The 55,916-nt window shown below is 70.8% G+C and carries 57 protein-coding genes and 2 pseudogenes (2 of these 59 running past the window's edge); 32 read left to right on the forward strand and 27 right to left on the reverse strand.

Annotated features, from left to right (window positions below; all coding sequences use genetic code 11):
• Positions 1-580 carry the 3' portion of an ABC transporter permease gene (locus tag IE94_RS0100280; protein WP_030145284.1) on the forward strand. Its footprint begins 215 nt before the window's first position, so 580 of the gene's 795 nt are visible here — the last part of the coding sequence; its start codon lies off the left edge, out of view; it ends in the stop codon at positions 578-580.
• 157 nt (positions 581-737) lie between these two features.
• Here IE94_RS0100280 and IE94_RS41505 read toward each other — a convergent pair whose 3' ends face one another.
• Positions 738-962, reverse strand: a complete 225-nt coding sequence (locus IE94_RS41505) for an IS3 family transposase (protein WP_078606364.1) — start codon at positions 960-962, stop codon at positions 738-740.
• A gap of 171 nt (positions 963-1,133) precedes the next feature.
• Between IE94_RS41505 and IE94_RS0100290 the strand changes: the two genes are divergently transcribed.
• Together IE94_RS0100290 and IE94_RS0100295 are read left to right on the forward strand one after the other, a co-directional pair.
• Positions 1,134-1,523, forward strand: a complete 390-nt coding sequence (locus IE94_RS0100290; protein ID WP_030145285.1) for a hypothetical protein — start codon at positions 1,134-1,136, stop codon at positions 1,521-1,523.
• Positions 1,524-1,725: 202 nt separating this feature from the next.
• Positions 1,726-1,950, forward strand: coding sequence for a hypothetical protein (locus tag IE94_RS0100295; protein WP_030145286.1), 225 nt, complete (start codon positions 1,726-1,728; stop codon positions 1,948-1,950).
• Between the two features lie 448 nt (positions 1,951-2,398).
• Here the strand turns inward: IE94_RS0100295 and IE94_RS0100300 are convergent, their stop codons facing one another.
• Complete coding sequence (locus IE94_RS0100300; protein ID WP_209441015.1) at positions 2,399-3,025, reverse strand: hypothetical protein; 627 nt, start codon at positions 3,023-3,025, stop codon at positions 2,399-2,401.
• Positions 3,026-3,343: 318 nt separating this feature from the next.
• Here IE94_RS0100300 and hemL point away from each other — a divergent pair, with 318 nt between their 5' ends.
• From hemL to ccsB, 7 genes are all read left to right on the forward strand, one after another.
• A complete protein-coding gene (hemL, locus tag IE94_RS0100305; protein WP_030145287.1) occupies positions 3,344-4,660 on the forward strand; it encodes a glutamate-1-semialdehyde 2,1-aminomutase in 1,317 nt (438 codons plus the stop codon).
• Entirely contained in the window at positions 4,657-5,358 is a 702-nt protein-coding gene (locus IE94_RS0100310) for a histidine phosphatase family protein (protein ID WP_030145288.1), read from the forward strand. The genes hemL and IE94_RS0100310 overlap by 4 nt, the downstream gene beginning before the upstream one ends.
• A gap of 255 nt (positions 5,359-5,613) precedes the next feature.
• Positions 5,614-6,915: a polysaccharide deacetylase family protein gene (locus IE94_RS0100315; protein WP_030145289.1), complete on the forward strand. Its 1,302-nt coding sequence runs from the start codon at positions 5,614-5,616 to the stop codon at positions 6,913-6,915.
• 66 nt (positions 6,916-6,981) lie between these two features.
• On the forward strand, positions 6,982-7,716 hold the full coding sequence (locus tag IE94_RS0100320) for a TlpA family protein disulfide reductase (RefSeq protein WP_245235137.1): 735 nt from the start codon (positions 6,982-6,984) through the stop codon (positions 7,714-7,716).
• A 1-nt stretch (position 7,717) separates the two neighbouring features.
• Entirely contained in the window at positions 7,718-8,491 is a 774-nt protein-coding gene (locus IE94_RS0100325) for a cytochrome c biogenesis CcdA family protein (protein ID WP_030145291.1), read from the forward strand.
• A gap of 3 nt (positions 8,492-8,494) precedes the next feature.
• On the forward strand, positions 8,495-10,255 hold the full coding sequence (resB, locus tag IE94_RS0100330; RefSeq protein WP_030145292.1) for a cytochrome c biogenesis protein ResB: 1,761 nt from the start codon (positions 8,495-8,497) through the stop codon (positions 10,253-10,255).
• Entirely contained in the window at positions 10,252-11,379 is a 1,128-nt protein-coding gene (gene ccsB / locus IE94_RS0100335; protein WP_030145293.1) for a c-type cytochrome biogenesis protein CcsB, read from the forward strand. The genes resB and ccsB overlap by 4 nt, the downstream gene beginning before the upstream one ends.
• Before the next feature lie 97 nt (positions 11,380-11,476).
• On the opposite strand, the gene IE94_RS0100340 is transcribed toward ccsB, so the two are convergent.
• Both IE94_RS0100340 and IE94_RS0100345 read right to left on the reverse strand, forming a co-directional pair.
• Positions 11,477-12,898, reverse strand: a complete 1,422-nt coding sequence (locus tag IE94_RS0100340; protein WP_030145294.1) for a condensation domain-containing protein — start codon at positions 12,896-12,898, stop codon at positions 11,477-11,479.
• Between the two features lie 226 nt (positions 12,899-13,124).
• Positions 13,125-14,396, reverse strand: a complete 1,272-nt coding sequence (locus tag IE94_RS0100345) for a hypothetical protein (protein ID WP_209441016.1) — start codon at positions 14,394-14,396, stop codon at positions 13,125-13,127.
• Positions 14,397-15,006: 610 nt separating this feature from the next.
• On the opposite strand from IE94_RS0100345, the gene IE94_RS40790 reads away from it, so the two are divergent.
• Positions 15,007-15,165, forward strand: coding sequence for an RICIN domain-containing protein (locus IE94_RS40790; RefSeq protein WP_245235138.1), 159 nt, complete (start codon positions 15,007-15,009; stop codon positions 15,163-15,165).
• Here the strand turns inward: IE94_RS40790 and IE94_RS0100355 are convergent.
• Positions 15,162-16,025, reverse strand: coding sequence for a LysR family transcriptional regulator (locus IE94_RS0100355; protein WP_030145296.1), 864 nt, complete (start codon positions 16,023-16,025; stop codon positions 15,162-15,164). The two genes, IE94_RS40790 and IE94_RS0100355, sit on opposite strands and share 4 nt — an antisense overlap.
• A gap of 80 nt (positions 16,026-16,105) precedes the next feature.
• Between IE94_RS0100355 and IE94_RS0100360 the strand changes: the two genes are divergently transcribed.
• Together IE94_RS0100360 and IE94_RS0100365 are read left to right on the forward strand one after the other, a co-directional pair.
• On the forward strand, positions 16,106-16,615 hold the full coding sequence (locus IE94_RS0100360) for a cupin domain-containing protein (RefSeq protein WP_030145297.1): 510 nt from the start codon (positions 16,106-16,108) through the stop codon (positions 16,613-16,615).
• Positions 16,612-16,974, forward strand: coding sequence for a DoxX family protein (locus IE94_RS0100365; protein ID WP_030145298.1), 363 nt, complete (start codon positions 16,612-16,614; stop codon positions 16,972-16,974). The genes IE94_RS0100360 and IE94_RS0100365 overlap by 4 nt, the downstream gene beginning before the upstream one ends.
• A gap of 28 nt (positions 16,975-17,002) precedes the next feature.
• Here the strand turns inward: IE94_RS0100365 and IE94_RS41795 are convergent.
• Both IE94_RS41795 and IE94_RS41800 read right to left on the reverse strand, forming a co-directional pair.
• Positions 17,003-17,176: pseudogene (locus tag IE94_RS41795) on the reverse strand (WCX domain-containing protein); the annotation flags it as partial.
• Positions 17,177-17,620: 444 nt separating this feature from the next.
• A pseudogene (locus IE94_RS41800) lies at positions 17,621-18,448 on the reverse strand (helix-turn-helix transcriptional regulator); the annotation flags it as partial.
• A 93-nt stretch (positions 18,449-18,541) separates the two neighbouring features.
• On the opposite strand from IE94_RS41800, the gene IE94_RS0100375 reads away from it, so the two are divergent.
• On the forward strand, positions 18,542-18,949 hold the full coding sequence (locus IE94_RS0100375) for a VOC family protein (RefSeq protein ID WP_030145300.1): 408 nt from the start codon (positions 18,542-18,544) through the stop codon (positions 18,947-18,949).
• Between the two features lie 285 nt (positions 18,950-19,234).
• Here the strand turns inward: IE94_RS0100375 and IE94_RS0100380 are convergent, their stop codons facing one another.
• Positions 19,235-19,543 carry a PLD nuclease N-terminal domain-containing protein gene (locus IE94_RS0100380; protein WP_030145301.1) on the reverse strand — a complete coding sequence of 103 codons (309 nt, stop codon included), beginning with the start codon at positions 19,541-19,543 and terminating at the stop codon, positions 19,235-19,237.
• 87 nt (positions 19,544-19,630) lie between these two features.
• On the opposite strand from IE94_RS0100380, the gene IE94_RS0100385 reads away from it, so the two are divergent.
• The 11 genes from IE94_RS0100385 (at position 19,631) to IE94_RS0100430 (ending at position 28,681) form a co-directional block, all read left to right on the forward strand.
• Entirely contained in the window at positions 19,631-21,088 is a 1,458-nt protein-coding gene (locus IE94_RS0100385; protein WP_030145302.1) for a menaquinone biosynthesis decarboxylase, read from the forward strand.
• On the forward strand, positions 21,085-21,990 hold the full coding sequence (mqnP, locus tag IE94_RS0100390) for a menaquinone biosynthesis prenyltransferase MqnP (protein ID WP_030145303.1): 906 nt from the start codon (positions 21,085-21,087) through the stop codon (positions 21,988-21,990). Before IE94_RS0100385 ends, mqnP begins: the two co-directional genes overlap by 4 nt.
• Before the next feature lie 55 nt (positions 21,991-22,045).
• Positions 22,046-22,696 (forward strand): UbiX family flavin prenyltransferase, encoded by a 651-nt coding sequence (locus tag IE94_RS0100395; RefSeq protein WP_030145304.1) that lies wholly within the window; start codon positions 22,046-22,048, stop codon positions 22,694-22,696.
• Positions 22,697-22,761: 65 nt separating this feature from the next.
• Entirely contained in the window at positions 22,762-23,217 is a 456-nt protein-coding gene (locus IE94_RS0100400; protein ID WP_030145305.1) for an Lrp/AsnC family transcriptional regulator, read from the forward strand.
• Between the two features lie 78 nt (positions 23,218-23,295).
• Positions 23,296-24,459 carry an aminofutalosine synthase MqnE gene (mqnE, locus tag IE94_RS0100405; protein ID WP_030145306.1) on the forward strand — a complete coding sequence of 388 codons (1,164 nt, stop codon included), beginning with the start codon at positions 23,296-23,298 and terminating at the stop codon, positions 24,457-24,459.
• A gap of 216 nt (positions 24,460-24,675) precedes the next feature.
• Positions 24,676-25,314 (forward strand): UdgX family uracil-DNA binding protein, encoded by a 639-nt coding sequence (locus tag IE94_RS0100410; RefSeq protein WP_030145307.1) that lies wholly within the window; start codon positions 24,676-24,678, stop codon positions 25,312-25,314.
• Positions 25,315-25,330: 16 nt separating this feature from the next.
• Complete coding sequence (locus tag IE94_RS0100415) at positions 25,331-25,855, forward strand: GNAT family N-acetyltransferase (RefSeq protein WP_030145308.1); 525 nt, start codon at positions 25,331-25,333, stop codon at positions 25,853-25,855.
• 78 nt (positions 25,856-25,933) lie between these two features.
• Positions 25,934-26,233: a DUF4229 domain-containing protein gene (locus IE94_RS0100420; protein ID WP_030145309.1), complete on the forward strand. Its 300-nt coding sequence runs from the start codon at positions 25,934-25,936 to the stop codon at positions 26,231-26,233.
• A gap of 140 nt (positions 26,234-26,373) precedes the next feature.
• On the forward strand, positions 26,374-26,475 hold the full coding sequence (locus IE94_RS41665; protein ID WP_342450703.1) for a putative leader peptide: 102 nt from the start codon (positions 26,374-26,376) through the stop codon (positions 26,473-26,475).
• A 74-nt stretch (positions 26,476-26,549) separates the two neighbouring features.
• A complete protein-coding gene (locus IE94_RS0100425) occupies positions 26,550-27,872 on the forward strand; it encodes a dicarboxylate/amino acid:cation symporter (RefSeq protein ID WP_030145310.1) in 1,323 nt (440 codons plus the stop codon).
• A 71-nt stretch (positions 27,873-27,943) separates the two neighbouring features.
• A complete protein-coding gene (locus IE94_RS0100430; RefSeq protein ID WP_030145311.1) occupies positions 27,944-28,681 on the forward strand; it encodes a TetR/AcrR family transcriptional regulator in 738 nt (245 codons plus the stop codon).
• On the opposite strand, the gene IE94_RS0100435 is transcribed toward IE94_RS0100430, so the two are convergent.
• Both IE94_RS0100435 and IE94_RS0100440 read right to left on the reverse strand, forming a co-directional pair.
• Positions 28,666-29,541, reverse strand: a complete 876-nt coding sequence (locus IE94_RS0100435) for a MaoC/PaaZ C-terminal domain-containing protein (RefSeq protein WP_030145312.1) — start codon at positions 29,539-29,541, stop codon at positions 28,666-28,668. The two genes, IE94_RS0100430 and IE94_RS0100435, sit on opposite strands and share 16 nt — an antisense overlap.
• On the reverse strand, positions 29,541-30,833 hold the full coding sequence (locus IE94_RS0100440; protein ID WP_030145313.1) for a 3-oxoacyl-ACP reductase: 1,293 nt from the start codon (positions 30,831-30,833) through the stop codon (positions 29,541-29,543). The genes IE94_RS0100435 and IE94_RS0100440 overlap by 1 nt, the downstream gene beginning before the upstream one ends.
• A 125-nt stretch (positions 30,834-30,958) precedes the next feature.
• Between IE94_RS0100440 and IE94_RS0100445 the strand changes: the two genes are divergently transcribed.
• The gene (locus IE94_RS0100445; RefSeq protein ID WP_030145314.1) at positions 30,959-32,245 is read left to right on the forward strand and encodes an acetyl-CoA C-acetyltransferase; all 1,287 of its coding nucleotides are present in this window, start codon (positions 30,959-30,961) and stop codon (positions 32,243-32,245) included.
• A 225-nt stretch (positions 32,246-32,470) separates the two neighbouring features.
• Positions 32,471-34,399, forward strand: a complete 1,929-nt coding sequence (locus IE94_RS0100450) for an AMP-dependent synthetase/ligase (protein ID WP_030145315.1) — start codon at positions 32,471-32,473, stop codon at positions 34,397-34,399.
• Between the two features lie 18 nt (positions 34,400-34,417).
• On the opposite strand, the gene IE94_RS0100455 is transcribed toward IE94_RS0100450, so the two are convergent.
• Both IE94_RS0100455 and IE94_RS0100460 read right to left on the reverse strand, forming a co-directional pair.
• Complete coding sequence (locus IE94_RS0100455) at positions 34,418-35,062, reverse strand: class I SAM-dependent methyltransferase (protein WP_030145316.1); 645 nt, start codon at positions 35,060-35,062, stop codon at positions 34,418-34,420.
• Between the two features lie 96 nt (positions 35,063-35,158).
• A complete protein-coding gene (locus IE94_RS0100460) occupies positions 35,159-35,362 on the reverse strand; it encodes a cold-shock protein (RefSeq protein ID WP_030145317.1) in 204 nt (67 codons plus the stop codon).
• 293 nt (positions 35,363-35,655) lie between these two features.
• Between IE94_RS0100460 and IE94_RS0100465 the strand changes: the two genes are divergently transcribed.
• Together IE94_RS0100465 and IE94_RS0100470 are read left to right on the forward strand one after the other, a co-directional pair.
• Positions 35,656-36,504, forward strand: coding sequence for a menaquinone biosynthetic enzyme MqnA/MqnD family protein (locus IE94_RS0100465; protein WP_030145318.1), 849 nt, complete (start codon positions 35,656-35,658; stop codon positions 36,502-36,504).
• Between the two features lie 106 nt (positions 36,505-36,610).
• On the forward strand, positions 36,611-38,473 hold the full coding sequence (locus tag IE94_RS0100470) for a serine/threonine-protein kinase (RefSeq protein ID WP_030145319.1): 1,863 nt from the start codon (positions 36,611-36,613) through the stop codon (positions 38,471-38,473).
• 97 nt (positions 38,474-38,570) lie between these two features.
• Here IE94_RS0100470 and IE94_RS0100475 read toward each other — a convergent pair whose 3' ends face one another.
• Positions 38,571-43,142 (reverse strand): FtsK/SpoIIIE domain-containing protein, encoded by a 4,572-nt coding sequence (locus IE94_RS0100475; RefSeq protein WP_030145320.1) that lies wholly within the window; start codon positions 43,140-43,142, stop codon positions 38,571-38,573.
• A 287-nt stretch (positions 43,143-43,429) separates the two neighbouring features.
• On the opposite strand from IE94_RS0100475, the gene IE94_RS0100480 reads away from it, so the two are divergent.
• Positions 43,430-43,732, forward strand: a complete 303-nt coding sequence (locus tag IE94_RS0100480; RefSeq protein WP_030145321.1) for a WXG100 family type VII secretion target — start codon at positions 43,430-43,432, stop codon at positions 43,730-43,732.
• Positions 43,733-43,818: 86 nt separating this feature from the next.
• On the opposite strand, the gene IE94_RS0100485 is transcribed toward IE94_RS0100480, so the two are convergent.
• The 12 genes from IE94_RS0100485 to IE94_RS35095 all read right to left on the reverse strand — a co-directional run bounded on the left by IE94_RS0100485 (position 43,819) and on the right by IE94_RS35095 (position 53,230).
• The gene (locus IE94_RS0100485; RefSeq protein WP_063829696.1) at positions 43,819-44,535 is read right to left on the reverse strand and encodes a hypothetical protein; all 717 of its coding nucleotides are present in this window, start codon (positions 44,533-44,535) and stop codon (positions 43,819-43,821) included.
• A gap of 53 nt (positions 44,536-44,588) precedes the next feature.
• Positions 44,589-45,503, reverse strand: coding sequence for a hypothetical protein (locus IE94_RS37580; protein WP_078606365.1), 915 nt, complete (start codon positions 45,501-45,503; stop codon positions 44,589-44,591).
• Between the two features lie 52 nt (positions 45,504-45,555).
• A complete protein-coding gene (locus tag IE94_RS0100490) occupies positions 45,556-46,776 on the reverse strand; it encodes a membrane protein (RefSeq protein WP_030145323.1) in 1,221 nt (406 codons plus the stop codon).
• 2 nt (positions 46,777-46,778) lie between these two features.
• Entirely contained in the window at positions 46,779-47,084 is a 306-nt protein-coding gene (locus tag IE94_RS0100495; RefSeq protein ID WP_030145324.1) for a hypothetical protein, read from the reverse strand.
• A gap of 207 nt (positions 47,085-47,291) precedes the next feature.
• Positions 47,292-47,930 (reverse strand): hypothetical protein, encoded by a 639-nt coding sequence (locus IE94_RS0100500; protein ID WP_030145325.1) that lies wholly within the window; start codon positions 47,928-47,930, stop codon positions 47,292-47,294.
• Between the two features lie 45 nt (positions 47,931-47,975).
• On the reverse strand, positions 47,976-48,608 hold the full coding sequence (locus IE94_RS0100505) for a hypothetical protein (RefSeq protein ID WP_245235140.1): 633 nt from the start codon (positions 48,606-48,608) through the stop codon (positions 47,976-47,978).
• Entirely contained in the window at positions 48,595-49,008 is a 414-nt protein-coding gene (locus IE94_RS0100510) for a hypothetical protein (RefSeq protein WP_030145327.1), read from the reverse strand. Before IE94_RS0100510 ends, IE94_RS0100505 begins: the two co-directional genes overlap by 14 nt.
• Before the next feature lie 9 nt (positions 49,009-49,017).
• Positions 49,018-50,373, reverse strand: a complete 1,356-nt coding sequence (locus IE94_RS0100515) for a coiled-coil domain-containing protein (RefSeq protein ID WP_245235141.1) — start codon at positions 50,371-50,373, stop codon at positions 49,018-49,020.
• Between the two features lie 4 nt (positions 50,374-50,377).
• Positions 50,378-50,677, reverse strand: a complete 300-nt coding sequence (locus IE94_RS0100520) for a WXG100 family type VII secretion target (protein WP_030145329.1) — start codon at positions 50,675-50,677, stop codon at positions 50,378-50,380.
• A gap of 122 nt (positions 50,678-50,799) precedes the next feature.
• Positions 50,800-51,477 (reverse strand): hypothetical protein, encoded by a 678-nt coding sequence (locus IE94_RS35090; protein ID WP_030145330.1) that lies wholly within the window; start codon positions 51,475-51,477, stop codon positions 50,800-50,802.
• The gene (locus IE94_RS0100530; RefSeq protein WP_209441017.1) at positions 51,477-52,568 is read right to left on the reverse strand and encodes a hypothetical protein; all 1,092 of its coding nucleotides are present in this window, start codon (positions 52,566-52,568) and stop codon (positions 51,477-51,479) included. Before IE94_RS0100530 ends, IE94_RS35090 begins: the two co-directional genes overlap by 1 nt.
• Positions 52,559-53,230: a hypothetical protein gene (locus tag IE94_RS35095; protein WP_030145332.1), complete on the reverse strand. Its 672-nt coding sequence runs from the start codon at positions 53,228-53,230 to the stop codon at positions 52,559-52,561. Before IE94_RS35095 ends, IE94_RS0100530 begins: the two co-directional genes overlap by 10 nt.
• Positions 53,231-53,371: 141 nt before the next feature.
• Here IE94_RS35095 and IE94_RS0100540 point away from each other — a divergent pair, with 141 nt between their 5' ends.
• Both IE94_RS0100540 and IE94_RS0100545 read left to right on the forward strand, forming a co-directional pair.
• Entirely contained in the window at positions 53,372-54,007 is a 636-nt protein-coding gene (locus IE94_RS0100540; RefSeq protein ID WP_078606366.1) for a hypothetical protein, read from the forward strand.
• Positions 53,994-54,590 carry a hypothetical protein gene (locus tag IE94_RS0100545; RefSeq protein WP_030145334.1) on the forward strand — a complete coding sequence of 199 codons (597 nt, stop codon included), beginning with the start codon at positions 53,994-53,996 and terminating at the stop codon, positions 54,588-54,590. Before IE94_RS0100540 ends, IE94_RS0100545 begins: the two co-directional genes overlap by 14 nt.
• A gap of 352 nt (positions 54,591-54,942) precedes the next feature.
• Here IE94_RS0100545 and IE94_RS0100550 read toward each other — a convergent pair whose 3' ends face one another.
• The gene (locus IE94_RS0100550) at positions 54,943-55,707 is read right to left on the reverse strand and encodes a hypothetical protein (protein ID WP_030145335.1); all 765 of its coding nucleotides are present in this window, start codon (positions 55,705-55,707) and stop codon (positions 54,943-54,945) included.
• A 37-nt stretch (positions 55,708-55,744) separates the two neighbouring features.
• A protein-coding gene (locus IE94_RS41510; RefSeq protein WP_280922656.1) for a hypothetical protein crosses the window boundary here: on the reverse strand, positions 55,745-55,916 show its final stretch. Its footprint extends 731 nt past the window's final position; only the last 172 of its 903 coding nucleotides appear in the window; its start codon lies beyond the right edge, outside the window; the stop codon is at positions 55,745-55,747.

A 55,916-nucleotide genomic window follows, 5' to 3' on the forward strand; every position in this document is an offset into this window, starting at 1 on the left:
GGGCATCCTGCTGATGACCGTCGGAAGCACCACGATCGGCGCCGCGGTGCACATGGCCATGGACATGAGCGAGGGCATCGTCGCCCGCTTCCGCACGATGTCGATCCACCGCGGCTCGGTGCTCATCGGGCACGTCGTCGGCAGCGTGCTCCAGTCGGTCATGAGCGTGGTGCTCGTCGGCGCCGTCGGCGTGGCCATCGGCTTCCGCTCCGTCGACGCGGGTGTCCTGGAGTGGCTGGCGGCACTCGGTCTGGTCGCGCTGTTCTCCCTGGCGCTGACCTGGATCGCGGTCGGCATGGGCCTGTCCAGCCCGAACGCCGAGGCGGCCGGCAACAGCGCCATGCCGCTGATCCTCCTGCCGCTGATCTCCACCGCGTTCATCCCCGCCGAGACGATGCCGGGCTGGATCCAGCCGATCGCCGAGTACCAGCCCTTCACCCCCGCCATCGAGACCCTGCGCGGCCTGCTCCTCGGCAGCGAGATCGGCCACAACGGCTGGCTGGCCGTCACCTGGTGCGCGGCCCTCACGGTCCTCGGTTACCTCTGGTCCAGGTCCCTGTTCGACCGCGACCCGAGGTGAACGGGTGCCCCCATGGCCGGCCATCGAGCGGCCGGCGACCTCGCGGGTGGCCAGGTCCAGCCGGCAAGCAGGGTGGCGCCGGCCCTCGGCGGCCGGCAGCGCGGTGATGTCGCCGACCAGCTTCGTGCCGGGCATCTCGGCCCGGAGTCGCGGCCGGTCAGGTCCGGGGCCGGCATGGCCTTCCTGTCCGGCCGGGCAGCGAACGGTGCCTGCGGCGGGTCACACCCTGGATGCCGTGCTCGCGCATGAGGCGGGCGACCCGTTTGCGGTGCACCCGCCGTTCCAGACGCCGCAGTCCAGCATGGACGCGCGGGACGCCGTAGGTCTGGCGCGAGCCGACGGGGATCACAGTGACCTCGTGCACCGGAGCCTGGTCGGCCACCTGGCGGGCCGAGCGGGTCCGCTACGCGGTCGACCTGGTGCAGACGCACTGAAGGAAGGTGCCGGAGAGTCCGTGGGGTTGAACCTCCCGTGTTGGTATTCCGTTCCCTGAGTGACATGCCTCATACGGCATGGCGACTACCAGCAAGTAGCCAAGGAACGGACCATTTTCATGCGGAAGAGATTCAAGCCGGGACGACGTACGACCGGCGTGCTGGGTGCCCTTCTCGCGGCCTCCGCGGCCGTCGTCGCGATCGGCTCCCCCGCCTCCGCGGCGATCAGCAACCACCGCGTACAGCTGTGCGCCCAGGGCAACTACACCGCCGACATCACCTGGTCGACCGGCTCCCACTCCTACGTGGTAAACCCCGGCCAGTGCCAGACCTTCGACATCGTGGGCACCGGGCCGTACACCATCGGCGGCTTCTACAACGTCAGCCACGCACACTTCAACATCACCACGGTTCTGCCCCTTCCCGGTGGCTTCACTATGGACACTCCCGGCAGCAAGTGGGGCGCGATGGGTACCACCACCGCTCCCTACACCGAGCGCTGGCAGTAGGCATGCGTCGGGCGTCGAGGTGGTGGCCGTGCCGTCTCCTCGGCGCCCCGTTGGTCAACAGGTCGGCTGGGAGGGGCCGATGACCGGTGCGGCCGTCGAGGTGTCCGTTGTCCCTCCGCCCTTGCGCCGGTGGCCTTCGCCGACTGGTACCCGCGAGACAAGCGCCTCGGCCTCTCGCCCGCCCCAGCCGGCCATCGCCTGTGTGCTGCGGCTCCTGCTCGGTCCGCCGGACCGGCAGACCGCCGAGGCGGTCCGTTCCCGCACAGAGTTCACACCCGCCGCGGTCGTGGAGCTGGACGACGACCCCGGCTTCGACCACAGCCCCGGCCGACTCCGCAACCGCGTCCTCGACCTCGCGCCAGTCCGCTTCAAGAAGCCCGGGCTGATGCGCGAACGCACCCTGCACCACGGTACGGCCCCCGGCTGACGCGCAGGGAACCTTCGTCGGCGGCAGCCACTTGTCTCTGTCTCCCAGGAACGGGGCACCAGTTGGCCTCACCGGTCCGGATGGCGTCCCGCCGCGTGGCACTGTGCCCTGCTCAACCGGCGGGCCACCGAGCAACTGCCGAAAGTGAACGAGCGGTTGGAGGTCGTCGAGTCGGCGGGGTGATCTTCTGACCGGCGGGGCATGGATGCGAGGCCTCCCGCACAGCCCGTGGGTGTCGAATCCAACCGAGCAACAGGAGGCCCCTGGTGCCGCAGTCCTCCGTGCCGGCGTCGATGCCGTCCGACTCCGTCACTCCGACGCCCGGCATGCGTACGCCTCCGTGCGCCTGGACGCGGGGGAGAGCGTCAAGGCGCACTCCCGAGTACCTCCGTCACTCGGACCCGGACTTCACCCGCCCAACCTGCAAGGAACCCCGTCCCAGAGCCGATCAGGGCCACACCAGGCAGTACGGCTGATGCCCCGCCTCATGCAACCGATGGCTGAAGTCCTGCCACTCGTGCAGCAGCTGGTACACGTTGAACGCGTCCCGCGGGCCGCCGCGGTCGGGGACCGTCGACCAGATGAAGGCCGCCGCGCCGACCGCCTCCTCGCCGATGCCGCGCAGGGGGTCGACGACCGTCATCGGGAGCTTCACGACCGCGTAGTCCGGGTGCAGGACGACCAGCTCCAGCGGGGGGACCTTGTGCAGGGGGACGCCCTCGATGCCAGTGAGGACCATGGCGGCCATGGTCTCCGGCTTGATCTTGGTGAACATGCCGTTCATCCCGAGCTCGTCGCCGCCCAGTTCCTCGGGGCGCATCGAGATCGGGACGCGGGCCGCGGTCGCGCCGTCGGGCGCGCCGAAGTACTTGTAGGTCACCCCCACCCGACCACCATTCCTGCTCCCCGCCCCCAGTCGGCCGGCCCGTCCGTCGAGCCGGTCGGGCTCGCCCGGTGCGCCGTGTGTCTGACGTGCTTCGGACGCTTCCTCCGCCTCGCGTCGGTGCCTTCCCCGCCGGGCACGTCGAGGACCCAGGTCATCGGTCCCCTCGCCCAGTCCGCCACCGCGATGCATATCTCCACCCGACTGCTTTTCTAGGACGCGTGGCCCCCGCCGCGCAACCCGATCATCGTGTCAGTGACCTCCCCCACGGCCGCTCGCCGAAACGTGCGGTGAAACATATGTACGTCATATGTCCGTCGTGCGTTCGCGGGACGATCGTCAGTCCTGTCCGCGCCGTCCCGGTGAGCTGCGTGGATGGGCTCCAGTCTGGCAGACGGCACGGCGTTCGGGGCGGTTGTCTACCCTTGACGAAGTCACCCTGGGCAACCTGACGCCGCGCAGGGTCCGATACGTCGGAGAAGGTCGAGAAGGTCGGAGAAGTCGCAGGTCATGAGCGAACTGGCATATCCATACGAAGCACCGGCCTCGCAGGCTCTGTTCGACCGCGCGGCGGCCGTCACGCCCGGCGGCGTGAACTCCCCGGTGCGCGCCTTCCGCGCCGTCGGCGGCACGCCCCGGTTCATGGTGTCCGGCACCGGGCCCTATCTGACGGACGCGGACGGGCGTGAGTACGTCGACCTCGTGTGCTCCTGGGGGCCGATGATCCTCGGGCACGCGCACCCCGAGGTGATCGCCGCCGTGCAGGAGGCCGTGGCCCGCGGTACGTCCTTCGGTACGCCCGCCGAGGGCGAGGTCGCGCTGGCCGAGGCGATGGTCGAGCGGGTCGCGCCGCTGGAGGAGGTGCGGCTCGTGTCGAGTGGGACCGAGGCCACCATGTCCGCCATCCGGCTCGCCCGCGGGTTCACGCGGCGCACCAAGGTGATCAAGTTCGCCGGGTGCTACCACGGCCACGTCGACTCGCTCCTCGCGGCGGCCGGCTCCGGCGTCGCCACCTTCGCGCTGCCCGACACCCCCGGTGTCACCGGCGCCCAGGCGAGCGACACGATCGTGCTGCCGTACAACGACCTGGAGGCCGTGCACGCCGCCTTCGCCGCCCACCCCGGCGAGATCGCCTGCGTGATCACGGAGGCCTCGCCCGGCAACATGGGCGTCGTCCCGCCGCTGCCCGGGTTCAACCAGGGGCTCAAGGACGCCTGTGCGGCCAACGGCGCGCTGTTCGTGTCCGACGAGGTCATGACCGGGTTCCGGACCAGCCGCGCCGGGTGGTACGGGGTGGAGGGCGTCGTACCCGATCTGATGACCTTCGGGAAGGTGATGGGGGGCGGCTTCCCCGCCGCCGCGTTCGGCGGGCGCGCCGACGTCATGGCGCACCTCGCCCCGGCCGGGCCCGTCTACCAGGCCGGCACCCTCTCCGGGAACCCGGTCGCCACCGCCGCCGGGCTCGCCCAGCTGCGGCTCCTCGACGACGCCGCGTACGACACCGTCAACGCCGTGTCCGAGCGGATCCGGTCACTCGTGACCGAGGCGCTCGCCAAGGAGGGCGTCGCGCACACGGTGCAGACCGCCTCCAACATGTTCTCCGTGTTCTTCACGGACCGGCCGGTCCGCGACTACGAGGACGCCAAGGCGCAGGAGTCCTTCCGGTACACCGCCTTCTTCCACTCCCTCCTCTCCAGCGGCGTCTACCTGCCGCCGTCCTCCTTCGAGTCCTGGTTCGTGTCCACCGCCCACGACGAGCGGGCCGTCCAGCGCATCGCCGACGCCCTCCCGGCGGCGGCCCGCGCGGCCGCGGAGGCGACGGCATGAGCGAGCACGGCACCCAGAACCGCGACGACGAGCTGACCGTCGTCCACGTCATGCGGCACGGCGAGGTGGAGAACCCCACCGGCGTCCTCTACGGGCGGCTCCCCGGCTACCACCTCTCCGAGCTGGGCCGGCGGATGGCCGAGCGGGTCGCCGAGCACCTCGCGCCCCGCGACGTGACCTACGTCGTCGCCTCCCCGCTGGAGCGGGCGCAGGAGACGGCGACCCCGATCGCCAAGACCCACGGGCTCGACCTCGACAGCGACGCGCGCCTCATCGAGGCCGCCAACGTCTTCCAGGGCAAGACCTTCGGCATCGGCGACGGCGCCCTGCGCAGGCCCGCGAACTGGAAGCACGTGGTGAACCCGTTCAAGCCGTCCTGGGGCGAGCCGTACGTGGACCAGGTCGTGCGGATGAAGAGCGCGATCGACGCCGCCCGCGACCGGGCGCGCGGGCACGAGGCCGTGGTCGTCAGCCACCAGCTGCCGATCTGGATCCTGCGTTCCTACGTCGAGCGGCGGCGGCTGTGGCACGACCCGCGCAAGCGGCAGTGCACGCTGGCGTCCCTGACGACGTTCACCTACCGGGGCGACCGGATCGTGTCCGTCGGCTACACCGAGCCCGCCCGCGACCTCGTCCCGGCCCACCTCCTCGCGGGGGCCAAGCCCGTGAAGGGGCAGGGGAAGGCGTACGGGGCCTGACAGCCGGTCGGGGTCTGACGACCGTACGGGGGGCTGACGGCCGTACGGGGGGCTGACGACCGTACGGGGGTCTGGCAGCCGCGCGGGGTCTGGCAGCCGTACGGGGTCTGACGGGTTCACCGTCGCCCCGCCCTGCCGCAGCGGAACCGTTCCTGTGGGTTCACTGTTACCCAATCCGCACAAATTTCCGGAACCCGCTCGTTCGTCGCGTCCTCTCACCCAGTGACCACCAAGGACGCGACGAACGAGGTTGCGATGCGCACTTCCAACCGCACTCTCACCCGCAGGGGGATGCTCGGACTCGGCGCGGGGGCCGCGGCGGCGGCTGGGCTCGCGGGCTGCGGCACCGGTTCCCACTCCGCGTCGGGCAGCTCTCACCAGGCCGGCGACGCCGGGAAACCGTCGCCCTCCGGCAGCAGCGAGGCCCCGGCGAAGCCGATCGGCGACGGCTCCACGTCGTACACCGGCAAGCAGCCGCACCAGCCGGAGGCCCCCGTGCCGCTGGAGCCGGGTCAGACGCCGCCGCAGTTCGTCGTCTTCTCCTGGGACGGGGCCGGCGAGGTCGGCAACGGGCTCTTCCCGCGCTTCCTGGACCTCGCCCAGGAGCACGGCGCGCACATGACGTTCTTCCTCTCGGGCCTGTACCTGCTGCCCGAGTCGAAGAAGCGCCTCTACGACCCGCCGAACAACCCGCGCGGCGCCTCCGACATCGGCTACCTCACCGACGAGCACATCAAGGCGACGCTCACCAACGTGCGCCGGGCGTGGCTGGACGGGCACGAGATAGGCACCCACTTCAACGGCCACTTCTGCGGGGGCGGCGGCAGCGTGGGCAACTGGACGCCCGCGCAGTGGCGCAGCGAGATCGACCAGGCGAAGTCCTTCGTCAAGGAGTGGCGGACCAACAGCGGCTGGACCGACCTGCCCTCCCTGCCCTTCGACTACGACAAGGAACTCGTCGGCGGCCGCACCCCCTGTCTGCTCGGCCAGGACAACCTGCTGCCCACCGCCCGCGAGCTGGGCTGGCGCTACGACGCCTCCTCGCCCGGCGGCCGGCAGGTGTGGCCGGCGAAGAAGGACGGCGTCTGGGACCTGCCGCTCCAGCAGATACCGTTCCCGGGCCACTCCTTCGAGGTGCTCTCGATGGACTACAACATCCTCGCCAACCAGTCGGTCAACTCCACCAACGCCCCCGCCCACAACTACCCGGGCTGGCGCGAACAGGCCACGAAGGCGTACATATCCGGCTTCAAGCGGGCGTACGAGACGAACCGGGCACCCTTCTTCATCGGCAACCACTTCGAGGAGTGGAACGGCGGCATCTACATGGACGCCGTGGAGAACGTCCTCCAGCACATCGCGCGGGAGAAGGAGAAGGGCGAGGACATCCGGCTGGTCTCCTTCCGCCAGTTCACCGACTGGCTGGACGTGCAGAAGCCGGAGGTGCTCGCCAAGCTGCGTACGGTCGAGGTGGGGCAGCAGCCGGCCGGCGGCTGGAACGCCTTCCTCAAGGAGACCCCCGCCCAGAGCGCTACCCCCACCGGGAACGCCGCCTGAGATGCGCGTTTCCGGCCGCGAGGGGGGTGCGAAAGATCCTCGGAACGGACATGCGAAACTTTTCACATGAGTGCCGCCAGTCGCGCCCCCCTGCGCTCGAACCGCTCGAAGCGCACCGCCGACGCCCGCGTCCCCGTCCGTAGCCGGGCCGCCCGGGCCGCCGTCGGCGCCGCCGCCGCGGCGCTGCTGGTGTCCGCGTGCAGCTCCGGCGGCACCTCGGGCGGCGGCGGCCAGACGGGCTTCATCACCGGCTCCGACGGCATCGCCACCGCGAAGGAGGGCGAGCGCGCCGACGCCCCCGAGCTGTCCGGCAAGACCGTCGACGGGGGACAGGTCGACGTCGCCGACTACAAGGGCAAGGTCGTCGTCCTCAACGTCTGGGGCTCGTGGTGCCCGCCCTGCCGGGCCGAGGCCAAGAACTTCGAGAAGGTCTACCAGGACGTCAAGGACCAGGGCGTCCAGTTCGTCGGCATCAACACCCGCGACACCTCCACCGGCCCGGCCCGCGCCTTCGAGAAGGACTACGGGGTCACCTACCCGAGCCTGTACGACCCGACGGGCAGGCTGATGCTCCGCTTCGAGAAGGGCACGCTCAACCCGCAGGCCGTCCCCTCCACGCTCGTCATCGACCGGGACGGCAAGGTCGCCGCGCGCACGCTCCAGGCGCTCAGCGAGGAGAAGCTGCGCAAGATGCTCGCTCCCTACCTCGCCGACGAGTCCGGCAAGTCTGCTAAGTCCGATGATTCCGGCAAGTTGGACCAGTCCGGCGGAACCGCCGACTCCGCCACGTCGGAGAAGTGACGTGTCGGCAGCGATCACCCTCGCCGAGACGGCGGGCAACAACGGCACGGTGCTCAACGGCGCCCTGCTGGTGGCCCTCCCCATCGCCCTGCTCGGCGGCCTCGTCTCCTTCTTCTCCCCCTGCGTCCTGCCCCTCGTCCCCGGCTACCTCTCCTACGTGACCGGGGTCACCGGCACCGACCTCGGCGACGCCCGGCGCGGCCGCATGGTGGCCGGCGCCTCCCTCTTCGTCCTCGGCTTCACCGCCGTCTTCGTCTCCAGCGGCGCGCTCTTCGGCTACTTCGGCCAGACGCTCCAGGAGAACCGGGGCGTGCTGACCGACATCCTGGGCGGGCTCATGATCCTCATGGGCGTCTTCTTCATGGGCCTGATGCCCTGGCTCACCCAGCGCGAGTTCCGCTTCCACAAGAAGCCGGTGAACGGCCTGGTCGGCGCCCCGATACTCGGCGCCCTCTTCGGCATCGGCTGGACGCCCTGCATCGGCCCGACCCTCTCCTCCGTGCTGATCCTCTCCTCCCAGCAGGGCACCGCCGGCCGCGGCGCCGTACTGACCGTCGCCTACTGCCTCGGTCTCGGCGTCCCCTTCGTCCTCGCCGCCGTCGCCTTCCGCAAGGCGCTCGGCGCCTTCGGCTGGGTCAAGCGGCACTATGTCTGGGTGATGCGCGTGGGCGGCGTCATGATGATCGCGACCGGGCTGCTGCTGCTGACCGGCGTGTGGGACAGCATCGTGCAGGACATGCAGACCTGGTCCAACGGCTTCACTGTGGGGATCTGACCGATGAGCACCACTTCGAAATCCACCCCCGCCACCGCCTCCGGCGAGCAGCCGAAGGCCGAGGGCGGTGACCAGGACCTCGGCGCCGCCGGCTCCCAGCTGTCCACCGCCCCCGCCGAGGAGGCCCCCAACCTCCCCTCGCTCGGCGTGATCGGCTGGACCCGCTGGTTCTGGCGCCAGCTCACCTCGATGCGCGTCGCGCTGATCCTGCTCCTGCTGGTGTCGCTGGGCGCGATCCCGGGGTCGCTGATCCCGCAGGACGGCATCGACGCCGTGAAGGTCGAGGAGTTCCGCGCCAACCACGACCTCCTGGCGCCGGTCTACGACAAGCTCGGCCTCTTCCACGTCTACAGCTCGGTGTGGTTCTCCGCGATCTACATCCTGCTGTTCGTCTCCCTCATCGGCTGCATCGTCCCGCGCACCTGGCAGTTCGTCGGCCAGCTCCGCGGCCGCCCGCCCCGCGCCCCCCGGCGCCTGGACCGGCTGCCCGCCTACACCACCTGGCGCACCGGCGCCGAGCCCGAGGAGGTCCGCGAGGCCGCGCGGAAGCTGCTGCGCAGGCGCCGCTTCCGCGTGGAGGCCGCCGGTGACGCCGTCGCGGCCGAGAAGGGCTACCTGCGGGAGGCCGGCAACCTCGCCTTCCACATCGCGCTGATCGTGCTGCTGACCGCCTTCGCCTGGGGCCAGCTGTTCAAGTACGAGGGCAACAAGCTGATCCTGGAGGGCGACGGCTTCTCCAACACCCTCACCCAGTACGACGACTTCAAGTCCGGGAACCTCTTCGACGCGGACGACGACCTGACGCCCTTCAGCTTCACCCTGAAGGACTTCCACGGCACCTACGAGGCGACCGGCCCCAACCGCGGCACCCCGCGGATCTACGAGGCCAAGGTCACCTACACCGAGGGCGCCGAGGGCACCGAGAAGTCGAAGACCATCGAGGTCAACAAGCCGCTGCACATCGACGGCTCCAAGGTGTACCTGGTCAGCCACGGCTACGCCCCCATCCTCACCGTCAAGGACGCCAAGGGCGACGTGGTGATGGACAAGCAGGCGGTGGCCCTGCTGCCGCTGGACGGCAACGTCACCTCCTCCGGCGCCGTCAAGGTCATGGACGGCTACCGCAACGCCAAGGGGGAGAAGGAACAGCTCGGCTTCAACGCGTTCTTCCTGCCGACCTACGGCGGCACGGGCAGCGGCATGCAGTCCACCTTCCCGGCGCTGGTCAACCCGATGCTCGCGCTCTCCGCCTACCACGGCGACCTCGGCGTGGACGCGGGCATCCCGCAGAGCGTCTACCAGCTCGACAAGACCAACCTGAAGGAGTTCAAGGACTCCGACGGCAAGCTGTTCAAGCAGCAGCTCAAGGTCGGCGACACCATGACCCTCCCGAACGGCGCCGGCTCGGTCACCTTCAACGGCGTCCAGGAGTGGGCCGGCTTCCAGGTCACGCAGCAGCCCGGCAGCGGCTGGGCGCTCGGCGGTGCGGTCGTCGCCATCTTCGGCCTGGCCGGCTCGCTGTTCGTCCAGCGCCGCCGCGTCTGGGTACGCGCCGTGCGCGGCGCCGACGGCGTGACCGTCGTGGAGATGGCCGGCCTCGGCCGCAGCGAGTCCGCGAAGGTCCCCGAGGAGCTGGGCGACCTCGCCGGGGTCCTGTACGACCAGGCACCGCCGGCGCCCGACGGGCCCGAGAACGACGACACCCCCGATACCCCCGATACCCCCGACACCCACGTCGTACCTGCCGAAGGGGCTGAGAAGTGACTCTCGCCGCCGCAACCGAGTTGGCCACCGCGACCAACGAGCATCTCGCGAACGTCAGCAACACGCTGATCTACTCCGCGATGGCCGTCTACACCCTGGCCTTCTTCGCGCACATCGCCGAGTGGCTCTTCGGCAGCCGCAGCAAGGTCGGCCGTACCGCCGCCGCTCTCACCGCCGATGTTGCGGGCAAGTCCGCGTCCGGGCCACCCGTCACCGTGAGGAAGGCCGGCGGCACCGCCGTACTCGAACGCCCCGCGGTCGTCGTCCGCTCCGGCTTCCGCGACGTGCCGGACGGGCCGGGCGCGCACGGCGGCACCGAGAAGGGCGACCTCTACGGGCGGATCGCCATCGCGCTCACGGTCCTCGCGTTCGCCCTGGAGGCCGGCGGCGTTCTCGCCCGCGCCCTGTCGGTGAAGCGGGCGCCGTGGGGCAACATGTACGAGTTCAACATCACGTTCACGACGGTCGCCGTCGGCGTGTACCTCGTGCTGCTGGCCCTGAAGAAGAACATCCGCTGGCTCGGCCTGCCCCTGGCCACCACGGTCCTGCTCGACCTCGGCCTCGCCGTCACCGTCCTCTACACGGCGAGCGACCAGCTGGTGCCCGCCCTCCACTCGTACTGGCTGTACATCCACGTCTCGACCGCCATCTTCTGCGGCGCGGTCTTCTACGTCGGCGCGGTCGGCACGATCCTGTACCTCTTCAAGGACAACTTCGAGAACAAGCTGGCCTCCGGCGGCACCCCCGGCCGGTTCGCCAGCTCCGTCCTGGACCGGCTGCCCGCCGCCGCCTCCCTCGACAAGTTCGCCTACCGCGTCAACGCCGCCGTCTTCCCGCTGTGGACGTTCACGATCATCGCGGGCGCCATCTGGGCGGGCGACGCCTGGGGCCGGTACTGGGGCTGGGACCCCAAGGAGACCTGGTCCTTCATCACCTGGGTCGCCTACGCCTGCTACCTGCATGCCCGGGCCACCGCCGGCTGGAAGGGCCGCAAGGCCGCCTACCTGGCTCTGGTCGCCTTCGGCTGCTGGCTGTTCAACTACTACGGCGTCAACATCTTCGTCTCCGGCAAGCACTCCTACGCCGACGTGGGCCTCGGCGTCCTCCAGTCGGCGGGCTTCTGAACGAGGCCCGGCGAAGGCCGGTTCCCGTGACCCAGGTCACCTGGGACCGGCCTTCTCGTATGCCGTCTCCGGAGGCGCGAGGTGTCCGCGGAGAGCCTCACCGAGCGGTGAGCGGCGGACCGAAGTCCCCGCGGGCGACGCCGGTGACGACGTCCCGCAGCCGCTCGACGTACAGCCGCAGGTTCTTGTGGGCGACGTCGGTGTCCGGATAGCGGCTCGCGAACCACAGGCCCTCGGGGAGCCGGGTGACCCAGGCGCACACCTGGTCGCCGTACGACACCCTCAGCAGTGCGTACGCCGTCCGGTCCGGCCAGCTGTCGGCGCCCGGCACGCCGCGGGCGTCGACGTACGACACGATCGAGTACAGGTCGGGCGAGGTCGGCCGGAAGTCCGTGCCGAGCAGGCGCAGCACCCGGTCGATCGGCATGCGGGACATCCGCCGGTTGGCCTGGAGTTCGGCGCGGACGGTGCCGAGGGCGCTGGGGAAGTCGTGGGCCCGGTCCACCGGGACCTCGATGGGCGCGCCGCCCACGTACCAGCCGACGGACTCCGTCCACTGCGACCGCGACCGGGTGTGGAAGGGCACGACCGTGCGGTAGACCGGCTCGCCGCCGATCTCGTGGACGATCAGGGCGGTCGCCGCGAGCACGCCGACCAGGCTGCCCCCGTGGGGGCGGCAGTACGCCTCGAACGCGGCGGCGTCGGCCGCGTCCACCAACGGCTCGCGCAGCAGCCGCTGTTCGGGCAGCGGGTCGCCGGGCCGGACGCCGAGGTCGACGGGGAAGGACGGCAGCCGCCCGTCGCAGCGCCGGATGAACTCCCGCCAGCGGCCCACGATGTCGTGGTCGCCGTCGATCCGGTCCGCGTCCGCCCGCTCGGCCTGGCAGAAGTCGACGTAGGAGCCCACCCGGGGCCGCGGCACGGTCCGCCCCGCCGCACCGGCGGCGTACAGCTCGCCGACCTCGGCGGGGATGCGGTAGATGGAGTACGCGTCGACGTTGCTGTGGTCGAAGGCCATGTAGACGCTGACGCCGTCGTCGCGGACGACCGCCGTGTAGATGAGGTTGGGCCAGCGCAGCGCGTCCGCGACCCGGTCGAAGCGGTCCTGGAGGTGCCGGGCCAGGTCCGTCGCGTCCGGGAAGTCGCCGACGTCCTCGCGGTGCAGGGCCACGGCGTCCGCGTCGAGCGTGAACCGCCGCATCGTGTCGCCGCTTTCGCCGCTCCACCGGAATCCGCTGCGCAGCGTCTCGTGCCGCAGGGTCCAGGCCCGCAACGCCTCCTGGAGCACGTCGAGGTCCACCGGCCCCGGGATGTCGAAGGCGGCCCCGAGCCAGGTCGGTACGAACAGGCCGTCCTCGCGCACCGACCGGGCCGTCCGGATGTGCGACTCCTGGATGTACGCGGGCGGTCGCGTGTCCTCGGGCAGCGCCGCCGCGATGTCGAGCGTCGCGGGACTGAGCGTCCACTCGACGAGGCGCCCGGGCCGGATCTCGCAGCGCTGGATGTCGGTCATTCGCACGAGGAGGTCTCCGTTCGCAGATGTACAGACCCGACCAAGGGAATGCCGTCTCCGCGACCGCGCACCTGGTGTGTCGGCACTGTTCAACGGAACGGATGGCCTCTCGAACGCCGATCCGGCCCCGGGGCGCGGCGCCCTTCACCCTTCCCCCGTGCCGCCTTCACCCGTCACTCCGGTCCGGGTACGCGGTATCCGGTACCCGGTGCCGTGGCCCCGCCGGGTGAGATCAGCGGTCGTGGTCGTGGTCGTGGTCGTGGTCGCGGTCGGTGCGGTCGGTGCGGTCGGTGGCGGGCTCGGTTGTCGTGCGCAGGGCGTCGTCGGCCACTTCCGCGAGGAGGGCGTAGTACTCCTGGGGACGGTTGCCGAAGTCGACCCGCGCGGAAAGGCCGACCGGACCGTCGTCCGCGACTCTCAACAGGTCGACGGACGCCTGGTTCAACCGCTCGGCGAGACCCTCCCGCTCGGCCTCTTCGAGCAGCGTGCGCAACTCGGCCACGGCGTCCGGCACACACCGGCGTTCCTCCGGTCCCGCGTTCAGCATCTGCCTCCACCCGGCGCCGGGGGCCGCCTCGGACAGTTCGTCCTCCAGGGCCGCGGCCAGCCGGTCGCCCGCCTCCGCCGCGTCACGTGCCGCTGGCCCGGCCTCCACCAGGACCCGCAGCGCGTTGAGCAGTTCCACGGTGCGCGCGTCGGGCCGGTCCGCGTCCAGCCGCAGCGTGGTGTCCTGACCCACCTCGTCCGCCGCCCGTCGTGCGGCCGCCCACACCCGCTCGGCCTCGCGCCGCCCCAGGCCCGAGGCGTGGGCCACCCCCCATGCCCCTTTGTCGAGAACGTCCCGCACGCTGCGGATGCCGTTGCGCTCCAGCTCGGCCACCGGCAGGCGGTCCGCCGCGACCCCCGGCAGCTCGGTGACCGGCAACCGGCCGACACGCTCCCGCACCAGCTCGTCGTGCAGCGGCCTCCAGGCCCTGCGCACCGCCTCCACGGCTCGGTCATGGTCCCGCGCCGTCCGAGCAGCCGTTTCCCTCAGCTGCTCGGCCCGGCGCACGACCCCCGGGTTCATGCCGCTCAGGCGCGCCAGCGAGCGGATGTTCCCACCGATGAGGCCGACGACCGTCAAGAACAGCCCGAGGAACAGCAGTTGGTCGGACGCCTCGATCGACTCGCCGACGTCGTCGTCCTCGTCCAGGGAGTGCAACGCGCCCTTGTCCGGCCCCTCGGCGAGCACGAAGCCCGTATCCCAACCGAGGTTGGTCCCCGGCTCGTAGTCCGGGGCCTTCAGCACGGGATCCCGCTCCGGGTCGCACTGGTACGGCCCCGTGCGCTCGACGAGGTCGTAGGGGTCCGTCCAGCGCACCGTGCACGTGCCGTCGGTTTCCTCGCGAAGGACGGTCAGGTCGACCTGTTCCAACTCGGGGTAGTCCGTCGCCGCGTAGAGGCCCGCCGAGCAGCCGATCAGCAGCACGCCCACGGTGACGACCCACCGGAAAAAAGGCACATGCTTCACACCCTGCCCCCCGTCTTCCGCGCCCTCGCGGCGGTTCCCGCCGCCCGCCAAGTGTGTCCGTGCCCCACCACGTCAGCAAGGACGGAGTCCGGCAACTCCGGCCCCCGATCGGCTTCCGGCAACAGGACGGAGGCCCTGGGCCGTGGCGGGGGAAGCCACGGCCCAGGGCCGGTCCGTGGCGGCGCGGCGGCCGCTACCGGGCGTCGGCGACGCGGGCGTGAAGGCGGCCCGTTCGGTCAGTCGCTCGGTGAGGGCCTCCGGCCACAGCGGCGGCTCGTACGGTGACCCGGCCCCGGAACCAGAACCCGAGCCGTCACCACTGCCCGCACCGGCGTCTGCGACGGATCTGGCTCCGGGTCTGGCTCCGGCTCCGGAGACGGCGACGCGGCTGGATCAGGTGGCTTCATGCTCAGGAACGCCAAGACCGGTCGGTGCATGACCACCGCCGTCTCCGACGCCCCGTACGACGGCGACTGCACGGGCGACGCGGCCACCTGGACCTTCCGGAGCAGGCCGAACGGCACCGTGTGGATCGTCAACGGGCTCTTGGGCCAGTGCACCTACACCGCGGCGATCGGACACCCGGTCTTCTCGTTCCCCTGTGGCCGTAACCACCGGCCAGGAGTGGCGGGTGGGGTCCGGCGGCACCCTCAAGAACGCCGCGACCGGCGGCTGCGTCACCGTCAGCGCGATGAGCGGCACCGGCGTGCGCAACGAGGCCTGCGACCAGTCGGCGGCCCAACGCTGGACGCGGAGCTAGGCGGCGTCGTACGCCGCGATCGCCGTCCGGACGAACGAGCGGACCAGCGGGCTCGGGTCGGCCCGCGGCCAGGCCAGCAGCACCGGGCTCGGCGGCAGGCCGGTCAGCGGGACCACGGTGAGGCCCTCCGCGGGCACGTGCTCGGCGAGGGTCATCCCGACCGTGCCGTTCCACAGGACGACCTGCTGGCACTCCCGGACGGTGCGCACCACGGGCCCCCGGCGCGGCTCCCCGCCGTGCCAGTACGCCTGCCACAGCGGGTCCGTGCCCGCCGGGAAACGGAACCAGCGCCGGTCGGCGAGGTCCGCCGGCGTCAGGCTCGCACGGCCGGCCAGCGGATCGTCGGCGCGCAGCAGGGCGCCCACCGGGTCGGCGCGCAGGGTGTGCGTGGTCAGGCCGGTCGGGTCGAAGGGGCCGCGGGTGAGGGCAACGTCGACCAGGCCGGCGTGCAGCCCGCAGGTGGGGTCGGTCAGGTCGGTCTCGCGGATGGTGACCTCGACGTGCGGGTGGCGCCGGCGGTAGGTCTCGGCCAGCCGGACCACGTCCGGGTCGGTGCTGTCGCCGAGGATGCCGACGGTGAGGGCCGCGGCACCGGCCGCGGTGGCCACGCGCGCGCGTACCCGGTCGGCCCGGTCGAGCAGGGCGCGTGCCTCGTCGAGCAGCACCGCCCCGGCCCCGGTGAGGATGACGCCGGTGGAGGCGCGGTGGAACAGCGTGGCGCCGAGTTCCGTCTCCAAAGCCCGGATCGCCCGGCTCAGCGGCGGCTGGCTCATGTGCAGCCGGACGGCGGCCCGGCCGAAGTGGAGTTCCTCGGCGACCGCCACGAAGTAGCGCAGCGTACGCAGCTCCAACCGGTCCATCCTGCGACGATACCCGTGCGGTATCGGGTGCGCGGAACGGGTCTTGGACGCCTGCGCCGCCCCGGCGGTGGAATCGGGCCATGACCGACGAACCGCAGAACAGTGAGCCGGGCCGGGACCCCGCCGTGTCGGTGGTCGGCCCGGGAGAAGGCGAGACGATTCTCCTCGGCACCACCCGCATGCGCGTCCTGGAGGACGGCAGCCACACCGGCCACCGCCTCGGCATGGCCGAGTCCGTCCTCGCCCCGCACACCCCCGGACCGCCCCAGCACCGCCACGCCCGGCACGACGAGGGCTTCTACGTCCTCTCCGGCACGGTGCGGTTCACCGTGGGGGACGAGGACATCGACGCGATGGCGGGCACGCTCGTGATGGTCCCGCCCGGGGCACCGCACACCTTCGCCAACACCACTGGCGAACCGGCCCGCATGCTCAGCACCTTCACCCCGGACCTGTACGTGCGGTACTTCCGGGACCTGCGGGAGCTGTACGCCGACGGCCGCACCCCGACCCCCGGCGAGAGCCTCGCGACGATGAGCCGCTACGCGACCGAGCCCGCCACCGACTTCGGCCGGGGCGCCGGGTCGTGAACGTCGCGTACTGGATCGTCGCCGGACTCCTGGCCGCCTTCTCCCTCTACGGGGGCGTGCTGAAGGCGGTGCGGAGCCGGGAAGCGCTCCGGCCGATGATGGCCTGGGTGGACAGCACGCCGCTGCCCGCCGTCCGCGCCCTCGGGGTGGTCGAGGTGCTCGGCGCGGCCGGGCTGGTCCTTCCGCCGCTGACCGGCGTCGCGCCCTGGCTGGCCCTGGCCGCGGCCGTCGGGTTCGTCGTCCTCCAGATCGGCGCGACCCGGGTCCACCTGCGCCTCGGGGACCGCCGGGTCGGCCTCAACCTCACCCTGCTGGCCACCGCCGCCGTCACCGCCTCGCTCGCCACGACCTGGCTGTGACCCGACGCCCGACGCCCGACGCTCGCCGTCAGCCGTTCGGCGGGGGGTGCCGGGCCGCCGCCATGAGCCGGCCCGCGAGAGCGGCGACGAGTCCGCGCAGTTCGTCCGGCCGCTCGACGACGAACGGGCGGTCCAGCGAGGCGAGGACGCCCGGCAGCCAGTCGAGGCGCTCGGCCCGGATCTCGACCCGGCACCAGGGCTCGCCCCCGGCCCCGGTGGCCTCCCCGGAGGCCCCGGGCCCGGCCGCTTCTCCGGGGGCCCCGGACCCGGCGGCCTGCCCGGGGGCCCCGACCTCGGCCGCTTCCCCGGGGGTCTCGGCCCTGGCCGTCTCTCCGGGGGTCTCGGCCCCGGCCGTCTCCCCGGGGGCCTCGCTCCCGTCCGCCTGCCCGGGGGGCCCGACCTCGGCCGCTTCCCCGGGGGCCTCGCTCCCGTCCGCCTCCCCGGGGGTCTCGGCCTCGGCCGCTTCCCCGTCCGTCTCCCCGGGGGTCTCGGCCCCGTCCGTCTCCCCGGGGGCCCCGGACCCGGCGGCCTGCCCGGGGCCGGCCGCTTCCCCAGGGGCCCCGATCCCGACGGCTCCACCGGGGGACCCGATCCCGTCGGCTTCCCCAGGGGCTCCGGCCCCGACGGTCGGCGGGACACCGGTTCCGGCCGTCCGGGCGGCCCCGCTCCCGTACCCCTCCGCGCTCACGATCGCCACGCTGCCCGGCAGCAGGGCGCGGAGCTCCTCGGGCGTCCCGCGCACCCGTACCGTCACCTCGTGCCGGTAGGGCGCGGTGGCCAGCGCCGTCAGCACGCGCTCCGCCGGGCCGGGCCCGGGCGGGGGTTCGAAGGTGCCGGGCAGGACCCGCGCGCCGCTGATGCGGTCGAGGCGGAACGTCCGCTCCGCCCCGGCCGACAGGTCCCGGCCCGTCACGTACCACCGGCCGGCGTGCGCGACGAGGCCGTACGGGTACAGGGTGCGTTCGCCGCGTCCCGCTCGGCCGCCGGTGTACCGGATCGCCACCGGCCGGTGATGGCGCACCGCGTCGGCGACCGGGAGCAGGACGGCGGCCTCCGGGGCGGCGGACCCGGCCGGCGCGGTCGTGAAGGTGAGGGAGTCGAGCACCGCGTCCAGGCGGTGGCGGAGCCGCTCCGGCAGCACCCGCCGGACCTTCGCCGCCGCCGTCTCGCCCGCCGTGCCCGCCGCCGCCGTGATCCCCGTCCGCCGCCCGGCGACCAGGCCCAGCAGGACGGCCAGCGCCTCGTCGTCGGTGAGCATCAGCGGCGGCGTGCGGTGACCGGGGGCGAGCCGGTAGCCGCCGTGGCGGCCGCGTACCGACTCCACGGGGACGTCGAGATCGACGAGGTGGTCGACGTACCGGCGCACCGTGCGCTCGCCGACGCCGAGCCGGTCGGCCAGTTCGGCCACGGTCCGCAGGCCGCCCGACTGGAGCAGTTCGAGCAGGGTCAGCACACGGGAGACGGGACGCGACATGCCCCCAAGTCTGCCGCCGATACCGGCCGGATGGTGACCGGTATCCCTCCTAGCGTGGGGGCGCAGGCACTGATCCGCCCCAGGAGGCACCCCATGAATCTCGTCTCGATCCGCGTCATCACGGGTGACGTCGCCCGCCTCGTCGGCTTCTACGAGCGCGCCACCGGTCTGCGCGCGGCCTGGGCCACCGAGGACTTCGCGGAACTGCGCACCCCCTCGGGCACCCTCGCGATCGGCAGCACCTGCACCGTGCCGCTCTTCGCCCCCGGCTCCGCCCGCCCCGCCGACAACCGCAGCGTGATCATCGAGTTCCTGGTGGACGACGTGGACGCGGTGCACCGGAACCTGACCGGCTTCGTGGGGGAGTTCGTCAAGGAGCCCACGACCATGCCCTGGGGCAACCGCGCGCTCCTCTTCCGCGACCCCGACGGCAACCTGGTCAACTTCTTCACCCCGGTCACCCCGGCCGCCGTCGAGAAGTTCGCCGGCGTCACCCGCTGAGAGCCCCCTGTGCTGGACCCGCCCCGGTGCTGGACACCGGCGCGGGCCGCAGCTTCACCGTCGCCGCCCGGGTCCGCCTCGCCGTCGTGCCGGACGCCTTCGCCACCGCCGTCAGCCGGGACAGCGCCGACGCCAGCGGCTTCTACCTCCAGTACTTGCGCGAGGACGACGGCTGGGCCTTCTCCCGCCCCGGCCTGACGGCCACGACGTGCACCGGCTCCGCGTCCCAGCGCTGGACCAGGATCCCGCCCGAACCAGCCCCCTGCCGGGGCCCCAGTCCCAGTCCTATTCCTTGTCCCCGTCCCTGTCCTTCTCGTCGTTCCTCTCCAGGGACTTCAGGAAGTCCGGGTTGTCGTCCGGCGCGACCCACTGCCGCCGCCCGCCGCCGACCTGCCAGGGCGAGGAACCGGCCGGCTGCCGCTTCTTGCCGGCGATGATCCAGGAGACCGAACCGACCAGCGGGAAGAGCAGCACGAGGATCGCCCACAGCGGCTTGGGCATGTGGCGGATGTCCTCGTCCTTCGTGCTGATGCAGTCGATGAACGCGTACACGCTCAACGCCAGTGGCACGAGGAACATCAGCACCCGGAGCATGGGCTTCTCCAGCTCAAGCGAGGGGTGGGGACGCGTCAGGGCCCCCAGGTACAGGGCCAGGGTAGCGGCTCGGGGATACTGGACCGCATGGCTTACGACGATCTTCGCTCCCTGCTCAGGGCGCTGGAGCGCGAGGGCGACCTCAAGCGCATCAAGGCCGAGGTGGATCCGTACCTGGAGGTCGGGGAGATCGTCGACCGGGTGAACAAGGCGGGCGGCCCGGCGTTGCTCTTCGAGAACGTGAAGGGCTCCGACATGCCCCTCGCGATGAACGTCTTCGGCACCGACCGCCGCCTGCTCAAGGCCCTCGGCCTCAAGGCGTACTCCGAGATCTCGGACAAGATCGGCGGGCTGCTCCGTCCCGAGCTGCCGCAGGGCTTCGTCGGCATGCGCGAGGCCTTCGGGAAGCTCGGCACGATGACGCACGTACCGCCGAAGAAGGTGAAGCCGGGCAGCGCGCCCGTCCAGGAGGTCGTCCTCACCGGCGACGACGTGGACCTGGAGCGCCTCCCGGCCCTGTTCACCTGGCCGGAGGACGGCGGTTCCTTCTTCAATCTGGGCCTGACCCACACCAAGGACCCGGAGACGGGCATCCGGAACCTGGGCCTGTACCGGCTCCAGCGCCACGACAAGCGCACCATCGGCATGCACTGGCAGATCCACAAGGACAGCCGCAACCACTACCAGGTCGCCGCCCGGCGCGGTGAGCGCCTGCCGGTCGCGATCGCCTTCGGCTGCCCGCCCGCCGTGACCTACGCCTCCACCGCCCCCCTCCCCGGCGACATCGACGAGTACCTCTTCGCCGGGTTCCTCCAGGGCAAGCGGATCGAGATGGTCGACTGCAAGACGGTCCCGCTCCAGGTCCCGGCGCAGGCGGAGGTCGTCGTCGAGGGCTGGCTGGAGCCCGGCGAGATGCTCCCCGAGGGCCCCTTCGGCGACCACACCGGCTTCTACACCCCGCAGGAGCCCTTCCCCGCCCTGAAGATCGACTGCGTGACGATGCGGAAGCGCCCGCTGCTCCAGTCGATCGTGGTCGGCCGTCCGCCGACGGAGGACGGCCCCCTCGGCCGGGCCACGGAGCGCTTCTTCCTGCCGCTCCTCAAGATCATCGTCCCGGACATCGTGGACTACCACCTCCCCGAGGCCGGCGGCTTCCACAACTGTGCGATCGTCTCGATCGACAAGAAGTACCCCAAGCACGCCCAGAAGGTGATGCACGCCATCTGGGGCGCCCACATGATGTCCCTCACCAAGCTGATCGTGGTCGTCGACTCCGACTGCGACGTCCACGACCTGCACGAGGTCGCCTGGCGGGCACTCGGCAACACCGACTACGCCCGTGACCTCACCGTCGTCGAAGGCCCGGTCGACCACCTCGACCACGCCTCCTACCAGCAGTTCTGGGGCGGCAAGGCGGGTATCGACGCCACGAGGAAGCTCCCCGAGGAGGGGTACACGCGCGACGGGGGCTGGCCGGACATGGTGGTGTCCGACCCGGATACGGCGGCGAAGGTCGACCGCCGCTGGAAGGAGTACGGACTGTGACGTCGGCTTCCGCCGCCCTGCCGCAGCAGCCGGGGCGCACCAAGGCGTTCCTGCGCCTGGTGATGATCGAGCACTCGGTCTTCGCGCTGCCCTTCGCCTACATCGCCGCGCTGACGGCGATGTACACGTGGGACGAGAACATCCACTGGGGCCGGCTGCTCCTGGTCACCGTCGCCATGGTGGGCCTGCGCACCTTCGCGATGGCGGTCAACCGGATCATCGACCGCGAGATCGACGCCCGCAACCCGCGCACCGCCCACCGCGAGCTGGTCACCGGCGCCATGTCGGTCAAGCACGCCTGGACCGGGGCGCTGATCGCCCTGGTCGTCTTCCTCGGCGCGGCGGCCCTGCTCAACCCGCTCTGCCTGGCCCTGGCCCCCGTCGCGGTGATCCCGATGGTGGTCTACCCGTACGGCAAGCGGTTCACGAACTTCCCGCAGGCCATCCTCGGCCTCGCCCAGTCCATGGGCCCGATCGGCGGCTGGCTGGCGATCAGCGGCGAGTGGTCCTGGGAGGCCGTGATCCTCGGCCTCGCGGTCGGCATCTGGATCGGCGGCTTCGACCTGATCTACGCCTGCCAGGACGTCGAGACCGACCGGCAGGTCGGCGTGAAGTCCGTCCCCGCCCGCTTCGGCGTCCCGGCCGCGATCTGGGGCGCCCGCGCCTGCCACACGGTCACCACGGCCCTGTTCGCCTGGTACGCCGTCGCCACCGACGCGGGTACCTTCTTCTGGCTCGGCCTCGTGATCGTCGCGGGCGCGTTCCTCTACGAGCACACCATCGTCCGCCCCACCGACCTGTCCCGCCTCAACAGGGCGTTCTTCAGCGTCAACGGCTTCATCGGGATCGCTCTCTTCGTGTGCGCGCTGCTGGATCTGCTCGTCAGGGGCCTCACGGTCTGAAAAGCATGAGCCTGCGACTAGGCTCGGCATCATGAAGCCAGGACAGACGCAGCGCGTGCCTTGGATCGTGGGGGTGTCCGGGGCCTCCGGCACCCCTTACGCCGCCGCCGTGCTGCGTGCGCTGCTCGCCGCCGGTGAGAGCGTCGACCTGGTGGTCAGCCGGGCCTCGCGGCTCACCCTGCTCGACGAGACCGGCATCTCCTTCCGCGACGCCCACTGGCAGCAGGACCTGCGCGAATGGCTGGCCCGCGGAGCCGACGGAAAGCCGGACACCTTCGACGCGGACGTCAGCGGCGTACGGCACTGGAGCGCGGGCGACCTCGCGGCCGGGCCGTCCTCGGGGTCGTACCCGACGAAGGGCATGCTGATCGTGCCCGCGTCGACGGCCTGCGTCGCCGGGGTCGCCCTCGGGCTGTCCAAGGACCTGCTCCAGCGCGCCGCGAGCGTGACCCTCAAGGAGCGCCGCAGGCTGGTCGTGGCCGTACGGGAGACCCCGCTGGACGGCCGGACGCTCAGGCACCTGGTGACCCTGGACGACGCCGGCGCGAGCGTGGTGCCCGCCTCCCCGGCCTTCTACGCGGGGGCGACGCACATCCAGGACCTGGTGGACTTCGTCGCCGGACGCGTCCTCGACGCGGCGGGCGTCGGACACGACCTGTACCGCCGCTGGCGCGGCGACCTCGGCGGGGCCCGCCCCACCACCTGAGCACCACCTCCCCACACGTTGGTTACCCACATCTTCAGAACTCTTCAGTGGAAGGCTTCGATCGCATGGACGCGGTGGACAGGCAGCTCATCCAGGCCCTGAGGGAGAACGGCCGGGCCTCCTACGCGGAGCTGGGGCGCCTGGTCGGCCTCTCCGGACCCAGCGTCACCGACCGCATCAACCGGCTGGAGGCGGCCGGTGTCATCACCGGCTACCGTGCCACCGTCGACGCCGCCTCCCTCGGCCTCGGCGTCACCGCCCTGATCGGCGTCTCGCTCTCCGACGCCGCCGACCACGAGGACGTGGCCCAGCGCCTCAAGGAGCTGCGGGAGATCGAGGACTGCTGGTTCATCGCCGGCGACGACTCCTACATGCTCAAGGTCCGCGCCGCGGACGTCGACGGCCTGGAGAGCATCATCCGGCGGCTGTCGGGCACCAAGGGCGTGTCCCGGACCCGTACCACCATCGTTCTCTCCACCAAGTGGGAGAACCGGGTGGGTGAGCTGCCCGAAGAGGCCTAGGGACCGGCCCTGGCCACCGCGACCGGCCCCCGCGCCGGGGCGTACGGTTGACGAGTTCGTCTCAGAAAGAGGTATCGCATGGACGCCGGGCTCAAGCGCGAGCTGGAGCAGAAGGTCCGCTCCGGTGAGCGGCTGACCCGCGAGGACGGCATCGCGCTGTACGAGTCGGACGATCTCGCCTGGCTCGGCGGCCTCGCGCACGAGGTGCGGACGCGGAAGAACGGCGACGTGGTCCACTTCAACGTCAACCGTCACCTCAACATGACCAACGTGTGCACCGCCTCCTGCGCGTACTGCTCCTTCCAGCGCAAGCCGGGGGAGAAGGACGCGTACACGATGCGCATCGAGGAGGCGGTGAAGCTCGCCAAGGCGATGGAGGGCGAGAACCTCACCGAGCTGCACATCGTCAACGGCCTGCACCCCAACCTGCCGTGGCGCTACTACCCGCGCTCGCTGCGCGAGCTGAAGGCCGCGCTGCCGGACGTCTCGCTCAAGGCGTTCACGGCCACCGAGATCCACCACTTCGAGACCATCTCCGGGATGTCCGCCTCCGACATCCTGGACGAGCTGATCGACGCCGGTCTGGAGTCCCTCACCGGCGGCGGCGCGGAGATCTTCGACTGGGAGGTGCGGCAGCACATCGTCGACCACCGCACCCACTGGGAGGACTGGTCCCGCATTCACCGCCTGGCCCACGAGAAGGGCCTGAAGACCCCGTGCACCATGCTCTACGGCCATATCGAGGAGCCCCGCCACCGCGTGGACCACGTGCTGCGCCTGCGTGAGCTGCAGGACGAGACGGGCGGCTTCCAGGTCTTCATCCCGCTGCGCTACCAGCACGACTTCGTGGACATGAAGGACGGCAAGATCAGGAACCGGCTCCAGGCGCGTACGCAGATGGCGACCGGCGCGGAGGCCCTGAAGACCTTCGCCGTCTCGCGCCTCCTCTTCGACAACGTGCCGCACGTCAAGGTCTTCTGGGTCATGCACGGCGTCCAGACGGCCCAGCTGGCTCTCCAGCACGGCGCGGACGACATGGACGGCTCGGTCGTCGAGTACAAGATCACGCACGACGCGGACGACTTCGGCACCCCGAACAAGCTGACGCGCGAGGACCTGCTGGACCTGATCCGCGACGCCGGGTTCCGGCCCGTCGAGCGGAACACGCGGTACGAGATCCTCCGGGAGTACGAGGGACCGGACCCGGCGCGCCGGGAGGCGCCGCAGCCGATGCGGGTCTGATTCCTCACGGTCGTCGTCCTCCCGGGCGCGGTGGCACTCTCGGGGGCGGTCCCGTCCGCCTGCCCCGCTGGGGCGGGGCGGTCCGTCCACCTGCCCCGCTGGGGCGGGGCGGTCCGGTCCACCTGCCCCGCTGGGGCGCGGAAAACCGCGCCCCAGCCGCAGACCACCCGCACCCCGCACGGATCCGACCGGCCCCCGGCGGGTACCCGCATCCTCATGGCCACCGAGGACGACTACACCGCGCAGCCCTTCGTTCCCGACCGCGGCGGCCTTCCCGCCCTGCGCAGGGCCGCCGCGGGGTGCCGGGGCTGCCCCCTGCACAGGGACGCCACCCAGACCGTCTTCGGTGCCGGTGAGGCGTCCGCCCGTCTCATGCTCGTCGGGGAGCAGCCCGGCGACCAGGAGGACCGGCAGGGCAAGCCCTTCGTCGGCCCCGCCGGACACCTCCTCGACCGGGCGCTGGCCGAAGCCGGCATCGACCCGGCGGACGCGTACGTGACGAACGCCGTCAAGCACTTCAAGTTCACCCGGGCCGAACCCCGCAAGCGCCGCATCCACAAGGCGCCCACCCTGCGCGAGACCACCGCCTGCGGCCCCTGGCTGGCCGCCGAGCTGGACCGGGTGGAGCCCGAGCTGATCGTGGTGCTGGGCGCCACGGCCGGCAAGGCGCTGCTCGGCTCCTCGTTCCGGGTCACCCGGGTGCGCGCCACGGTGCTGGAGGAGGAGATCCACGGGCGGCGGGAACGGCTGGTGCCGACCGTGCACCCCTCGGCGGTGCTGCGGGCGGACGACCGGGAGGCGGCCTACCGGGGACTGGTCTCGGACCTGAGAATCGCCGCACAGACCCTTGCGTAATGGTTACTATCGTGCAGTGTCCCTTACTTTTACTCTCGATCCGGCCGTCACCCCCGACCTCCGTGACGGCGTCCTCGACCTGTGGACCGACGTCTCCAACGCCGGCGGCTCCGTGGGCTTCGTCCCGCCGGTGACGCGGGAGGACATCCGTCCCGAGCTGGTCAAGCACCTGGCGGCCATGGCCGAGGGCCGTACCCGCCTGCTCGTCGGCCACGACGCGCAGGGGCGGCTCGCCGCCTGCGCGTTCCTCACCCTCAACACGCACCGCCTGATGCGGCACTGGCTGTGGCTCTACACGGTCATGGTCCACCCGCGCCACCAGGGCCGGGGCTACGGCCGGGACCTGATGGCCGCCGCCGCCGACGCCGCCCGCACCTGCGACGGCATCGAGGCGATACGGCTGACCTGCCGGGGCGGGCTCGGCCTGGAGCGGTTCTACGAGTCCTGCGGCTACAAGGAGGTCGGCCGGGTCCCCGGCGCGATCCGGGTCGCGCCGTGCGACGACCGGGACGACATCTTCCTGCTGCTGCCCCTGGGCTGACCCCCGTGCAGGCTCCGCGGAGCGGCATGTTTCACTGGACAGTGCCTCTTTGTGCCAGAAACGGAAGAGTGGATTGAGATGCTCCGCTACACGCTGATGCGCCTCGGGATCTTCGCAGGCTGCCTCCTGGTCGTCTGGGGGCTCGTCTACGCCGGAGTGTTCCCGCGCGGCCTCGGCGATTCCAACGGCATGTGGATCCTCCTGCTCTCCCTGCTCATCTCCGCCCCCATCAGCTACGTCGCGCTGCGCAAGGAGCGGGACCGGGCCTCGGTCCAGGTCGCGGGCCGGGTGACCCGCATGAAGGCCAACCTGGAGGCCAACCGCGGCCAGGAGGACACCGCCGACGACGCCGCACGGGCGCAGGGCCAGACCTCGTAACGTCCCTCACGCACCCGCACGCCCCGGCTTCCAAAGTCACCGGAAACCGGGGCGCTTTGCGTTTTACGGGCAGGAGCGCACTCCTGCCTCTCAAAGTATGGCTTTGAGTGTCTCAAAGCATGGGTGTTAAAGTCGTGTGCATGAAGCACGCAGCCGCGCCCACCACACCACAGCGCCTCGCGCTCGTGGCGCGCCTGCACGTGGACCTCTGCCGGTGCGCGTCCGCGAACTGTCGCCCCTGACGTTCCCCCGTTCCCAGTCGTTCCCACGTCAGCTCAGCGCGTCCCCACCCCGCGTCCCGTCCCCCCTACGGAGCATGTCCGTGTCTTCACCCTCTTCCTTCACGAAGTACCTCAAGGTGCCCTTCTGGGCCCAGATACTCGCCGGTCTCGTCCTCGGCGTCCTGCTGGGCTGGCTGGCCCGCAGCCAGGACATATCGTGGCTGGTCACCACCCTGGAGAAGGTCGGTGACACCTTCATCGGCCTGCTGAAGCTGGCCGTCGCACCGCTGGTCTTCTTCGCGATCCTCGTCTCCATCACCAACCTGAGGAAGGTCAACAACGCCGCCCGCCTGGCGTCCCGCACCCTCCTCTGGTTCATGATCACGTCGCTGATCGCGGTGGCCATCGGCCTCGTCATCGGCCTGGTCACCAACCCCGGCTCCGGCACCGGCCTCACCCCGGCCGACGGCGGCAAGCCCGAGCACACCGGCTCCTGGATCGACTTCCTGACCGGCATCGTGCCGACCGACGTCATCACGCCGTTCACCGAGCTGAACGTCCTTCAGATCGTCTTCATGGCCGCCGTCGCCGGCATCGCCGCCCTCCAGCTCGGCGAGAAGGCCCAGCCGATCCTGAACCTGAGCGAGTCGGTCCTCGAACTCCTCCAGAAGGCCCTGTGGTGGGTCATCCGCCTCGCCCCGCTCGGCACCGTCGGCCTCATCGGCAAGGCCATCGCGACCTACGGCTGGGACCTCATCGGCAAGTACGCCACCTTCACCGCCGACATCTACGTCGGCTGCGCCCTCGTGATGTTCGTGGTCTACCCGACGCTGCTCGCCACCGTCGCCAAGGCCAGCCCGCTCCAGTTCTTCAAGGGTGCCTGGCCCGCCATCCAGCTGGCCTTCGTCTCCCGCTCCTCCGTCGGCACCATGCCGCTGACCCAGAAGGTCACCGAGCGCCTCGGCGTCCCGAAGGAGTACGCGTCCTTCGCCGTGCCGTTCGGCGCGACGACCAAGATGGACGGCTGCGCCGCGATCTACCCGGCGATCGCCGCGATCTTCGTCGCGCAGATCTTCGACATCCAACTCGGCGTCGGCGACTACCTGCTGATCGCCTTCGTCTCGGTGGTCGGCTCCGCCGCCACGGCCGGCCTCACCGGCGCCACGGTCATGCTCACCCTGACCCTGTCCACCCTGGGCCTGCCCATGGAGGGCGTCGGCCTCCTCCTCGCCATCGACCCGATCCTGGACATGATGCGCACGGCGACCAATGTCGCGGGCCAGGCCCTCGTGCCCGTCATCGTCTCGGCCCGCGAGGGGCTGCTCGACCGTACGGCGTACGACGCGGCGCACGCCTCGCCGATCGACGAGCCCGAGTGGGAGAAGCAGGACGCGGAGCCCGTTCCGGTCGCCGCCTGAGCGTCGTGGTCGGGGCGCCGGCGCCGCGCTGACGTCCTGATCACCGCCGCACGGACCGTACGCTGATTCGCATGGGTGCTGGAAAGACCAAGCGGATGCCGCGTGCGGTCCGTGAGCAGCAGATGCTGGACGCCGCCGTGAGCGTCTTCGGACGGCGCGGGTACATGGCGGCGTCGATGGACGAGATCGCCGAACTGGCGGGCGTGTCCAAGCCGCTGGTGTATCTGTACCTGAACTCGAAGGACGACCTCTTCAGCGCCTGCATCGGCCGCGAGGCCCGCGCCCTCACCGAGGCGGTGCGGGCCGGGGTGCGTCCGGGGCTCTCCGCCGACGGGCAGCTCTGGTCGGGGCTGCGGGCGTTCTTCAGCCACACCGCCCGGCACCCGGACGCCTGGCGCATGCTGCACCTGCACGCCCGTACGCACGGGGAGCGGTTCGCGGCCGAGGTGGCGGCGATGCGCGCGGAGATCGTGGCGTTCGTGACGCAGCTGATCGCCGCCGCGGCGCGGGACGCGCACCGGGACCCGCATCTGCCCGAGGGCGAGGTCGCCGGGCTGGCCGAGGCGCTGGTCGGTGCCGCGGAGTCGCTCGCCGACTGGGCGGGCGCCACCGAGGGGGTCACCGCCAAGCAGGCGGCGGCGACCCTGATGAACTTCGCCTGGGCGGGCCTGGGCGACCTGATGACGGGCCGGCCGTGGACCCCGCCCGAGGAGCCCGAGCCGGTGCCGGTGCCGGTGTCGGTGCCGGTGCCGGACCCGGCGCCCCGCGCCGCGCCGTCCCCGGCGCCGGTGGCTCAGGGCGCCGGGTAGGGACGGACCTCGCCGGACAGGTGCAGTCGCCCGTCATGGGCGCCGCGCAGGGTGAACCGCCCGTTCTCGGCCCCGTACGTCACCGTTCCCGGCAGCAGCACCGGGGCCCGGAAGTCCGCCCGCACCACGGCCGCGTCCGGTGTCCCGTGCTCGGCGAGGCAGCGGGCCACGGTCCACATGCCGTGCGCGATGGCCCGCGGGAAGCCGAACAGGCGGGCGGTGAGCGGGTGCAGGTGGATCGGATTGCGGTCGCCGGAGGCGGTGGCGTAGCGGCGTCCGACGTCACCGGCCAGTCGCCATTCGGCGCGCGCGGGGAGGGCGTCCCGGTCCCCGGCGGGGGTGTCCCCGGCGGTGGGCGGGGCGGTGGCGGGGCGGTGCCGGGCCAGGTAGGTGCTGCGGGACTCCCAGACGAGGTCCGCGCCGGCGCGTACCTCCGTGATCACCGTCGCCTCGGTGCCGCGCCGGTGCGGGGCCAGCCCCTCGACGTGGACGGCGAGTTCGTACCCGCCGGTCACGGGCATCGCGGCCCGCCGGGTGATGCCGATGGAGGTGTGGACCAGCCCGAGCAGGGGCAGCGGGAAGCCCCGGCCGCTCATCAGACGCATGGCCATGGGAAAGCCCAGCACGTGCGGATACGTCGGCGGCAGCGCGTCCGTGCCGGTCGGGAATCCGCATGCCCGCTCGTACGCCGCCAGCCGTGCGAGGTCCACGCGCAGGCCGGGCAGCACCAGCCGGGTGCGGGGGAAGTCCGCGTCGGGGCGGGGCCGTTTGAGCGGGGAGAGCAGCGCGCCGCGGGCGAGGAGCGGGGCGAGGGCGGGGACGCCGGTCAGGGTGCTGGTGGTCGGGGCGGCGGCGGTCATCACGCCCCCAGCAGGCTCTGGCCGCAGACCCGTACGACCTGGCCGTTGACCGCGCCGGAGGCGGGGTGGGCGAGCCAGGCGGTCGTCTCGGCGACGTCCACCGGCAGCCCGCCCTGGGCGAGGGAGTTCATGCGGCGGCCGGCCTCGCGGATGAAGAGGGGGACCGCCGCCGTCATTTTTGTCTCGATGAAGCCCGGCGCCACCGCGTTCACCGTCACCCCGTGCCCGGCGAGCGCGCGGGGCGCCAGCGAGCGGACCAGGCCGACGATCCCCGCCTTGCTGGCGCCGTAGTTGGTCTGGCCCGCGTTGCCCGCGAGCCCGGCGATGGAGGCCGTCGCGACGATCCTGCCGCCCCGGTTGACGGCGCCCGCCGCGAGCAGCGCGTCCGTGGTGCGCAGGACGCTCGCGAGGTTGACGTCGAGTACGGAACTCCAGCGTTCGGCGGGCATGTTGACCAGACGCCGGTCGCGGGTGATGCCCGCGTTGTGGATCAGGATGTCGAGTCCGCCGGGCAGTGCGGCGGCGATGCGCTCGCCCGCGTCGGCGGCCGTGACGTCCAGCGCGAGGGCGGTGCCGCCGAGGCGTTCGGCGGCCCGGCGCGCCGCGTCCTCGGCCTGCGGCACGTCGAGGACGACGACCTGGGCGCCCTGCCCGGCCAGCGTCTGGGCGACGGCCGCGCCGATGCCCCGTGCGGCGCCGGTGACCAGGGCGGTGCGCCCGGCGAGGGGGAGGGTCCAGTCGTCGGGGTCGGCGCCCTCACGCGCGCCCGCGACCTCGATCACCTGGCCGCTGACGTAGGCGGAGGCGGCGGACAGGAGGAAGCGGAGGGTGGATTCGGCGGGCGCCGCGTCGGTGAGCCGTACGAGGTTGACCGTCCTGCCCCGGCCGATCTCCTTGCCGAGCGAACGCGTGAACCCCTCCAGTGCCTGCTGGGCGGCGGCCTGGTGGTGGTCGGCGGGGTCGAGCGGGGCGCCCAGCACCACCACGCGGCCGCTCGCGGCGACGGAGCGCAGGACCGGGTGCAGCCGGGCGTGCACCTCGGCCAGCGCGTCGACGTCCCGCACGCCGGTGGCGTCGAGGACGACGGCGGCGGGCCGGCCGTCCTCCTCCCGGGGCAGGCCGGTGCGGGCCAGGACGGGCGCGAGGCCGAGGGCGGACGTGCCGGCCGTGAGGTGCAGCAGGCCGCCGTCGAGCGTGTCCCGCCGCAGCTCGGCGGGTTGTGGCAGGCCCAGTCTGCGGGTGAGGAAGCGGCCGGGTGCGGTGCCGGTGAAGCTGAGATAGCGGTCGGCCATGTCCTGTCTCCCCAGGGGCTGCGACGTGTCCAGAGGTCCTCCAGAGGCCGGTCTGCCCACAACTGCTTACTCTGGAGTAAGGTTACCGGAGGTAAGCCTATGTCACGGGTGAGGAGCAGGTCGAGATGAGCACTCTGGCACCGCGGCCCACGCGCCGCGTAGCGGTCCTCGGCGGCGCCCGCGTCCCCTTCGCCCGCTCCGACGGGCCCTACGCCACCGCCTCCAACCAGGAGATGCTCACCGCGGCCCTCGACGGCCTGGTGGAGCGCCACGGACTCCAGGACCCGGGCGCCGTCGGCGAGTTCGTGGCCGGAGCGGTCCTCAAACACAGCCGGGACTTCAACCTCGCCCGCGAGACGGTCCTCGGCTCGGCACTCGACCCGCGCACCCCCGCCTACGACATCCAGCAGGCCTGCGGGACCGGACTCCAGGCCGTGATCGCCGCCGCCAACAAGATCGCCCTCGGCCAGACCGAGTCGGCGATCGCGGGCGGTGCCGACACCGCGAGCGACGCCCCGCTCGGCGTCAACGACCGTCTGCGCCGCATCCTGCTGGAGGCCCGCCGGGCCAAGTCGGCCGGCGCCAGGCTGAAGGCGCTGGCCAGGATCCGCCCGGGGCACCTGGTCCCCGACATCCCGCGCAACGCCGAGCCGCGCACCGGCCTGTCGATGGGCGAGCACGCCGCGGTGACCGCGCGCGCCTGGGGCATCACCCGCGAGGAGCAGGACGCGTTGGCCGCCGCGAGCCACCAGCGGCTGGCGGCGGCGTACGAACGCGGCCTCTTCCAGGACCTGGTGGTCCCCTTCCGCGGCCTGGCCCGCGACCAGAACCTGCGTCCCGGCTCGACCGTGGAGAAACTGGCCGCGCTCAAGCCGGTGTTCGGGCTCGACGCCCCCGGACCCACCATGACGGCGGGCAACTCCACGCCCCTGACCGACGGCGCCGCGACGGTGCTCCTGGCGAGCGAGGAGTGGGCCGAGGCCCGGGGGCTGGAGCCGCTCGCCCATCTCACCGCCTTCGAGACGGCGGCCGTGGACTTCGTCGGCGGGGACGTGGCCGGGGGCGAGGACGGGCTGCTGATGGCGCCCGCGTACGCGGTGCCGCGGATGCTGGAGCGGGCCGGGCTCGGAATCGACGACTTCGACCTCGTCGAGATCCACGAGGCGTTCGCGTCCCAGGTGCTGGCCACCCTGGCCGCCTGGGAGAAGCGCGGCCTGGCCCCGGTGGACCGGGCCCGCCTGAACGTGGCGGGCTCCTCCCTCGCCACCGGCCACCCCTTCGCCGCGACCGGCGCCCGCATCGTGGCGACCCTGGCCACCCTGCTCGCCGAGCGGGAAGGCCCGGGGCGCGGCCTGATCTCCGTCTGCGCGGCGGGCGGCCAGGGCGTCACGGCGATACTGGAACGAACATGACTTACCCTCAGGTAACCCCCAAGGCTGCACACGCCCGGCGCGGGACCGTCCCCGAACCCGCACCAGGTCCCCACGTGGGCACCGTACGATCCCCGAACTGACCGCCGGTAGCACCCCTGTCCGCGGAACCGGTGATGAACGCCTCGGCGCGCGAGGCACGTACGTCATGCAGCGAAGCAGCGACCGCAGAAGCAGTGTCTTTGCTGCACGTCCTAGGAGCCGCCCGTGTCCACCCCGCTTCCGTCCTTCGCCGCATCCGCCGCCTACGCCGACTCGCCCGGCCCCACCCTGGTGGCGCCCGAGACGCGGATGCTGGACGGGTCCGTCCGGGAGGCGTACGTACCGCCGTTCGCGCCGCCGGTGCGCCGCGGGTCCCTCGCCGACCTGCCCTTCGACAACGCGTCGGCGGTCCCGGACCAGGTCGTCCTCAGCCGCAGGTCGCCGGACGGGGACTGGAGCGAGGTCACCGCGGCCGAGTTCGCCCGGCAGGTGCTGGCGGTGGCCAAGGGCCTGATCGCCGAGGGGCTGGTGCCGGGCGACCGCATCGCGATCATGGCGCGGACGACGTACGAGTGGACGCTGCTGGACTTCGCCGCATGGGCGGCCGGCCTGGTCACCGTCCCGATCTACCCGACCTCCTCCCTCTTCCAGACCCGCTGGATCCTCCAGGACTCCGGCGCCGTCACCCTGGTCACCGAGACCACCGCGCAGGCCGCCGCCCTCGGCCCCGAGCTGGACCGCGTCCCCGACCTCAAGCACCTGTGGGTGATGGAGAAGGGCCACGTCGAGCAGCTGGCGGAGCTGGGCGCGCGGCTGCCGGACGCGGAGGTGGAGGTGCGCCGCGGCATGCTCGGCCCGCCCACCCTCGCCACCCTGATCTACACCTCCGGCACCACCGGCCGCCCCAAGGGCTGCGTCCTGACCCACGGCAACTTCTTCGCCGAGGTCGACAACGCGATCGAGCTGCTCTACCCCGTCTTCAAGGCGGAGACCGGCGAGGAGCCCTCGATCCTGCTCTTCCTGCCGATGTCCCACGTCTTCGGGCGCATGGTCGCGGTGGCCTGCGTCCGCGCCCGGGTCCGCCTCGGCCACGCCCCGAGCCTCAAGCCCGAGGACCTGCTCCCCGACCTCGCGGCCTTCCGCCCCACCTGCCTGCTGACCATCCCGTACATGCTGGAGAAGGTCTTCAACAGCGCCCGCGCCAAGGCCGAGTCCGGCGGCCGGGCCGCGGCCTTCGACCGCGCGGTCTCGGTGGCGGTGCGCTACGGCGAGGCCAAGGAGGCCGGCCAGACCGGTGCGGGCGGCGGCCCCGGCCGCGGCCTGAAGACCGCCCGCTCCTTCTACGACCCGCTCGTCTACCGCAGGATCCGGGCCGCCATGGGCGGCCGGGTCAAGTACGCCATCTGCGGCGGCTCCCCGCTCGGCCGCCGCCTGGCCGCCTTCTACGCCGGTGCCGGCATCGAGATCTTCGAGGGCTACGGCCTCACCGAGACCACCGCCGCCGCCACCGTGACGCCCCCGCTCAAGCCGCGCCTGGGCACGGTCGGCTGGCCGTTGCCCGGCACCCGCGTCCGCATCGCCGCCGACGGCGAGATCCTGATCGCCGGCGAGCAGGTCCTGCACGGCTACTGGGACCCGCAGGCCGGGGGCGTGGTCCAGGCCGCACCCGACGGCTGGTTCGCCACCGGAGACCTCGGCAGCCTGGACGACGAGGGCTACCTGACCATCACCGGCCGCAAGAAGGAGCTCCTGATCACCGCGGGCGGCAAGAGCGTCGCCCCGGCCCCCCTGGAGAACTGGCTGCGCTCCCACCCCCTGATCTCCCAGTGCCTCGTCCTGGGCGACCGCAGGCCCTACGTCTCCGCCCTGCTCACCCTCGACCCCGACGGCGTCACCCACTGGCGCCGCATGAACGGCAAGCACCCCGTGCCGCCGGAGCTCCTCACCGACGACGAGGAGGTCCACGCCGTCCTCCAGCGCGCCGTGGACGAGGCCAACAAGCTGGTCTCCCGCCCGGAGTCCATCCGCCGCTTCGCCGTCCTGCCCAGGGACTTCACCGAGTGGGAGGGCCACCTGACCCCCTCCATGAAGCTCCGGCGCGAAGCGATCATGCGGGACTTCGCGGAGGCGGTGGAGGGGCTCTACGAGGGGTAGGGCCTGCCCGGCGGGTGCTCAGCGGCGGGCGATGAGGCAGGCCTGCGGGACCTGGGCGACGGTGGTCTCCTCGGTGATCCGCACCGTCCGGGACAGCACGGTGAACCCGGTCCGCTCCAGCAGCTCCGCCATCGGCTCGGGCCGCCGCCGTTCGAAGTCCAGGGCGACCGGATGGCCCCACGGGCGGTCGTGGTGGCGGGGCTCGTCGCCGACCTGGAAGCCGAGCAGCAGATGCCCGCCCGGGGCCAGCACGCGCCGCACCTCCCCGAAGAGGTCCGGCAGCCGCTCCCACGGTGTGTGGATCGACGAGTACCAGGAGACGGCCCCCGCGAGGGCGCCGTCGGGCAGGTCGAGATCCAGCATGGACCCCTGCTCGAACCGCAGCCCCGGGTTCTCGCGGCGCGCGATCGCCAGCATCGAGGAGGACAGGTCGAGGCCGAAGACCCGCAGGCCCAGCGAGGCCAGGTGCGCGGTGACCCCACCGGGCCCGCAGCCCAGGTCGGCCACCTGCCCCCCGGGCCCCACGAGCTCGGCGAAGGCGCCCATCAGCGCCCGGTCCAGCGGGGCGTCGTCGAGCACGGTGCGGAAACGGGCGTGGTAGTCCTCGGCGACGGCGTCGTAGAAGGACCTGGTGGTGGCCACGAAGGCGGGGTCGGTGGTCATGGGCGGACCTTAGTGGCAGCCACTGACAGCCGGTGCGGAAAGGGCAGGAGCCCCGTCGCCGAAACCGGCGCGGGGCTCCTTGGGTACTGCTGTCAATCAGACAGGAGTGACATTCTCCGCCTGCGGACCCTTGGGGCCCTGCGTGACGTCGAAAGACACCTGCTGGTTCTCCTCGAGGGAACGGAATCCCTGAGCGTTGATCGCGGAGTAGTGGACGAAGACGTCCGGGCCGCCGCCTTCCTGGGCGATGAAACCAAAGCCCTTTTCGGCGTTGAACCACTTCACGGTTCCGTGAGCCATAAGCCCTCCTTGGGCCCAAAGGGTTGCCCTGCTCCAGAACCAGCAAGTGTGAAGACTTTTGAATGCCGCACAACTGCATACGTCTGAGAACTACGAGAGCCCGCGGTCACATGCTCCGCAGGCTCTGTACTGCAAGGGAAACCAAACTGCAACTTGCTGTGAGCCTAGCACGCAGGCCACCGAGCGCAACAGAGGTCAAGATCACTTCACCCGGACGTTTGAACACCTGCGCCGTTCGGCTGACGCCGGGGGGTGACGACGGGCGGATCCTCGGGGAGGGCTAGCCTCGCGATGTGGACAATTCTCGCACCCGGCCGCGCGTCGGCCACATCCAGTTCCTGAACTGCCTGCCCCTGTACTGGGGACTCGCGAGAACAGGGACGCTCCTCGACTTCGAGCTGACGAAGGACACCCCGGAGAAGCTCAGCGAGCAGCTGGTGCGCGGCGATCTCGACATCGGTCCCGTCACCCTGGTCGAATTCCTGAAGAACGCCGACGATCTCGTCGCCTTCCCCGACATCGCGGTCGGCTGCGACGGCCCGGTGATGTCGTGCGTGCTCGTCTCCCAGCTCCCGCTGGACCGCCTGGACGGCGCCCGGGTCGCCCTCGGGTCGACCTCGCGCACCTCCGTACGCCTCGCCCAGCTGCTCCTCGTGGAACGCTTCGGCGTCCAGCCGGACTACTACACCTGCCCGCCGGACCTGAGCCTGATGATGCAGGAGGCCGACGCGGCCGTCCTCATCGGGGACGCCGCCCTGCGCGCCAACATGCTCGACGGCCCGCGCTACGGCCTCGACGTGCACGACCTGGGCACCCTGTGGAAGGAGTGGACGGGCCTGCCGTTCGTCTTCGCGATCTGGGCGGCCCGGCGCGAGTACGCCGAGCGCGAGCCGGTCATCACCCGCAAGGTGCACGAGGCCTTCCTCGCCTCCCGCAACCTCTCCCTGGAGGAGGTGGAGAAGGTAGCGGAGCAGGCCGCCCGCTGGGAGAACTTCGACGAGGAGACCCTCGCGAAGTACTTCACCACCCTCGACTTCCGCTTCGGCACCCCGCAGCTGGAGGCGGTCACCGAGTTCGCCCGCCGGGTCGGACCGACTACCGGCTTCCCGGCGGACGTGAAGGTGGAGCTGCTGCGGCCCTGATCCGCAGCCGGGGCCCCTTTCTCGCTGAGGTTTCTCCCTGGGGCCCGCCGCGGGTGTCCCACTACCCTGCTGCCAGGTACCGGCGTACGGGGGAGGGGTGGACGCCATGCGGCCGCTCGAAGTCGACGAGCCCACCGCGGTGGGGCCCTACCGGCTGCTCGGCCGACTGGGCTCCGGCGGCATGGGCCGGGTCTACCTGGGACGCAGCAGCGGCGGCCGCACGGTCGCGGTGAAGATCGTGCACCCGCACTTCGCCCTGGACGAGGAGTTCCGGGCCCGGTTCCGGCGCGAGGTGGCCGCCGCGCGGCGGGTCGGCGGCGCCTGGACCGCGCCCGTACTGGACGCGGACCCCGAGGCGCGCGTGCCGTGGGTCGCCACGGCGTACGCGGCCGGTCCGTCCCTGACGGCGGCCGTGGCGGACGGCGGCCCGCTGCCCGCCCACTCCGTTCGGGCGCTCGGCGCGGGCCTCGGCGAGGCACTGGCCGCGGTGCACGAGCTGGGCCTCGTCCACCGTGACGTGAAGCCGTCCAACGTCCTGCTCACCCTCGACGGCCCCCTCCTGATCGACTTCGGCATCGCCCGCGCCACGGAGGGCACCGCCTCCCTGACCTCGACGGGCGTGTCGATCGGCTCGCCCGGCTACATGGCGCCGGAGCAGATCCTCGGCAAGGGCGTGACCGGGGCGGCGGACGTCTTCTCGCTGGGCGCGGTACTGGCGTACGCGACGACCGGACTGCCGCCCTTCCCCGGCGACTCCTCGGCCGCGCTGCTCTACAAGGTCGTCCACGAGGAGCCGCGCCTCGACGGCCTGGACGGTGAGCTGCGCGAGCTGGTCGCCTCCTGCCTCGCCAAGGACCCGACCGCCCGCCCCGCCCCCGGGGAGGTGGCCAGGCGACTGGCCCCGGAGGGCGCGGCCCGCCTGGTGACCGGCGGCTGGCTGCCGGGGGCCCTGGTGGAGCGGGTCAGCCGGAGCGCCGTACAGCTGCTCAACCTGGAGGCGGCGGAGACCGGGCCGGGGGCGTCCGCGGGGGAGGCGTCGGGCCCCGTGGGGTTCAGCCGGCCGTCGCTCACGGCGGGCGGGGCCGGTGCTTCGCAGGGGCCGGGGGAGGGCGGGGCGGCACCCACGGCCGCCGGTGTCTTCGGTCCCCCGCCGGTGATGCCGACGCCTACGGCGGGGGCGTCGCCGTTTCCGGCCTCGTCGCCGTTTCCGGCCTCGTCGTCGTCCTCGTCTCCGTCCCCGTCCTCGTCCCCGTTCTCCTCCTCGTCCGTCCCCGGCCGGCGGGAGCCCGGGCCGGGTGGCGGTGCGGGTGTGGGTGTGGGTGTGGGTGCTGATGCCGGTGACGCTGCCGGTGCCGGGGCCGGGCAGGGGCTCTCGGGGCCGGGCGCGGGGCACCCGCCCGGCAGGCTCGCCCTCTCCGTAGCGGCGACCTCGACGCGGGGTGCCCAGGGGCGGGGGCGGCGGATCAGCTGCACCGTGGCGCTGGCGGTGGCGGGAGCGCTGGCGGCGGTGACGGTGGGGTCGGTGTTCGTCCTGGACCTGCTGCCGGGCTCGGGCAACGACGCGAACCACGCGGGCGGCGCCGACGGCTCCCACGAGCCGCCCGCCGCCACCGCGGGCACCCTGCCCGGCCGCTACCTCGGCACCTGGGAGGGACAGGCCGCCGCCCTGGACGGCAAGCTGCCCCTGGGCACCTTCCGGATCACCATCAGGCAGGCGAAGGTGGGCCAGGAGCTGGGCAGGCTCCACCAGACCGACGCGCTGGGCGGCGTCTGCGTCGACGTGATCACCCTCAAAGAGGTGACGGAGAAGCAGATCGTCGCCGGGTCCGTCGGCGCCGAGGGCAACCACGACGGCTGCAACCCCGCCCCCACCACCGTCACCTTCACCCCGGTCGGCGACGACCTCGACTACGCGTCGAGGAGCGAGGAGTCGGGGCGACCGGAGGCGCGGTTGTCGAGGATCGGGTAGCGGGCCGGGTCCGAAAGGGGCGGCGGGGCCGAAGGGGGCGGCGGGGCCGAAGGGGGCGGGCGGCGAGGCCCACGGCAAGGGCGCCGCCCCCACCGGCTCAGCCCGGCACCACCACCGTGCGCAGCTCTCCGTCGCCGAGGTGCAGCATGCCCTTGCCCGGCGTGACCTGGCCGCCGACCATCTGGCGCGAGACGCGCAGGCCGATGAGGTCGCCGCTGGAGGACTCCTGCGGGGAGAGCAGGATGCCGCGGCGGGCCTTCTTGGCGTCGACCTGCCAGCCCGAGAAGCCGCTGCACACGTCCTCCTCGTCACCGGCGATGACGAGGGCGAGGCCGCGTTCGGCACCCCGGGAGACGATCTTCTTCATCTGGCTCTCGGCGTCGCAGTCCTCCAGGATCTCGCCGTCGTCGACCAGGACGGCGATGGGCTCCTCCGGGCTCGCCCCGTCGATCAGCTCCTCGAACTCGTCCTCGTCGATGTCGTCCCCGGTGAAGACCTTCAGTACGCCCTCCACGCCGTCCAGTTGGCGCACCGGCGACTGGCGGGGCGCCGCCACGACCAGGCGGGTGCCCTGGGCGAGGAGGGACTGGGCGACGTTCATCAGCACCGTGGAGCGGCCCGACTTGGCCGGTCCCGCGATGACGAAGGACGGCACGCCGTCGGCGAGGTCGGGACCGAAGCCGACGATCTCGTCGCCGCCGATGCCGACCAGCGCCCACAGCTTGGAGCGGGACGCCTCCGGGTCGCGCATCTCCCAGGCCTCGGGGAAGGAGATCCGGCTGGGCAGGCTGTCCACGCGGAACGGACGCCGGGACCGCGGGACATCGGCGTCGCGCGCGGTGGCGGCCTCGCCGATCGCGGAGATCGCGGCGGCCTGGCCCTGGCCGGTGGTGTCCTCGCAGAGCAGCGCGAACTGCGTCTCCGTACCGGCCTCGTTGCGGAAGGCGCGGCCCGGCGGGATCTCCTCGGGCACCTTGCGGGACGGGATGCCGAGCGAGGCGAAGTCGCTGCGGTCGGCCAGCCGCAGGCCGTACTTGTCCTCGGTGAGGGTCGCGATCCGGCCCACCAGCAGGGTGCGGTCGCCGGTGAGGACCAGGTGGATGCCGACGCTGGCACCCTCGCGCATCATCGTCTGCAACTCGTCGGTCAGCGAGCCGTGGTCGACCTCGCCGAGGGTGGGCACCCAGCCCTCCCAGCGGTCGAGGAGCACGACGATGTGCGGCAGCCGCTCACCCTCCTGCACCGAGGCCCGCTGCTCGCCGATGTCCGCGAACCCGGCATCGGCCAACAGGTCCTGACGGCGCGACAGTTCGCCCTTGAGGCGGTTGACGAGCCGTACCACCCGCTCGGTCTGGTTGCGGCCCACCACCGCGCCGCAGTGCGGCAGCCGGGTCAGCGCGTTGAGGGCGCCGTTGCCGCAGTCGATGCCGTAGAGGTGGACGTCGGCGGTGGAGTGGGTGCGGGCCAGCGACCCCGCGATGGTCCGCAGCACCTGGGAACGGCCGCTGCGCGGAGCACCGCCGATCATCAGGTGCCCGAAGCTCGCGAAGTCGACGACGACCGGACGGCGGGCCTGGTCCGAGGGCAGGTCCTCGATGCCGTACGGGGCCGGCGGCAGCTTGCCCGGGGCGGCGCCGGCGAGCGCCGGGACCTCGATCTCGTCCAGCAGCAGCTTCTCGTCGAGCGCCGGCAGCCAGGGGCTGTGCTGGGCGGGGATGCCCATCGTCCGGTTGGCCTCGCGCACCGCGTCGACCAGTACCTTGAGGTCGGTGATCTCGTCGTCCTCGCGGGACTCGGTCTTCGGCTTGGTCAGCGCCGCCCGGCCCAGGTCCTCCCAGCCCAGCGGGCCGACCCAGGGTGCGAGCGCGGCCGGGTCGGCGGCGCCGGGCCGACGGCCGCCGACGCGCCCCGACTGGAAGGGGACCAGGGAGGAGTGACCGAGGCGCACATAGGCGCGGCCCGGGGTGTTCTTGGAGATGTGCCCGGCCTCGGGCGAGTCGATGACGTCCGAGGACTCGCCGCCGTCGGTCACGCGCAGCGCGATCCGGAGGTTGGTGTTGGCGCGGATCTCGGGGGAGACCACACCGCTGGGCCGCTGCGTGGCGAGCAGCAGGTGGATGCCGAGCGAACGCCCTCGCTGGGCGATGTTGACGAGCCCGGTCACGAAGTCGGGAAGGTCCCGGACCATGGAGGCGAACTCGTCGATGACGATGAGCAGCCGGGGCACCGGAGCATGCGAGGGATCGCGCCTGACCAGGTCCTGGTAGTCCTCGATGTCCTTGGCGTCGGCGGCGGCGAGGATGTGCTCGCGCCGCTTCAGCTCGGCCCCCAGCGACTCCAGCGCCCGCTCGACCAGGTGCGCGTCGAGGTCGGTCACCATGCCGACGGTGTGCGGCAGCTTCACGCAGTCCTTGAACGCGGAGCCGCCCTTGTAGTCGACCAGCACGAAGGTCATGTTCTCCGGCGTGTTCGCGACGGCGAGGGCCGCCACGATGGTCTGCAGCAGCTCCGACTTGCCGGAACCGGTCGTACCGGCGATGAGTCCGTGCGGCCCGTCCTTGCGCATGTCGATGCCGAACGGCCCGTCGTACGACTCGCCGATGACGGCCATCGTCGACTGGCCGCCCATCCGCCACCGCGCCCCGATCGCGTCGGCCGTCGGCGGCTCCAGCTGGAGCACGTCGAGCAGCCGGCTGGCGCCGGGCAGCGCCGAGTCCTCGGTCTCGCCGCTGATGTCGCGCAGCGCGGACAGCGACCGCGCCAGCCGCAGACACCAGGCGGGCGTGACGAAGTCGGGCCGTACATCCGTGATCCGCTCGACCCCGGCCTCCTCGACCCGCAGCCGCAGTTTCTCGGTACGGGCCCGCTGCTCGGGCTCGGCGGGGGAGTCGGTGTGCCACGCCTGGAAGGACGGGAACCCTCCGGCGACCTGCCGCGCGGGCTGAGGCTGCTCGTCCGTCCGCCCGTTCTCCTCGGCCTTGGGCTCGGCGACGACGAACGCCTGGCACTCGCCCGGCAGGAACCGCTCCTCGGCGTCGAGACAGACGGCGAACATCGACACGGCCGGCCCCTCGCGCAGCAGCCGTACGACGCCGGGCAGCGACCGCAATCGCCGCGAGCCGTCCCACACCACCACGATGTCCGGATCGGCGAAGCTGGTCCCCTGCGCGCCGCTGCCCTTCTGCTCGGCGGCCTTCTTGCGGGCGTCGAGGATCTGCGTCAGCTCGCCGATGCGGGCCCCGACGGTCTCGGCATCGGTGCCGATGAGGACGTTGACGTCCTGGCCACCGGAGGGCCGGGCGTGCGGCAGCCACCTCACCCAGTCCCACTCGCTGCGCGCCGAGTTCTCGCTCAGCACGTAGAACTGCACGTCCATCGGGCTGTGCAGCGCGGCGGTCTGCGCGACGGCCCACCGCCCCAGCGAGCGCGCCGAGTCCCCGGGCCCCGCGATGCCGACGACCCCGAGGCCGCGCAGCGACAGCGCGACGGGCGCGTCCTCGATCTTCCAGGTGACCTGGCGGCGGTGGTCGTCCTGCTCCGGGTCGTCGAGCACGACCTCGGACGGCAGCCGCCCGGTCCCCACCCGCAGCAGCAGGTGATCACGGTCGGTCCGCCGCCGCTCCCACAGCCGGGTCCGCGGCCCGGTCCCGATGGACAGGACGACCGCCGGGTCGGGAATGGCCTGCCGCCGGTCGTCCCGCTCGGCGACCAGCGCGTCCTGCGCGTCCTTCTCGATCCGCGCCTTCTGCTCCTCGTACTCCTTGACCTGCTTGGCATGGGACTTGCGCCCGTGCTTCTTGTCGTTGAAGTAGTTGGCGAACAGCAGGATCGGGCTGAGCCCCGCCATGATCAGGTAGTACCAGCGCCCGAACACCGCCACGGCGACCACGGCACCGACGAGCGGCGTCAACGCCATCAGCCAGGGCAGCGGCCGGGCCTCGTACTCGCGGGGCGGCGAGGGCAGCCGGAAGTTGGTCTGCCGCTCGGCCGGACGCAGCCGGGGCGGCCGGTTGTAGTCCAGGCCCACCCCGTCCTCGGACCACTTGAGCGCGGCGTTGGGCGGTGCGTAACGGGCCAGCTCCACCAGCGAGTTGCCGACCGCTATCTGCCCCCCGAGCGGCCAGTCGTCTCCCTCCCGGTCCTTGACGGACTCCCCGTCGAGGGTGACCGCGTCCTCGTCGGCATGCATGGTGACCTTGCAGGTCCCGTCCGTGGCGACGGCCAGGGTGAGGGCACGGGCGTCGACCTCGGCGTCCTCGATGCGGACGTAGGCGGCCGGACCGCTCCCGATGTCGTACTTCCCCACCCCGAGCCGGTGCACGAACCCGGCCCCCGGCCCGCCGACGACCCGCAACTCCACGAGCCCGGTGGGCTCGCCGGGCAGACATCCGGAGGGGTCCTGCAGACTGACGACCGCGCCCTCGCGCAACGGCGACCCGATGACCGTGGCGGACGGATCGACGGCGTACCCGTCCACGTAGACGAGCGGCGCACCGCCGGCCCCCGCCTGCCCCTGGTGCCCGATCGGAATGACCTGCGCGCCCGCGACCCCGACCTGCTTGGCCAACTCCTCGGCGATGTCCCCGACGGTGGACTCGGGATCCGCGTCGAGCACGACGTCGGCGGAGCCCCCGCCGTACGGATCGACGACGGTCAGAGTCAGTCGCACGCTTGTCCTCCCCAGGCGAGCCCCTGCGGCCGCTTCCACACCACGGTTCACAGTCCAGGCGACGATATCCGCTGGGTGTCGCGGTCCGGCAACAGGGCGGTGACCGGTCGTTCCCGTTGGCAACGCAGGGATGTGACACCGGTGGCCTCACCCGTAAGCTGCTGCCTCAAGAGCGGACGATCACACCGGTCGTTACATCCGACCGGGTCTGACCGGTGCGCCGGTTCGATCCGCAAACGAGGAGCCACGGGGGTTGGCCCTGCGGCGTTGTGAGAGGAAGCGGCTTCATGGCCAAAGACCTTGACATCACATATCAGGACATGCGGGATGCCGCCAAGCATGTCGTGAAGGAGAAGGAAAAGCTCCAGGAGAAGCTCGACGGCCTCCGCAAGTACATCGCGAACCTGGTCGAGTCGGGCTACGTCACGAAGTCCTCCTCCAAGGCCTTCGACGACAACTTCGACGAGTTCACTCGCGGCGCCAAGGACACCCTCGACGGCCTCGACGGCATGGGCGACTACCTCACGACGGCCGCCGACAAGTTCGAGCAGATCGACGAGGAACTGGCGAAGCAGGCGCGGAGCAAGTGACTCCTTGCCGGTAGGCGTGGGCGTTCCCACTCGGTGCGGCCCTCGGAACCCGTTCCGAGGGCCGCACCGCTGCCCGGCGTGCAGCCTCAGTCCTGGTCACCGAGGGGGTCGTGGAACGAGAGCGTCTGAAGAATGGTCGACATCAGCCGGTAGATCTCGCTCCAGTGGTCCATGGAGGGCGTGTTGAGAGTGAACACCGCGGTGTACGGACCTGTGGGAAAAGGGACGTGCACCTGGATCTGGCCGGTGAGGAGCTTCGTCTTCTCGTTCTCGGAGCCGGTCGTGACTCCTGGGTTGAGAGGGTACTCACGCAGGGTGATGCAGGAGACCGCCGGGCCGCAGGGGAGATCGACCCAGATGGCGTCGTTGTACGGGTCGCCTGACAGACTCGCGAGTATGCCCTGGGCGACCACATCGGCGTCCGCCTCGGACTGGTCGGTCGGGATGATTCCCACGGTGAACGCGCAGTGGGCGACACCCTCGGCGGGGTCGTACCGCTTGCCTTCGTCCGCATCCGAGGCCGCGTCGTCCTCGGCGGTGGAGAAGAGCCCCATCGCGGCGTAGGAGAGGCCGGTGGATGCCATCAGCTCCCCTATGGCCGCGTAATAAGGGGCAGCGGATTCCCAGATGCGTTCGTCGCCGCGAGAGTAGAGGTTTCGCACCAGCGTCGACGCGCTCTCCACGCGTTCCTCAGGGGTGGCGTCCAGTGGGAGCGCGAAAAATCCCTCCGGGGCGATGAACCAGAAGGGCGGAAGAAAGTCCATGCCTGGTGCGGCGAGTGGTATGGCTATGTCAGACGTCATAGGAAAAGCTGTGCCGTTCTCGTCCAGTGCGGGGCACGAAGTGTGCTCCCTCGTCAGGTGAGGAAGTCGTCGGGATGATATTCCGTCAGGGCGAGTTGTTTACCATCGGCATCCATAACCGTGGTTAGGTTGGAGTGCCCGAAAAATGCGTGGACTGTGCTGGGAGCCAGTACTTCGATACGAAAGCAACCGCATGCGTTCTGCTTGACGAGTGGCTCTTGGGCGTCTGGTGCCTGCGCTGACCTGAATCGCTCCGCGGTCTCCTGCTGAGCAGGTGTCAGAGAGTCCAAAGAGATAAAATCAAGCGGCTCGGAGAGGTAGCGAGTGAGTCTCTCTCGTTTTACGCTGCTGACTCTGGTCCAGGATCCGTCCGTGAAAGTTATTTTTACGTCGTTTCCGGTTTTGAAGTCGCGCAACTCAACACTTCTGATCTCGGACCGCGAGATGTCCCACAGGAATTCGTCGTCGATAAGAGTGTCACGTCCCTTGACGTACGGAAAGCCGACGATCACCAATCGACGGTCCGTGACGACCGCATGCGTGCGGTAGTGGTCAGGAGATGACCGGGCCGGATCCAACTGCCACGGCAAGGTGCGAGCAGTGGTGCCCGGAGCAGCCCAGATGACCGGGAAGTCTTCGACCTCGTCCGCACGGTCGTGAGAGAAGTCCGCACCCGTCTTTCCGGACGGCCCGCCGACGCTGCCTCCTTGGGAGGACAGCGCTCCCCACGCCAGGGTGACCGCGGCGATGGCCGTGCCCTTGAGCGTGTTCAGCGCGGTCGCTTTCGGTGCCGACCGTGCCGTGTAGACCGGTCCTTCCGGCCAGCCGACCAATTGCCGCTGGATGTCGTTGCGTTCTGTGTCGCGGAACCAACGCTTTCCCCTGACACGCATCGCCGCACCGGTGGCGAACGTGACGGGGGCGCGAGCGAGGAGTGTCTCACCTCGTGGGGGCAGCCAGAGAGTCATAGGGGTTGTTCTCCCTTTACGGCGGGCATGTTGGTGGCGCGCTCCTCTGGAGTCAGTCGCCGGTCACATGCCCATAGATCTTCGGAGCGACCTTAAGGCCGGCATCCAGTGCCATCCCGGCGGCACTGAACGGGTTCAGATTCACACCTGGTATCAAGTTGGCGCCCTTGGTCCCGATCAATTGGCCCGGGTGGTAGCCGGCGTAGGAGAGACCGCCCATGCGCGACATCAGGCCGCTGGTCGAGTGAGCGACCTCGTAGACCTCGTCCGAGAAACCGCCGATCTTCACCAGACCGGCCTTGCCCAGGCCTCCTGTGATAGCGGCGGATTCCTTGCCGAAGGAGAGCAGGACGCGTGCCGTGCCGATCTCGGTGGCTTGGAATCCCTTACCGAGCCTGCTCGCGGTAGCGGTCGCCTTGCCGAGGCCGACGACCTTCGCGCCCTTGCCGAGCATACCGATACCCGGCAGCAGTCCCACGGCGTCAAGACCGATTTGTGCCCAGCCCACGTCGGCGCCGGCGGCCTTGGCCACTCCGTGAGTCGCCAGTGACAGCCCGGCGCCGATGAGCGCCGCCGTGCCGAAGATCGCCGAGAGAGGCGGGAAGGGCAGGGTCACGATGGCCAGCATGCCCAGAACCGCCGTGATGTCGCTGAGCACGTCACCGATCGCCTTGATCAGGTCGGCGTGCTCCTTGAGCCAGTCGCCGGTGGCGTCCCAGGCGTCGGCGATGCCCTTGCCGAGCTTGTCCCAGAAACCGGGCTCGTTGGGGGCGATGTCGGCGGCCTTGTCCAGCTCCTTGCCGATGTTGCGAGCCGCTTCCCTGAAGCGTTCCTCCAGGTCGTGGACCTTCTGGATGACGCCGTCGACCGCACTGGACGCCTCGCCGAGCTCCTTGCTGCCCTTGCCGTCGGCCTTGGCCTCGGCGTCGGCCCTCGCATCGAGTTTGTCGCCGGCCGACTTCTCGAGCCGGTTCGCCTCGTCCTGGAACTCCTTCAGCTCGTTGGACCAGCGGTGCAACGCGCGTGAGGCCTTGTCGAAGGAATCGAAGCTCTTGCGGATGAGCGGGGTGACGTCCTGGCCGATGTACTCGGTGAACGCGATCGCGGTCTTGCCCTTCCAGGCGCCGCATTCGATGCGCTCGAGTTCTCTCACCGCGGTGCCCAGGTCACTGGCCAGACCGCCGAGCTTCTTGGCGAGGTCGCGGGTGTCCTCGACGTCTCCGGGGGTGGGATCCCAGCCTATGTTCGGGAACGCTGGACGCGTACCGGCCACGTCTACTTCCCCTTCTTGGCCTTGGCGGCTTTGAGGGACTCGGCCAGCTCCAGGTCGAGGTCGCTGAACGTGTCACCGATGTGGTTGATCATCTTCACGGCGCCCTGCGTGTGCTTGCCCAGCTGCTTGATCCCGTAGCCCCACTCGTCCGCGAAGTCCTGGACGTCGTCGATGAGTTTCGGTTCACCGACAGCCGAGGCGTCGGCGCCGCGCAACGTCCGGCGCGTGGCTTCCATGCGGTCGCTGATGGTGGAGAACGTCTCCTTCAGGTGCTGGAAGATGGTGTCGTCGAGTGTCAGGTCGCTCATGCGGCGTTCGGGTCCCTCCGGGCGTTGGGGTCAAGCTCACTGACGGTATCGATCAGTGGCCCGATCTCGCCACCGCGAACTGGTCAAGTGTCACCGTGCCGCACCGCAGGCCCAGGTCGGACTCCCTGCTCGGACGGCTTTCCCCGGCCTCTACCCGAGGAGGTTCTTGTACAGCGTGCACCCGCTCGCTGCCCCCGGCGGCGTCGATCAGTGAGCCGCCCCAGGAAGCTGCAGCGTACGCGCGAAATTGTCCAGGGGCACCATGGCCGCGGCGATCACTTCCGGATCGTCGTGATGTCCGCGGAGGACGACATCAGGGAGGCCGGGCGGCGTGTGCCAGTGGTACGACACCGAGGTCATCATGATGCTGCTGTCTGCGGGGTAGGAGCGGATGACCCGGACCCCGTCCTCGCCCAGGTGCGGAGAAGCGAACGGAATGCTGCCGGTTCGCTGTTGCCACTCGGGGATGGCCGGGTTCGGCACCGTGAGCGCGGTGAACCCCTCGCAGGAGGCCGCGTCACGAGCCTCGCAGCGTAGGCGGGTGGCGTGCATGACCAGGGGCATGTAGGTCAGCGGAACGGGGTGGTAGATGAACGCCTCGTCGGCCTCCAGCTTGTCCCGGAGCGTGACGATCGTTTGTTCGTAGAAGCTCTTGTGGAACCGGCGAAGTTTCCGGGTGAGTTCGACGCCGTGCGCGGCGGCCAGATCGGTCAGAGTTGCATCCAGCCATTCCTTGAAGGTCTTCTTGTCCGTCTGGAGCCAGAGATAGCCCCAGAGGCCCTTATTCGCATCCGTATCGATATGAAGTGCACCGAGGTCGGCGCTCCACAGGGTGCCTTCAGACATGAGCGGTCTCTTTCGTCGGGCGCGGTCGATGGGGTGGGGATGCCGTCATGCGTAGCTCCAGCGGAAAGTGCCCATCACGGCATCGAAAAGTTCCACGAGCGTGTCGTAAAAGGCGGGATCCGTGTCGGGCGCGATCAGTGCGCTGAAAGCGAAGGTGAGGTACCGGTCGGGAGCGCTGTCCGGGACCGGAACGAAGTACTCGACCCGGCGGTGAGCGACGTCGACGCCTTGGGCCACGTCGGCGGGTACCTCTCGCTCCGATCGCAGGGCTGCGGTGTCGTCGAGCGTCCGCGTCACGGCACCAGGAGTCACGGAGGCGAGCGCGGCCAGGACCGCTTCCGGGCCGCTGTCGGACCTGACCCGTGGAATTTCGATCGGCTCGGACGCCACGATCGAGACAGGCAATGCGAAGCCGTGGAGGCGTTCGGTCGGGAGGTAGAGCGTCATTCCTCCCTTGGCGCTGGCCCGGCGGATGACCTTCTTCATTTCCTGATTGAGCTTCAACCGGGCCTTGGGAATGTCATCCTTGGGAAAGTCGACGGGCAACTGCGCCACGGCCTTACGGATGATGCGGTCCATCGCTTCCTGGGTCCCGGTGTGCAGCGGGATCACGTCCCAGCCGGGTGGCGGCACCAGATTGAAGCCGTTCGGGGTCCGAGGGTGCTCAGCGGTGGCCATGGTGCTCCCGCATCCCTTCCACTGCGTAGGCGACGCCGACGAAGAGAGCCCACGCTGGGGCGGCGATGATGCCCGGCCAGAAGCCGAGCATCAAAGAAGGCAGAAAGAAGCCGCTGCCCATGGCGAGGTCTCGGGTGAGGTAAGGTGGACGCCCCGCATGTCGAGGGTAATTCTTAAAGACCCAGACATAGTGGAGAAGGCAGCCGATGATCCCGGCTTCATAGACGTACAGAACGTCGTCCCTCAGAAACTTCGGCACGAAGATCATGATTCCGATCACCGGAAACACCAAGGGCATTCCGATGAACAGCGTCAGCCTGAGCTGCCGGTTGGGGCCGGTACCGAGTCCCGTGCGAGCTGCTTCGGCTTCGGCGATGCGCTGCGCCGAGGACAGGTCCATGATCGTTCCTCACCAGTGGGTATCGGGGGCGGGCTTCAGAGTGTTGTCTTTCCAGTCGGAATAGCCCTGGTTGTACGGCTTTTCGCCGGTCCCGAGCTTTTCGTGTGTCCAACTCGTCAGGTCGCTCTTGCCCAGCACCTTGTCCGTGACGTCCATTCCCATGCCGGTCCACGCGATGCCGAGACCTACCTGGTAGGACTTGTACGCCTTGTCCGCGGCAGCCCCGGCGGCCGCCGGGAAGGCGGCCTTGTTCGCCGCCAGCATCTTTGCCATGCCTGCCATTTCCTTGTCGCCCAGGTGCAGAAGGGTCGACAACGGGCTGACCCGCAGAGGCCCCTTAGCTACTAGGCCGACGTTTTGAGAGATGGACTTGCGTATGTCGTTACGCGCCACACGGACGATTTGGCGCCCCGCTCCTTCCGGCATCTTGGTCATCAACCGCCCCATGTCGTCCATGACGCCCTTGACGCCCCTAAGTCCTCGGCTCAGGCCGGCGGTCCGGGCGGCCTGAGCGGCGCCCACGGTGGCCTTGGCACCGCTGGCGAGCTTCGCGGCGGCCCCGAGGCCACCCACGACGAGGAGTCCACCCACGACGTCGAAGATGGCATCCGTCCAGGTGGCGTCGCCGGATGCCACCAGCAGGAGTCTCAGTCCGATCGTGAGCGCCGCGATGCCTAGGACGAGCAGGTTCAAGCCGGGAATGGCGAGCGCCAGAAAGCCCGCAAACGTTGCGACCCAGCCGAGAACATCGATGAACGCCTTGATCCCGTCCGCATGGTCATGGACCCACCCCTTGACGTCGTCCCACCACGAGTCCTCGATCACGTCGTCGATCTCGTCGCGGATCTTGCCCGCGTAGTGGTTGGCCCGGGCGTCCCGGTCGCCGGTAACGGTGTGCAGCCGAGTGCGGTACGACTGCAGGGGGTCGTCGATGGGACTGGTGCCACTGGGCGACGTCTGCGGAACGTCCTTGTCCTCTGAGTCGGACTCCTTGGCCTTGTCGGCCTCGACCTCCTCCTGCTTGGCCTTGGCCTGGCGCAGGATCTTGTCGGCGTCGCCCTGGAAGTCCTCCAGCTCGGTCGACCACTTGGCGAGGTGACCGTGCACACGCTCGTATCGGCTGGCTACCTCCCGCATGTGCTTCTCCAGCGTGGAGGACTCGTCGCGCAGGGCCTTGACGTACTTGCCCTTGAGGGTCTCCTCGTCGCTGATCGCCTTCAGGTTCTTGGCCTGGTCACGGAGCTTCTTGGCTACCGAGATCATGTGCTTGACCTCGGCACGGATCTCCTCTGGCTCCCCGGGAACGGGATCGGCCTCGCACAGCGGCTGCCAGTCCACCGGACGGCGCTTGGATGTCGGTGTCATGACGTCACTTCTTCTGCTTCTTCTTGCTTGCCTCGGCCAACTGCTTGTCGAGGTCCTCAAACGCCTTCTTGCTGCCGGCCACGAGCGTGCCGACCGATTCGATGGACTCGATGAGTCTGGTGCGGTAATCGTCCCAGTTGTCGACGAAGTCCTCCATGGCTCCGGCGACAGCACCGGACCCCCAGTGCTCCTTCATGTCGTCCCGGCGGCTCTCGATGTCCTCGAAGGTCTTCTTGAGCTGGCCGAGCTTACGTTCGCAATCCGCGAGAAATTCGTAGTCGACCGTCAGGTCCGGCTCGCCCATGCAGTGTCCTTCCCCCGTGTCCGATCTGACTGTGCCGTGCGCCGTGAGGCAAATGTTCGGCCAAGACGAATGACGTTAGTGGTGGGGTTGGCGGTTTCGCCAGCGCGCACTTCCCCGACGGTTCAGGACACGGTGTGGAGCCGCCGCATGAGGTGCTTGTGGATCTCGCTGCGTTCTTCGTCGGTGATGACGGTCAGCCACGATCCGTCGGCGAACACGATGCGGAGCCTGTCACTCCGATGCACGCCGAGAAGCGGATCCTCCACTCGGGCTTCCGACGCGGGAAGCTCGGCGACGACCACCATCCGCTCGGCCTGCCGGACGGACACCCGCTTGGGAGGAGCAGCCAGCACGACGCGGTCCGGTGTCAGCACGAGCAGGCGCTTGGGGTGCGACGAGTGCCCGTACCAGCGCAGCAAGAACTGTCCAGCCGTCGCCGTCCAGTCCCCGTCGAAGAACTGGTCCAGGGCGTGGGCCGTGATTGCCTTCTTCCGCTCCTCCTCGTCCAGGGCCCGAGCGCGGGCCCTGGAGCGCACCTTGGAACTCAGGAGCCACTCCGCCATGTCCTCCAACGAAGCGAGCAACGCGAAGAGCGCCCCGACGGGCCAGAGGACGGCTACCAACGCGACCCCCAGCATGCCGAGCGGCCGGATGAACGCAGGGCGTACGGGCGCGCCGCCCGCAGCCTTGCGTATCTCCGACGGCGGTTCTGGAATCTTGCTGATCCGACACCAGGCGGCACAGTCCGCCTCAAGCGCGAGTCGCGTCTTCGCGACCTTCGCGAGCCCCGTTGATCTCATCAGCGGTTGACCGCCTGGATCTCCTGGACCGTGACCGCCTGGGCGTTCTCGAAGGTGCCGTCGGGCAGGTCGCCGCCCGTGCCGCCGGATCCGGTCCAGGCGATTTCCCAGGTGATGGTGGCCTGGAGGTCGAAGGTGCCGTCTCCCGAAGAGCGGAGGTACTTGATGCCGCAGGGCGGCGTCCGGTCGGCCTTGCCCTTGGCGTAGGGCTCGCCGATGGAGCCGTCGTCGTTGATCGTGCACTCGCCGGACGCCGGGTACGTCTCGGCGTCAGGGGTGCCCGGCTCCAGCCTGAGCGACACTGGCTTCGCGGTGGTCGTGGCCGTGAGGGCGAATCCGGGGACATTGATGGCCGCGGTGGCCTGGACCTCGTGGAAGTCGGCCTTGTCGAGCCAGGCCCAGGTCGGCAGGTTCACCTTCGTGGTCTGGGCGGGGGCGAGGGTGACCTCGGTGCCGGGAAGCTCCATGTGCTGGTAGGCGAGGGCGGCGAGTATCTCCGGGGTGATGGCCTCCTCGTACTGGGGCGGCGGGGCCTCGCCGTTGTCCACCCAGAAGGGGAGGTCGGTACAGGAGTTGCGCTTCAGATAGTCCGGCTCGTTGGGATTCTCGACGCCGGCCCAGAACATCCCCTCGCCGTCCTTGGCGACGTTGTAGTCCTTGTAACCGGGGGCGTCCGTCCAGCCGTACTCGTCCTCGTAGTGCGCCTTCGTCTGGCCGATCGCCGCAGCCGGGGTCCCCGTCATGCCGGGGGCGCTCGCGGCTTCCTTGATCTCGGCGGACATCTTCTTCTTGAAGTCCTTGGCGCCGAGATAGGGGGCGTACCAGCAGGGTGGGGGAGTCCAGTTGACGTCGGCGGACGTCACGTTTCCCGTGCCGCCGTTCGGGGCGACGGCACCGGAGTAGGTGATGCGCACGGCGGAGTGGATGCCGGTTTCGTCGGTGCCGCCCTCTTGCTGCGCACTGCCGCCCTTGCCGGTGTCCACCGGTTCTGCGGTGGCGTTCGGGGCAAGGAGGTAGATCAGGCCGGTCGCGACGGCCAGGGCAGCGGCGCTGCTGCCGAAGAAGCTTCGCCGTGGTCTGCTCACTGGCACTTCTTGGCCTCCGTCTCGACGAAGACCTTGGACGCCTGCCACAGGCTTTCACCAGTGGGGTACTTGGTCATGATGATCTTGTAGTAGTCGAAGTCCTTCAGGCTGGGCTCGGACTTCAGCACCTTCCCCGTCTTGACTTCTTTTCCGTAGAACTTCCCGGTGTCCGCGCAGAATGCGACCTCAACCGAGTTGCCGTTCGGAGCAGATCGTGTCGTGGCGTCGTAGTGACGCCGGGTGCCGGTGCCGGTCCAGCCGCCCTTGATCCACTCGTTGATCTGCGTCTCGGCGTAGTGGATTCCGTCCCCCGTGGCGTACGCGGCCAGGGCGGCGTCCTTGGTCGTGCGCTTGTCGACGCCCCGGTAGATGGCGCGCAGGTAGTTCGCGGCGTCGTCCATCGCGGCCGCCTCGTTCTTGTCCTTCGGCCTATCCCAGTCGAAGACGAGGTTCATGTCCTTCGGGAGGGACAGGTCCACGCCGTCCGGCTTGTCCTCCGCCGGTGCCGCCGAAGACTCCGCTGTCCCACTCGGGGTCGCAGCCCCCTGGTCCGCCCCCGCGATCTTGTCGTTGTCGCTGGACTGGTCGTCCCCGCCCCCGCAAGCCGTCAGTAGCAAGGCTGCTGAGGCGACGAGCGCGGCAGCAACGGGCAAAGAGCGGCGCTTCACAGTGGACTCCCCGTGAGACAGAAGTGCGGTCAAGGCTACTGACGGTATCTGCGTGCTTCCTGGTTTCGCCAGAGTGAACTGCGTCAGGAATCGCTACGGTGCCCTGGACATACGAGGGGCTAGTGAGGGGCGGGGAGGCACGTGGCGGACGTCATGTCCGGGGACGGGACCAGGATCGGATCCGACCTGGTGCGGTGGCTGGTGCTCAGTCTGCTGTGTGCCGGGGGTTCGCTGGGGTTGTCCTGGCTGGGGCCTGTCGTGCCGCTTCCGACCGTGGTGCGCGGGGTGGGGGGCCTGTTCGCGATTCTGATCCTTCCGCTGGCCTCGTCCCTGGTCCCGGTACTTTTCCTGCGCCGTGTGCCGCGCAAGAAGCGGAAGATGGCGTGGCAGTTGATCGTGCCGGTGATTGCCGGAGTGGCCCTGGGGGTTTTCGGCTCGGGTGCCGGGGACGCGACCGCCTTGGCGGACCGGGGTGTGTGGGCCGACGCCGTGGTCGTCAGCGCGGACTACAGCAGCACCAACCACTGCGACCTGCGCACCGTCGACGGACGGGACATCTCACCCTCGCTCTCGGAGAGCGACGGTTGCCAGGACACGACGTCGAAGGGTGACGAGCTACGCGTGCGGTACGACCCCGAAGGCGTTGCGAGCCCGGACGACGGGCACACCAGCTCCGACGGCGTGTTCCTCGCCACGCTCTTCGGAGCGGCCGTCGTGATGGGCACGTGGGGCGGCGTGCGGCAGAGCAGGTGGGATCGGTCGTATGACGGGGCGTGAGCGGCCCGTGGACGAGGTGGTGGCGGATCGCGACCGGCGCTTGCGGGTGCGGGTGCGGGACGGCGTCGGACTCGTGCTGTTCCTCGTGGTCGGGGCGGTGGTGGTCGTCGGCTTGTTCGGAGGGGCGAGGTGGGCCGCCCGCGAGAGTGCGCCCTTGCTGTACGACCTGCCCGGAGGATCCTGGGGCGTCGGGGGCGTCCTCGGGCTGGTCACGCTCCTCGGGTGGGGCGGCGCCGTGTCGGGGCGGCTTGAGATGCCCACCGCGAACGGCTCCGGGAAGGCGTCCGGGGCGGTTCTGCGCCGACTTGCCCGGGGCGTGTGCGCCGCAGCTCCCGTCGCGCCGGTCCTCTTCCTGATCAGCGGGCTGCAGGGCAAGAACTGCCGGACGTACGAGCCGGATTGCTCGTACGTCCCCGGTACCGGCCCCGCGCTCCTCGTGTACGCCGGTTGCGTGGCCGTCGTGGGATGGCTTACCCACCGTCGGCGTCGTGCCGTTCTCGAAGCGCGCCGTGCACACGGACGTCAACGGCTGCGGAAGCTGCGCACGAGGGGTAGGGGAAAGAGCCGCGCCGCCCGCCGCTAGCGGTGAGTTGGGGTATGACCTGAGCTGCCAACCGCCCCCGCGACCGCCAACTCTGTCAGTACCCAGGCCGCCAGCCGGGATACGCACAGGCAGTAGAGGAAGACGGCCGCGCCCGTACGGCGAAGGTGAGCGCGGTGGCAGCCTTCGTACGGCCTGCGGCGGGCGACGGATGCAGGCGTGCCGCGACGACGTGGTCCAGGGCCGCGCCCGCGACCGGGAGACGGAAGCCGAGTCCGCAGCCCGGGCCCACTCGGACAGTGCGAGCCGGGACACCGGCGGCGGTGCCGTCAGGGCGACGGAGACCCCGCGCCCCGTGACGCCGGCCGTGACGCGCGGCCGGAGGGGAGGTCACTCATGACCCCGAACCCGCCGCCAGCTTCCCGTTCTGCGCCTTCACCACCGTCGGCGACAGCCTCGCGTCGCTCGGTCTGGCGTTGGCGATGGCCATGCCGTCGACCGAGAAGTAGACGGCGAGTACGTCGCCGCCGCGGACGATCTCGCCGTGCAGGACGTGCCGGACGCCGCGGGAGGCCATCGTGGACGTGAAGCCGAGCGACTCGTCACCGGCCGGGGTGACCTGCTCCGCCGTGACGGAGTCGTACGGGCTCTCGTTGCCGTTCGCCTTGGCGGTGAAGCCGTCCCCGCACGCGTCCACGGCCTTCCGCGCGTCGGCGAAGGCGGACCGCGCCTTCCCCGGGGCGTAGGAGGCCAGGGTGACGTACGTGAAGGTGACGCCCTTCGTCAGCTTCGTCGGCGCGTCCGTCGGTCCCGAGGCCAGGCGGGTCAGGTCGGCCTCGGGGGCGCCGAGGGGCAGTTGGTTCATGGCGCGGGCCAGGGGTGCGCAGACGGGCTTGTCGGTCGTCACCTCGTCCGCCGACTTGGCGAAGGCGTACTCGGCGTCCGGCTCGGCCACGTTGAAGCCGTCGGTGTCGGCCTTTGTGACGATCGTCGCGGCCAAGTGCTCGGCGGGGGAGGGGGTCTTGGCCGCGGAGGCCGACGTGCTCGCCTCCGGCTTGTCGGCCGCCGGGGCTGTGTCCGAGCTCCCTCCGCACGCGGTGAGCGCGGTGACGGACAGCAGGGACAGGGCGGCGAGGGCTGTGGACGTGGGGCGGTTCACGGGTGCTCCATTGCTCCGTAGGTGGGGGAGTGGGGGGTCACTGGTGGCCGTCGAGCAGTGCGCGCAGCTGCGGGGAGAGCTCCGGTACGCGTGCGCCCGCTGCCTGCGCGGCCTCCAGTTCCTTCACGTACTTCAGGGCCTCCTCGCGCAGTTCCTCCTTCTCGCGGCCCTGACGACGGCCCGCCAGCCAGACCCAGGCGGCCAGGGGA

It is taken from the genome of Streptomyces violaceorubidus, from assembly GCF_000717995.1.
Classification (GTDB): domain Bacteria; phylum Actinomycetota; class Actinomycetes; order Streptomycetales; family Streptomycetaceae; genus Streptomyces; species Streptomyces violaceorubidus.

Bases quoted from the DNA above. Each gene is read 5' to 3' on its own strand.
- IE94_RS41665 (WP_342450703.1), top strand. From the start codon at position 26,374: ATGAAGCACGCAGCCGCGCCCACCACACCACAGCGCCTCGCGCTCGTG.
- IE94_RS0100510 (WP_030145327.1), bottom strand. From the start codon at position 49,008: ATGGACCTGTCCTCGGCGCAGCGCATCGCCGAAGCCGAAGCAGCTCGC.
- IE94_RS0100480 (WP_030145321.1), top strand. From the start codon at position 43,430: ATGGCCAAAGACCTTGACATCACATATCAGGACATGCGGGATGCCGCC.
- IE94_RS35090 (WP_030145330.1), bottom strand. From the start codon at position 51,477: ATGAGATCAACGGGGCTCGCGAAGGTCGCGAAGACGCGACTCGCGCTT.
- hemL (WP_030145287.1), top strand. From the start codon at position 3,344: ATGAGCGAACTGGCATATCCATACGAAGCACCGGCCTCGCAGGCTCTG.
- IE94_RS0100320 (WP_245235137.1), top strand. From the start codon at position 6,982: ATGAGTGCCGCCAGTCGCGCCCCCCTGCGCTCGAACCGCTCGAAGCGC.
- IE94_RS37580 (WP_078606365.1), bottom strand. From the start codon at position 45,503: ATGACTCTCTGGCTGCCCCCACGAGGTGAGACACTCCTCGCTCGCGCC.
- IE94_RS0100315 (WP_030145289.1), top strand. From the start codon at position 5,614: ATGCGCACTTCCAACCGCACTCTCACCCGCAGGGGGATGCTCGGACTC.
- IE94_RS0100385 (WP_030145302.1), top strand. From the start codon at position 19,631: ATGGCTTACGACGATCTTCGCTCCCTGCTCAGGGCGCTGGAGCGCGAG.
- IE94_RS0100410 (WP_030145307.1), top strand. From the start codon at position 24,676: ATGGCCACCGAGGACGACTACACCGCGCAGCCCTTCGTTCCCGACCGC.
- IE94_RS0100425 (WP_030145310.1), top strand. From the start codon at position 26,550: ATGTCCGTGTCTTCACCCTCTTCCTTCACGAAGTACCTCAAGGTGCCC.
- IE94_RS0100290 (WP_030145285.1), top strand. From the start codon at position 1,134: ATGCGGAAGAGATTCAAGCCGGGACGACGTACGACCGGCGTGCTGGGT.
- IE94_RS0100355 (WP_030145296.1), bottom strand. From the start codon at position 16,025: ATGGACCGGTTGGAGCTGCGTACGCTGCGCTACTTCGTGGCGGTCGCC.
- IE94_RS0100485 (WP_063829696.1), bottom strand. From the start codon at position 44,535: ATGACGTCTGACATAGCCATACCACTCGCCGCACCAGGCATGGACTTT.
- IE94_RS0100435 (WP_030145312.1), bottom strand. From the start codon at position 29,541: ATGACCGCCGCCGCCCCGACCACCAGCACCCTGACCGGCGTCCCCGCC.
- IE94_RS0100445 (WP_030145314.1), top strand. From the start codon at position 30,959: ATGAGCACTCTGGCACCGCGGCCCACGCGCCGCGTAGCGGTCCTCGGC.
- IE94_RS0100515 (WP_245235141.1), bottom strand. From the start codon at position 50,373: ATGACACCGACATCCAAGCGCCGTCCGGTGGACTGGCAGCCGCTGTGC.
- IE94_RS0100440 (WP_030145313.1), bottom strand. From the start codon at position 30,833: ATGGCCGACCGCTATCTCAGCTTCACCGGCACCGCACCCGGCCGCTTC.
- IE94_RS0100400 (WP_030145305.1), top strand. From the start codon at position 22,762: ATGGACGCGGTGGACAGGCAGCTCATCCAGGCCCTGAGGGAGAACGGC.
- IE94_RS0100310 (WP_030145288.1), top strand. From the start codon at position 4,657: ATGAGCGAGCACGGCACCCAGAACCGCGACGACGAGCTGACCGTCGTC.
- IE94_RS0100380 (WP_030145301.1), bottom strand. From the start codon at position 19,543: ATGCTCCGGGTGCTGATGTTCCTCGTGCCACTGGCGTTGAGCGTGTAC.
- IE94_RS0100420 (WP_030145309.1), top strand. From the start codon at position 25,934: ATGCTCCGCTACACGCTGATGCGCCTCGGGATCTTCGCAGGCTGCCTC.
- IE94_RS0100430 (WP_030145311.1), top strand. From the start codon at position 27,944: ATGGGTGCTGGAAAGACCAAGCGGATGCCGCGTGCGGTCCGTGAGCAG.
- IE94_RS0100300 (WP_209441015.1), bottom strand. From the start codon at position 3,025: ATGCATCGCGGTGGCGGACTGGGCGAGGGGACCGATGACCTGGGTCCT.
- mqnE (WP_030145306.1), top strand. From the start codon at position 23,296: ATGGACGCCGGGCTCAAGCGCGAGCTGGAGCAGAAGGTCCGCTCCGGT.
- IE94_RS0100505 (WP_245235140.1), bottom strand. From the start codon at position 48,608: ATGGCCACCGCTGAGCACCCTCGGACCCCGAACGGCTTCAATCTGGTG.
- resB (WP_030145292.1), top strand. From the start codon at position 8,495: ATGAGCACCACTTCGAAATCCACCCCCGCCACCGCCTCCGGCGAGCAG.
- IE94_RS0100360 (WP_030145297.1), top strand. From the start codon at position 16,106: ATGACCGACGAACCGCAGAACAGTGAGCCGGGCCGGGACCCCGCCGTG.
- IE94_RS0100455 (WP_030145316.1), bottom strand. From the start codon at position 35,062: ATGACCACCGACCCCGCCTTCGTGGCCACCACCAGGTCCTTCTACGAC.
- IE94_RS0100520 (WP_030145329.1), bottom strand. From the start codon at position 50,677: ATGGGCGAGCCGGACCTGACGGTCGACTACGAATTTCTCGCGGATTGC.
- IE94_RS0100545 (WP_030145334.1), top strand. From the start codon at position 53,994: ATGACGGGGCGTGAGCGGCCCGTGGACGAGGTGGTGGCGGATCGCGAC.
- IE94_RS0100500 (WP_030145325.1), bottom strand. From the start codon at position 47,930: ATGTCTGAAGGCACCCTGTGGAGCGCCGACCTCGGTGCACTTCATATC.
- IE94_RS0100375 (WP_030145300.1), top strand. From the start codon at position 18,542: ATGAATCTCGTCTCGATCCGCGTCATCACGGGTGACGTCGCCCGCCTC.
- IE94_RS0100470 (WP_030145319.1), top strand. From the start codon at position 36,611: ATGCGGCCGCTCGAAGTCGACGAGCCCACCGCGGTGGGGCCCTACCGG.
- IE94_RS0100460 (WP_030145317.1), bottom strand. From the start codon at position 35,362: ATGGCTCACGGAACCGTGAAGTGGTTCAACGCCGAAAAGGGCTTTGGT.
- IE94_RS0100495 (WP_030145324.1), bottom strand. From the start codon at position 47,084: ATGAGCGACCTGACACTCGACGACACCATCTTCCAGCACCTGAAGGAG.